Consider the following 57,671-nt stretch of genomic DNA (forward strand, 5'->3'; position numbering starts at 1 on the left):
CCGGAGTGGCAGGCTCTGCTGTACGCGCACGAGCACGGCTGCCGGGTCCGGTTCTGCGACCTGCCCGCCGCGCACCTGCTCGCCTTGGAGGACGGCGCCGCCGGGGGCGCGCCCGCCGGATCCGGGCGCCCGGCGGACCCGCTGGGGGCGCTCGCCGAGGCCGCCGGGCACGGCGATCCCGAGCGGTGGTGGGACGACGCCGTGGAGCACCGGGGAGGCGACGGCGGCGCCGGTTCGCCGTTCCCCGCGATCGCCGAGGCGATGGCGGAGGTGCGGGCCCGGACCGCCCCGGGCCCGCCGCCGCTGCACGAGGCTCGGCGCGAGGCGCGGATGCGCACGGTGCTGCGGTCGGCGCTGCGCGCCGGGCACCGCAGGATCGCCGTGGTGTGCGGGGCCTGGCACGCGCCCGCCCTGCTGGCCCCTGCCCCGGCGTCCGGCGACCGCGAGCTGCTGCGCGGCCTGCCCCGGGTGAAGGCCTCGGCGACCTGGATCCCGTGGAGCCACGGGAGGCTGGCCGCCGGGTCCGGCTACCGGGCCGGGGTGCGTGCGCCCGGCTGGTACCACCACCTGTTCACCGCCCCCGACCGGCCGGTCGAGCGGTGGCTGGTCGAGGCCGCCCGGCGGCTGCGCGCCGAGGGGGCCGGGGTCTCCTCCGAGCACGTCATCGAGGGGGTGCGGCTGGCCGAGGCGCTGGCCGCGCTGCGCGGCAGGCCGCTGCCGGGGCTGGAGGAGGCCTCCGACGCGGTCTCCTCGGTGCTGTGCGAGGGCTCGGCCGAGCGGGCCGCGCTCGTGCACCGGGCGCTGACCGTGGGCGAGCGGCTCGGCTCGGCGCCGCCCTCGGCGCCGGCGGTGCCGCTCCAGCGCGACCTGGAGGCGCGGCGCCGGCGGCTCCGGCTCAGGGCGGAGGCCGAGCCGCGCGAGATCGAGGTGGACCTGCGGGAGGAGGGCGGGCGGGCGCGCAGCGTGCTGCTGCACCGGCTGCGGATCCTCGGCGTGCACTGGGGCGTGCCGGTGGCCGGCCCGGTGGGCGCCCTGGGCACGTTCCGCGAGCGCTGGCGGCTGGCCTGGGAACCGGAGCTGTCGGTGGCGCTGGTCGAGGCGGGGGTGTGGGGCGGCGGGGTCGAGGAGGCCGCCGAGGCGCGCGCCCGGGACCTGGCCTCCGGCGCGGACCTGCCGGCGCTGACCTCGCTCACCGAGCGGTGCCTGCTGGCCGGGCTGGACGGGGTGCTGGAGGAGGTGCTGGCGGCGCTGCCCGCGCGGGCCGCCCGGGGCGGCGGCGTCGGAGCGCTGATGGCCGCGGTGCCGCCGCTGGCCCGCGCGGCCCGCTACGGCGACGTGCGCCGCACCGGGGCCGCGGCGCTGCGGGCCGCCGCCGGGGCGCTGCTGGACCGGATCCGGGCCGGCCTCGGACCGGCGCTGGCCGGGCTGGGCGAGGAGGCCGCGGCGGGCGCGGCCGCCGACGTCGACGCGGTGCACCAGGCCGCGGTGCTGCTCGGCGGGGACGCCGAGCGGTCCTGGCTGGACGCGCTGGAGCGGCTGGCGCCGAACCCGTCGCTCCCCGGGCTGGTCGCCGGCCGGATCCACCGGCTGCTGCGCGACGCCGGCCGCCTGGGCGCCGGCGAGTCGGCGGACCGCCTGGCGCTGGCCGTCTCCCCGGGGGCGCCGCCGCGGCGCGCGACGGCGTGGCTGGAGGGCTTCCTGGCCGACGGCGGCCTGCTGCTGGCGCACGACCCGGAGCTGCTCGCGCTGGTCGACGAGTGGCTCGCCGGGTTGGAGGGGGCGGCGTTCGCCTCGGTGCTTCCGCTGCTGCGGCGCACCTTCGGCGGGTTCACCGCCGGCGAGCGCGCGGAGATCGGCCGCCGCGCCCGCGCCCGCGGCGCCCCCGGAGGCGCCGGCCGGGAGCCGGAGCCCGCCGCCGACCCGGCCCGCGCCGCCGCGGCGGCGGCCACGGCCGACCTGATCATCCGCACCGCGAAGGAGCGGGAGTGAGCGGCGGCCTCGGGCGGCCGAGGTGGCGGAGCGGATTCCGCAGTGGAGGACGCGAACGGATCGGAGGCGGACGTGGAGCGGGAGACGGAGGACGGGGTGCAGGAGGACGGGGAGCGGGAGCGGCTGCGCCGGTGGCGGCTGGTGCTCGGTGGCGCCGCCGAAGGGGAGCTGGGGCCGGCCGGGGCGCCGGGCGGGGCCGGGGCGCGCATGGACGCCGCCCTCGGGCTGCTCTACGACGGGGCCGGCGGCGCCGGGGAGGAGCGCGGCGGCCCCGGGTCGCTGGGCGCGTCGGCGCCGGGGGTGGCGCGCTGGCTGGGCGACGTCCGGGAGCTCTTCCCGTCCGGGGTGGTGCAGGTGATGCAGGGCGACGCGCTGGACCGGCTGGGGCTGCGGCGGATGCTGCTGGAGCCGGACCTGGTCGAGGCGGTCCGCCCCGACGTGCACCTGGCCGCGGCGCTGCTCTCGCTGCGCGAGGCGCTGCCGGACCGGGCCCGGGAGTCGGCGCGCGCCGTGGTCCGCCGGGTCGCCGCCGAGCTGGAGGAGCGGTTGGCCCGGCGGACCCGCGCCGCGGTGCGCGGCGCGCTGGACCGCTCCGCGCGCGCGGAGCGCCCGCGGCGCGCCGCCGACGTGGACTGGCCCGCGACCATCCGCCGCAACCTGCGGCACCGGCTTCCGGAGCGGGGCACGGTGGTCCCGGAGACCCTGGTCGGCCGGGCCCGGCGGGCCGGCGGGGTCCGGCGCGACGTGGTGCTGGCCGTCGACCAGAGCGCGTCGATGGCGGCCTCGCTGGTCTACGCCGGGGTGTTCGGCGCGGTCCTCGCGTCGGTGCGCGCGCTGCGCACCTCATTCGTCGCCTTCGACACCTCGGTGGCCGACCTGACCGGCCTGCTCTCCGACCCGGTGGACGTGCTCTTCGGCACCTCTCTGGGCGGGGGCACCGACGTGAACCGGGCGCTGGCCTACTGCGCCGGCCTGGTGCGGCGGCCCGCCGAGACGGTGCTGGTGCTCGTCAGCGACCTGCGCGAGGGCGGGTCGGCGGAGGACATGGTCCGCCGCGCGGGCGCGCTGAAGTCCTCCGGGGTGCAGGTGGTGGTGGTGCTCGCGCTCTCCGACGAGGGGGCGCCCCGCTACGACCGGGCCAACGCCGCGGCCCTGGCCGCGCTGGGGATCCCCGCCTTCGCGTGCTCCCCGGACCGCTTCCCCGACCTGATGGCCGCCGCGATCGAGGGGCGCTCGCTGCCGGAGTGGGCCGACCGCGAGCAGGCGGACCGGTGCTGAGCGCGCCCCGGCCGCGCCGGCCCTCACATCCAGCGCCGGATCTTGAACAGTGCGTACAGGCCGGCCCCGATGCCGAGCATGAGCAGCAGCGACATCGGGTAGCCCAGCGCCCAGCCCAGCTCGGGCATGTGCCGGAAGTTCATCCCGTAGACCGAGCCGATCAGCGAGGGGGCGAAGAGGATCGCGGCCCAGGCGGAGATCTTCTTGGCGTTGTCGGCCTGGCGGGCGTCGGACTCGGTGAGGCGGCGCATCTTCTCGTTCTGCTCCAGCGAGAGGAGGGTGGCGTTGACCTGGAGCACGTTCTGCAGCAGCTGGCGGTGGCCGTCGACGCGCTCGGCGACGGCCTCGGCGTGGTCGGCGGCGTCGCGCAGGTGGTGCCGGAGCTCCTCGTCCGCGGCGTCCGGCTCCAGGTCGCGGCGGAGCACGCCGAGCAGCGGGTCGGCGGCGCGCTGGAAGAGAACGACCTCGCGGAGCAGCCGGTGCACCCGCGGGGAGGCGTCGGGGTCCCCGGCGAAGACCCGGGCCTCGACCTCGTCGGCGGCCTCCCCCAGCCGGGCCACCGCCGGGGCGTAGTCGTCGATCACCCGGTCGGCGACCGCGTACAGCACCGCCTGCGGCCCCAGGGCGAGCAGCTGCGGGTCGGCCTCCAGCCGGCGGCGGACCGCCTCCAGGTCGGGGGCGTCGCCGTGCCGCACGGTGATGGCGAACCGGGGCCCGGTGAACACGTGCACCTCGCTGAAGCGCACCTCGTCGGCCCCGGTGCCGGGGCCGACCGCGCGCAGCACGGCGAACCGGGTGTCGCCGTACCGGTCCAGCTTGGGCCGCTGGTGGGCGACGATCGCGTCCTCCACCGCGAGCTCGTGCAGGCCGAACTCCCGGGCCGCGGCCATCAGCAGGCCGGTGGAGGGACGGTCCATCCGGATCCAGGCCACCGCATCCGGTTCCTCCTCCAGGCGGCGGCGGACCCCGGCCGGGTCGGCGGGGTCCCCGGGCGGCGTCCCGGGCTCGCCGCGGAGGTAGATGGAGGCCTCGACCGCGCCCTCCGCCCCGGGCGGGCGCCGGTCCCGGTCGCGGGCCATCAGGTACTCCGGGGCGGACTCGGCCTCGGCTCCCTCTCCCCGCTGGGCCGCCAGCCTCTCCGCCAGCAGGTCGAGGCGGCTCTTCCGCGGCATCGGGCACCTCCCCATCCCTCGGGCCGACCCTAGCCGGGCGGCGGCGGGCCGCCTCCGCCGCCGCGCCGGGCCCCGGCGCCCGCCCCGCGCCTGGCACGGCCGCCGGTCCCGTGATCGAATCGGGGCATGAGCACCCGACCGATCGGGGTCCGCGTCCGGCCCGCGGTACCCGACGATGCAGAGGAGACCGAGCGGATCAGGGTCGCCGGCCGGCGGAGCGCCCACCGCGGGATCCTGCCCGACCCGCCGCTGGACGCCCTGGCGCCGCGCACCGCCCGGCACGCCGAGCGGATCCGCGACCCGCGCGGCACCGGCGACGCCATGGCGCTGCTCGACGGCCGGTCCGCGGAGCGGCGATGAGCGGGCCGCCCATGGGGGAGCCGCTGTTCGGCGCGGAACCGGTGGAGGTCGCCCCGGGGGCGGTGCACCTGCCCGGCTGGCTCCCGCTCGACGCCCAGCGCGACCTGGTCGAGCGGTGCAGGGCCTGGGCGGGCGGCCCGGGAGGCATGGTCCGGCACCGGATGCCGCGCGGCGGGCTGATGAGCGTCCGGATGACCGCGCTGGGGCGGTTCTGGGAGCCTTACCGCTACAGCGCCGAGCTGCCGGACGGCCGGCCGGTCCCGCCCTTCCCCGGGATCCTCGGCGAGCTGGCCCGGAAGGGGGTCGCCGCCGCCTACGGCGCCCCGCCGCCCGCGGACGCGGCGCCGTTCGACGTCGCCCTGGTCAACTTCTACGACGCCGAGGCGAAGATGGGCATGCACCAGGACCGCGAGGAGGAGGCGGACGCCCCGGTCGTCTCGCTCAGCCTCGGCGACTCCTGCGTCTTCCGGTTCGGCAACACCGAGACCCGCACCCGCCCCTACACCGACGTCGTGCTGGGCAGCGGCGACCTGTTCGTCTTCGGCGGCCCCTCCCGGAGGGCCTACCACGGGGTCCCGCGCACCCTGCCCGGCACCGCCCCGCCCGGCCTGGGCATGGCCGCCGGCCGGCTGAACATCACCATCCGCGCCTCCGGCCTGCCCTGACCGGCCGCGCGGCCGCGCAGCGCCGTCCGGCACACCCGCCCGGGACGCACCGGAGGCCTCTCCGGCCGGGCAGGCGGGCACGGCGCTCCGCCTGCCCGGCCGAACGGCACCGGCCGGCCCCGCTCGGCGCGCCCCCGCCCGATAGGAGCCGCCCCGGGGAGAGCGGCACCGCCCCGCACCGGAAGCCTCCGCCGACCGTCTGAACGGTGCACGCGATCCGGACGGGAGCCGGGCCCCGCCGCGGCGGCCGTCCCCAGGGCGCGTTCTGCACAGGGGCACCGTCCACAGGGCCGGCGATCGCCCTGTCGGGCGGCCGGGCCGCTCCCTACCGTCGGGGGCATGGACGCATTCCCCTCGCTCCCCCTCCCCTCCCGCTCCTTCCGCTCCGGCCGCCGGGGCGGGCCCCGGGCGGCTCCGCGCCGTCCCGGGGCGGAGCCCCTGCCCGGATCAGCCCTCCGCGGCGGCCAGGCCGTGGCGGGTCTGCCGGATGAGCAGGTCGACCACGTCGGACATGCGGCCGCGGCGGTTGTAGGCGACCCGCTGCCGGTGGGCGCCCGAGCCGACCGCGGCGACCCGGCGGTACAGCGCGGCGACCCGGGCCCGGTCCCCGGCCGCCGCCAGCCCCGATTCGGCCGCGGCCAGCATGGCCTCGACCTCGGCACGGGCCGGGACCGCGACGCCGGTGGCCGGGTCCAGCAGGGCGCCCTCCAGCCCGTCCCGGGCGGCGCGCCACATGGCGAGGCGGAGCATCCGGTCGTCCGGCCCCGGGCCGTCCCCGGCGCCCTCCGCACCCGCCGCGACCAGTCCGCGGACCACCAGGGCGGTGAGCACCGCCTCCTCCGCGGTGGCCGCGACGTCGCACGGGCGGATCTCCACCGTGGGCAGGTGCGGCGAGGGGCGGACGTCCCAGTAGACCATCCGCCGGTCCAGGATCGCGCCGGCCTCCGCCAGCTCGGCGACGGCCCGGTCGTAGTCGCTGGTCCGGGCGAACCGGGGCGGCGGCCCGGCGGAGGGAAGCCGGGACCAGGTGACCGCGCGCCAGCTGGCGTGGCCGGTGTCCCTGCCGCGCAGGAACGGCGAGTTGGCGGTGAGCGCGAGCAGCGCGGGCAGCCTGCGGCGGAGCCGGTTCCCCGCCTCCAGGGCCGCGGCGACGGTGGGCACCCCGATGTGCACGTGGCAGCCGCAGACCGCGTGCGCGTCGCGGAGCGCGCCGAACTCCTCGGCGATCCTCCGGTACCGCGCGCCGCTGGTGAGCGGGGCGCAGCCGACGTCTCCGAGGACCGCGGTCCCGGTGGCGGTGACCGCCAGCCCGTGCTCGGCGGCGGCCTCGGCGAGCGCGGTGCGGGCGCGGGCGAGGCAGCGGTCCAGCTCGTCCCCGGTCCTGCAGACCGGGCTGGCCGCCTCGACCTGGAAGCGGGTCATCTCGGCGCACAGCGCGGTCCCGGCCTCCGTCCCGCCGTCCCGGGACAGGGCGGCCGCCTCCAGGACGGCCGGGGCGAGCGGGGCGGCCCGGCGGGTCTCCGGGTCGACGACGAAGAACTCCTCTTCCACTCCGAAGGTGGGGGCCGGGGCCGGCCTCGGCGCCGGCGCCGGGACGGGAGGCGCGGCCCGGTCGGGCGCCTCCTGGCGGAGGGGCCGGTGGAGGGTGCCCTGCTGCCGGGACGGGGGGTGCGCGGCTGCGGGACGGGACCCGGAACGCGGGCGGTCGGATTCGATCATCGGCTCCTCGCTTGGGAGTGCTCCGGCCGGGGCGCCGGAGGGCGGCCTCGATCCTTGGCGCGCCCTGCCGGTCTGCGGCCCGGCCGCGGAGCGCCGGTGCTGCCGCTTCCCGGCGGGACGCGCCGCGGGACCCGCCTGGCACGTCCCTTCGGGGCGTCGACTGGTGGTGATACCCCGGTTCCGTCCGCGGCGACCTCCCCTCCGGGGACGGAAACCCCTTCCACTCGGCAACATCGCGTCACCCTCGACACACGGGGAGTGACCGGAACCGGTCGCCGCGGGGAGTTGTCCGATTCGCCTGCGTGTGCTGGGCCGGTGCGGACCGGGGATTCCGCGGGTCCGGGCCGGCCGGCCGGGATGCCGGGCGGCCCCGGGGGCGGGCGCCCGCCGAGCGGCGGAGGACCGGTGCCGGGCCGCGGGGCCCGGCCGCTCACCTCCGGAGCGCTCCCCGGTGCCTCGGCCTCCGGGGCCGGCCGGGCGGACCCGGATGCCGAGGCGGCCCGGCCCGGTGTGCGCCGCCGGGGCCGCTCCGGCGGCGCACCGGGGTCACTTGCGGATCAGGTCGCGGACGTTGACCACCAGGAGGACGACCACGATCAGGCCGGTGGGCACCAGGATCGCGACCCGCCAGTTGGCGGCGAACGCCAGGTAGATGCCGACGATGACGGCCACCGCGACGATGAGGACCGCCAGGCCGGTGATGAACGAGATGAACCTGCGCCGGGCGAGGGCGTCGAACGCGGCGAAGACCAGCACCACGCCGAGCATCGCCGGGATCGTGTAGGTGCCCTTGAGCAGCAGCAGCGTCGCGCCCAGCGCGATGATCAGCAGCGGCGTGCTGAGGGTGGCCCACACGCTGAGGAACCGCGAGGTGCGGTGCTTGCCGCTGGTGAACGGCAGGTGCGGGGCGCGCAGGTGGTCGGTGGGGCCCGGGACGATGGGGCGGTCGGAGGCGAGGGCCTCGCGGTGCGCCTCCACCTCGTCCGCCATCAGGGCGCGCTCCCGGTAGGTCTCGGCCAGTTCCCGCTCGGCGGAGGTGATGGCGCGGCCGTGCTCGTCGGCGCGCTGCCGCGAGTAGGCGCTGCGCTGCAGCACCATCCGGGCGGCGGAGAGCCGGCGCAGCCGGTCCCGGGCCTCGGTGATCTCGGCGTCGGCGGTGCGGATGCGCTCTTCCAGGTCGGCGGTGTGCGCCTGGAGCTGGGCACGGGCCGCGCCGTCTCCCGGGGAGACCTTCTGCAGGCCGACCCATTCCAGCGGGTCGGCCCAGGAGCGGCGGACGGTGCCGTCGCGCTCGTAGCGGGGGCCGCTCGGGGCGCGCTCGCCGTCGAAGAAGTCCCGGGTGTCGCGCCCCCACAGGCCGCGGAACCCGCGCAGCCACGGGGTGGTGTCGTCGATGATCTGCGGGGTCCACTCGCGGTCGCCGCCGGGGCCCACCGCGATGCCGTCGCCGCGCGCGTAGTCGACGAAGGGGACCCCGATGCCGTGCCGGGTCGAATCGCCGCGGGGGAAGAGCCACCGGGTGACCGCTCGCCAGATCCGCATCACCCCGCGCAGCATGGCCGGGTCGACCTGGATCAGGTAGTCGCCGGGGAGCAGCTGGTGGGAGTGGGAGCCCGCGCCCGGGAAGACGACCGGGTGCTCGCCCTCCAGGTGCAGCGACGGGTCGTCCCAGGAGCGGCGCAGGTCGTCTCCGCGGTACTCGTGCGAGGACGCCCCCAGCCAGACCGGCCGGACCGACCCGTCGTCCTCCTCGACCACGAAGACCGTGACCTTCTCCCAGTCGGCCTCGTGGTCGTTGACGCCGCCGTAGATGGAGCGCCAGTCGTTCATCGCGTAGAAGAACCAGTACTGCAGGATGATGTAGCCGCCTTCGCGGACCACCCTGCCGTAGTAGCTGGCGCCTCCGTCGTCGACCCGGTCCCGGTACCGGGTGGCGGCCGCCGCGGCCACGCCGCCCGGGACCGCGCCCCGGATGAGCAGCGAGAACTTGACCAGCACGTCGAGCAGCCGGCCGAGGAGGCCGACCGCGGCGAGCCGGCCGTGCTTGGGGATCACCGGCCGCGCGGTGCGCCGGAACCGGCGCGCCTCGGCGCGCAGCGACGCCTCCTGCACGAACCTGAGGTGGGAGTAGCGGCCCGGCCACTCCCGCTCGGCCCGCGCCAGCCGTTCGAGGGTCAGTTCGCCGGCCGGGACGACCTCGCACTCCTTGCCGTCCTCTTCGACCCACAGGCTGCAGGACTCGACATAGCGCCGTACGTCGGTCGGGAAGAAGAGCTCCCCCGCGGTGTACTTGAGCACCGGTTCGAAGCGGCGCAGGAGCTCCAGATCAGAATTCTCGCTCATGGTCGGTCACGACCCTAGTGGATCTTTCGGCCCCGAACGGACCGGTGCCGCCGGGCGCGGTTCCCGCCGGGGCCCGGCGGCGCGTAGCGTTGAGGCCATGGAGCAGGACAAGGTCGCCCGACTGGCCGAATCGGTCAACGACGAGTCTCCGATCAATGCGCTGATGGCCACCGTCGCGCTGCGGGAGGAGGTCGAGCGGCTGCTCTCACTGCACGTGCGCCGGGCCCGCGCCCAGGGCGCCACCTGGTCGGAGATCGCGATGGTGCTGGGGATCAGCAAGCAGGCGGTGCACAAGAAGTACGGCGGGAGCCGGCGGGAGCGCTGAGCGCGCGCCCCGCCGCGCCCCCGGTCAGGCCGGTTCCAGGCTGCGCCGGCGCACCGCCGCGCGGAGGCGCTGCCGGGGGCGGCGCGGCCGGTCCCGGTCCCGCCGCTCCGGCGGCCCCGGTGTGTGGTCGCTGCGCGCGGCACCGGCCCCCGCGGCCACCACCAGCATCATCCCCGCCACCTGGACCAGGGTCGGCACCTGGGCGATCAGCAGCATGCCCATGACCAGGCTGACCGCCGGCTCCAGGCTGGCGAAGACGCTGAACGCGGACCGGCTCATCCGCTGCAGCGCCACCATCTCCAGCAGGAACGGCAGGATCGGGTAGATCAGCGCGATGCCCACCAGGGAGGCCAGGACCCACGGGCTCGGCGGGCCGGACAGCGCCTGCGGGACGCCCATCGGGGCCACCGCCACCGACGCGACCAGCATGGACAGCGCCAGGCCGTGCACCGGGCGGAAGGCGGAGCCGACCTTCTGGGTGAGGATGATGTAGAGCGCGACGGTGACCGCGCCGGCCAGCCCGAAGCCGATGCCGACCGGGTCGGCCGCGCCGCTCCACGGCCGGGTCAGCAGCAGCACCCCGAGCACCGCCGCGGCGATCCACACCGTCTCGCTCCGGCGGCGCATCGCCACCACCGCGACGACCAGCGGGCCGAGGAACTCCAGGGCGGTCGCGGTGCCCAGCGGGATCCGGGCCGTCGCCTCGGAGAAGAAGGCCATCATCCCCGCGCTCACTGTGCCCAGGATCACCACCGACCCCAGCTCGCGGCGGCTCGCGCGGCGCACCGCGGTCCACAGCGACGGCCCCGACATCGCCATCAGGATCAGCGCCGCGAACGTCAGCCGCAGCCAGGTGGCGCCCTGCGCGCCGACCTCGTCGAACAGGTGCACGGTGAACGCACTGCCGGTGTGCAGGGAGAACATGCCGAACAGGACCAGCAGGGGGGCCGGCACACGCGGGCCCTGGACCCGCACGCGGGAGAGGAAGGAGGTGAACACCCGACCATTGGACCTATCCCCTTTGTTTCTGTCCACAGACCATAGGCGGATGGACCGTGTACTTTCACTACATGGATCTGACGCGCCTGCGACTCCTGGTGGAACTGGAGCGGCTGGGCACCATGGCCGCCGTCGCCGAGGTGGCGGGCATGGGCACTTCGGCGGTCTCCAAGCACTTCGCGGTCCTGGAGAAGGAGGTCGGGGTACCGCTGCTGGTGCCTGACGGCCGGCGGGTACGGCTCACCCCCGCCGGGCACCGGCTGGCCGGGTACGCGGTGGACATCCTGGGCCGGGTCGAGGCCGCCCGCGCCGAGCTGTCCGGGCACGGCGAGCCGGTGGGCCGGGTCGACCTGGCCACCTTCGTCAGCCTGCTCTCCCCGGTGGTGCTCCCGGCCCTGTCCCGGCTCGGCGCCCAGCACCCCGGGGTCGACGTCCGGATCATCGAGAACGAGCCGGACGAGGCGCTCGCGCTGCTGCAGGACGGCGGGGCCGACCTCGCCCTGGTCTACGAGTACAGCCTGGTCCCGCGCCGCTTCCCGGACTCGCTCCGGCTGCACCTGGTGGGCACCGAGCCGCTGCTGCTCTCCCAGCCCTCCGCCGACCCGCACGCCGACAGCCGCCCGCTCACCCGGAGCCGGCTGCGGAGGCTGTCCGGGACGCGCTGGATCGCCAACTCCCGCGGCGGGGACGACGACGAGCTGGTCGGGCGGATGTGCGCGGCGGCGGGGTTCGCCCCGGAGATCGGCCACCGGGTGGACAACCTGGAGGTGGTGGAGCGGATGGTCGCCGCTGGGCTCGCGGTGGGGGTGATGCCGAAGCTGGCGGCCGCCACCCGGCGCGGGGTGGTCCACTCGCCGCTGGGCGAGCTGGGCGGGCACCGCAGGATCTACCTGGTGGGGCGGGCCGGCGCCTGGGCCTGGCAGCCCACCCGGCTGGTCGCCCGCGAACTGCACGCGGCGGCGGCCGAGGTGCTGGACGACGCCGCGCCGCTCCCCGCCGAGGATCCCGGGGGCGAGGCCGGCGCCCTCTGAGGCCGCCGGCTCCGGTCCCGCGCAGCACCGGAGCGCCCCGCCGGCGGGCCGCCGTCAGCGGACCGGGTCGCCTCCGGAGGAGAGCATCGGCCCCACCGAGGGCACCGGGACCTTGCTCGCCGCCTCCCGGACCGCGCTGAGCAGCGGCTCCGGGGTGGCTCCGGCCCGGGTGAGGGAGACGATGTGCCGGCGGGCGGTGTTGCGCACGGTGCGCACCACGATGTGCGGCGCGGACAGCCCGGTCCAGCCCATCCGCGGGATCAGCGCCACCCCCAGCCCGGACTGGACCAGCGCGATGACGGCGCTGAAGTCGTCCACGGTGTGCGCGATGCGCGGATGGAAACCGACCTGGTTGCAGGCGGCCGCCACGCAGTCGTACCAGGCGGTGCCGGGCGCGGACATGATCCAGTCGACGTCGGACAGGTCGGCGGCGAGCTCCAGGTCGGTGGAGGAGGCCAGCGGGTGGTGGTAGGGCAGCACCGCGTCGAACGGCTCGACCATGATCGGGTCCATCCGGAACTCGGTGGAGCCGCTGGGCGGCAGGTGCACCGAGGACATGGTGACCGCCATGTCCAGCGCGCCGGTGCGCAGCAGCTCGGTGCTCTCCTCCGGTTCGGCCTGGACGATCTCGAAGCTCCACCCGGGGTGGGTGCGGCTCAGCGCCGCCACGGCCGGGCCGAGCAGGTCGGAGATGCCGGTGGCGAACGAGCCGACCCGGGCCACCCCGACGCTGCCCTCGGTGTAGGCGGCCAGGTCGGCCTCTGCGCTCTCCATCTCGGCGAAGATGACGTCGGCGTGCTTGAGCAGCACCCGGCCCGCGCCGGTCAGCAGGAAGCGCCGCCCGCGCCGCTCGACCAGGGCCACCCCGGTCTCTTTGGAGAGCGCCGCCAGCTGCTGCGAGACGGCGGAGGGGGTGACGTTCAGGGCCTCCGCGGTCCCCGCGACGGTGTGGTGCTGCGCGAGCGCCTGGAGCAGCTGCAATCGCCGGACATCGATCATGTCCAACAATCTAGGGCAGCCCGGCCACCCCGAACGGCCGTCAGGCACCCGCCACGCTACGTGATCCGCTGCACCCCGCCCCCGAAACCACCCGGACCGTCCGCGTCCCGGCCCATCGGCTCCCGTTCCGCCCCCACCCACCCCACCCGAGCGCGGCACCTCGCGGAGCGAAGGCCCGAACCGGCAGCGACGACGGAGAGAGCGCATGCAGGCCGGTCAGGCGCAGCGCCCCACGGAGCGGGGTTCAAGCGGGCAGCGACGGCAGCGGCGGGAACCGGCCGGTCGGTCAGGCACAGCACCCCACGGGGCCAGGGTTCAGGCCAGCGGCGACGGCAGCGGTAGGGGCGGGGCGGGGTGGTCGCCCGGGTGCGCGCCCCACGGAGCCGGGGTTCAAGCAGGCAGCGAGGGCGGGGAGGGGGACCGGCCAATCGGTCGGGCGCGGCGTCCCGCAGAGCGAAGGTCAAGACCGGCGGCGACGGCACAGGTGAGGGCGGGGCCGGGCGCCTCACCCGAGTGCGACACCCAACGAAGCCAGGGTTCAAGCAGGCAGCGACGGCGGCAGCGGGGACCGGCCGGTCGGTCGGGCGCGGCGTCCCGCAGAGCGAAGGTCAAGACGGGCGGCGAGGGCGGGAGTGGGCGGGGCGCCGGTGAAGAGGGCGGGCCGCTCGCCCGGGCCCACCAGGGAGCCGTATCCCTATATGCCTGGTTTGCGGCAAGGAACGGGCGGGAGCGGAGGCGCCCTGCGCACCCCCACAGCACCCCGATTACATCTACCAGCGAGTAGTAAGCCCCCAGGCCCCCACCACCCCCTCGCCGATCACCCAGAGTGGCCAAACAGAGCCTCCCAGGAGAACAAAAGCAACATCCCGCCCCCGCGCCGCCCCTCCCTGGGTTCCGGCCCCCTGCATCCCGGCCTTCCGGGCGGCTCGAACCCCCGATCGCCGGCCCGATCGGGGCCAATCGGGCCTTCCGGGGGCCGATCCGGCCCGGGATGCGCGCTCAGGAATCACCGGGGTGCTCTCGCGGTGCGCAGGGCGCCCCCTCCACCCATCACCCTGAGTATTCGTCCAGGCCAGAGGGGTGCGGCGGTTTCAAGGGCGGTCGGCCTCAGCGCCCGGGCGGCGCGGGCACGGCGATCCCGCCCCCTCTGCCCGCCCTGACCACTCCCGCCCTGCTCTGCCGCACCTGACCGACCAGCCGGCACGCCCACCCGCCCTCGCCGCTCGTTTGAACCCCCACCCCGTGGGGCGCCGCACCGGACCGACCAGCCGGTGCCCCTCCCCGCCGTCGCCGCCCGCTTGAACCGCCCCCCGCGAGACGCCGCGCCCGGGCGACCACCTGCACCCCGCCCCCACCGCCGCCGTCGCCGCCGGCTTGAACCTTCGCTCCGCGAGGCGCCGCGCCCGACCAGCCGACCCCCCTCCCCGCTCTCGCTGCCCGTCTGAACCTCGACCCCGTGAGGCCCGCGCCCGGCCGGGGCGCCCGGCCTCGCCCCCATCCCTTTCTTTCACCCTCGCTGGGATGTTCGGTGAGGGCGGAGCCGCCGCCCGCCGCCGGCCAGCAACCGACGGCGGGCGGCGCTCTTCGGGGGAGGAGGGGAGAGAGCCCGGTCGGGATCAGCCCGCGCGCAGGGCCGCGTCGACCTGTTCCAGGTCGGCGACGATCCGCTCGGCCACCGGGGTCGGGACGCCGGCCTCGCGGGCCCGGCGGAGGAAGGCGCCGCCGAGGGCGTCCACCTCCATCGCCCGGCCCGCTTCCCGGTCGCGCAGCATGGAGGGCTTGGTGTGCTCCGGGATCGCGTCGAACATCCGCAGCACGACATCGGTGTCCAGGTCCACGCCGTACCGCCCGGCGACCTGCTCCACCTCGGCGGCCACCCCGAGCAGGTCGGTGCGTCGGCCGGTGCGCGTCCCGCCGATGGGCAGGCCGGCGTACGTGCACACGAGCGCGGTGGGCAGCAGGAAGTGCAGCTTCTTCCAGAGCACATCGGCCTCGCTCTCCCGCACCTCGACGTCGAGGCCGGCCGCGCGGACCGCCCCGACCAGTGCGTCGAACCGGTCGCCGGCCACCCCTTCCGCGGCCAGGTCCAGCAGGGCGAACGGGCTGCTCTGCACGATGCGGCCGGGTTCGACCCGGGTCGACTCCACCCGGATGGCGGCGCCCGCGACCCGCGCCCCGGGGTAGGCCCGGCGCAGCGCCTCCATGTGCTCCAGGCCGTTGAGGAGCGGGACCACCAGTGCGTCCTGCACCGCCTCGGCCGGGACCCGCTCCAGCGCCTCGTGCAGCGCGGTGGCCTTGCAGCCGACGAAGAGCACATCGGCCCGGCCCTCCAGGCGGGGCGCCGCCGACGGGTGCACGGTGAAGTCGCCGAACAGCCTCGATTCGACCCGCAGGCCGTGCTCGGCGATCCCGGCGGCGGTGGACTCGGTGGCCACCACGGCCACGTCGCGGCCGTCCCGGGCGAGCAGCCCGGCGAGCAGACCGCCGACCCCGCCCGGGGAGAGCACCGCGATCCGGCCGACCTCCCCGCCCTGCCCGGACGCACCGGCCGCCCCGTTCCCGTACTCGGTCTCCGCCATCAGCAGCCCCTTCGTCGAACCGGTCGGTGCGGGTCGCCCCTCATGCTTCCAAGCCGCCGCCGGCCGGGGAGCGGCGGGGGCGGTCCGGCCGCTCGGCGTCGGCCCGGAGCAGGTCGGCGGTGATCCTCTCGGTGACCGGGACGGGCACCCCGGCGTCCCGCGCGGCGCGCAGCAGCGCACCGCCCAGGGCGTCCACCTCCATCGGCCGCCCCTCTTCCCGGTCGACCAGCAGCGACGGGCGGGTGTGCGCGGGCCGCTCGGCGACGGTGCGCAGCACCGCCCCGGTGTCGACGGTGACGCCGCGGGCCGCGGCGACCCGCGCCGCCTCTTCGGTGATCGCCTCGATGTCGGCGCGGCGCAGTTCCCGGCAGACGCCGATCGGCGCCCGCTGGTGCGCGCAGACCAGGGCGGTGGGCAGCAGGAAGGCGTACTTGTCCCAGAGCAGGGCCTCGCCGTCGGCCCGGACGTCGGCGCCGACGCCGGCGGCGCGCAGCGCCTCGGCCGCGGCCTCGGCCCCGGGACCGGAGAGCTCGACCCGGTTGTAGGGGCTGGTGTGCCGGATGACGCCGGGCGCGGTGCGCTCGGCGCCGACGTGCACCGCGGCCGGCAGCACCCGCGCCCCGGGGTAGGCCCGCCGCAGCAGGTCCATGTGCTCGAAGCCGTTGAGCAGCGGGACCACCAGGGCGTTCTGCACCGCCTCGGCGGGGACCCGCTCCAGGGCCGGCTCCAGGTGGGTCGCCTTGGGGGTGACCAGCAGCAGGTCGACCCGGTGCCCGAGTTCGGCCGCGGCCCCGACCCGGGCGGTGAAGTCGCCGTAGGCCTCGGAGGCGACCTCGATGCCGTGCTCGAGGATGCGCGCCGCGGTGGACTCGGTGGCCACCGCGGTCACGCTCCGGCCGCTCCGGGAGAGCAGGGCGGCGAGCAGGCCGCCGACCCCACCGGGACCGAGCACCGCGAATTCTTTCAAAACTTTCCCTATCATCATGTCCGATCCTCATTTTCCTTGTGTCGTCCCCACGCCGCACCGATCCGGCACGTAGTGTCAGAATCACAGCTCAACCGGGGCACCGGAGAGAGCTTTCGGCGGAGATGATCCGCAGCGACGCGGGCGGAACGGGTGAGAAGAACATGCAGATTTCGTTGGCGACCAAATCGAGCACCGCGACGGACGGCGTGCTGCGCTACCGCTTCCTCGGCCACCACGAGATCGAAGAACTCGCCGATCTGTGGAACGTGGTCCACGAGGAGCACACCGCCACCGCGCCCGGACTCCAGGACGTCCTCACCTCGGTCGGTCCGGACGAGGCCTGGCGCCGCCGCCGCGCCCAGTACCTGCGCTGGCTGCAGGACCGCGAGACGCTCGCCGTCCTCGCCGAGCGGGACGGCGCACCGGTCGGCTACGCCATGGTGACCCTGCGGGACAACCCCCAGGGCAGCTGGGACCGCGGTGAGCGGGTCGCCGTCGTGCAGACCCTGGCGATCCACCCGGACGCGCGGGGCACTGGCGTCGCCTCCGGCCTCCTGGAGGAGGTGCGGCTGCAGGTCGCCGCGCAGGGCGTCCGGGACATCGAGCTCTCCGCCCCGGCCGGCAGCCCCGGCGACCTCCGCTTCTTCGAGGAGGAGGGCTTCCGCCCCTTCGTGACCACGATGGTCTGCCGGATCGGCGGCACCGGGGCCCTGGACTAGACGCACGGCCCGCAACGATACGCAGCGGACCCCGCCCCTGATCCCGGGGGGCGGGGTTCGTCGCCCTTCGGGCCTGGGCTGCGGCGGCGCGGCCGCCGGGGCGCCGGCCTCGACCCGGCCCCGCACATCCGCGATTCCGCGGGGGCCTTCTCCGTCGGCCGGCCGCCGGCCTCCCCGACCGGTCGGAGGGCCCGCTCCCGCCCGGCCGCCCGGAGCGGCTGGACGGGGGCGACCTGCTTCCCCGGCCCCTTTTCCCACGTCTGACCCCTTCGGCCGGCCCTTCTGAACACGGGGCCCGGCCCCCTCGCTCCCCGAGCGCCCCGTGGCCGTTGCGGGACACCTCCAGGCCCATTATCATCCAACTAGTACATAGTTCGTTTGTTTCTGGAACAAAGGTGGTCCCGTGAGCAGTCCCGCCGAATACGCCCCGACACCGCGCACGGTCCCCACCCGGTCCCGGGAGCGCGCGGCCTACGACGCCGAGACCGTGCACGCGATCCTGGACGACGGCTACCTGTGCCACATGGGGTTCATCGCCGACGGGCTCCCGGTGGTGCTGCCCACCCTCTACGCCCGCGTCGGCAGCACCCTCTACCTGCACGGCTCCACCGGGAGCCGGCCGCTGCGCACCGCCTCCGGCGACGGCCTGCCGGTCTGCGTCACCGCCACCCGCGTCGACGGACTGGTGCTGGCCCGCTCCGGCATGCACCACTCGATCAACTACCGCTCGGTGGTCGCGCACGGCACCGCGTACCGGGTGCAGGACCCCGAGGAGCGCCGCCTGGCGCTGGACGCCCTGGTCGACACGGTGGTCCCGGGCCGCTCGGCGGACTGCCGCCCGGCCAGCGCCAAGGAGTCCGCGCAGACCGCGATCCTCCGCCTGGACCTGGCCGAGGTCTCCGCGAAGATCCGCTCCGGCGGCGTCAACGAGGACCCCGAGGACGCCGACCTGCCGCACTGGGCCGGCGTCGTCCCGATCACCACCGTCGTCGGCGACCCGGTCCCCGACCCGGGCATGCCCGCCGGCGCCCCGCTGCCGGACTACCTCCGCCGGTTCACCGGCGCCTGAGCCGCCCCCGGCCGCTACCCTCGTCGGGTGGCCGACGCGAACACCTGCAACTTCCCCGGGTGCGACCGCCCGGTGCCCCGAAGCTCCTCCCCTGGGCGCCCCCCGGAGTACTGCGACCTGCCCGAGCACACCCGCTGGCGCGCCTGGCGGGAGCGCCAGCGCATCCAGCAGGAGGCGGAAGCGGAGGCGGCGCGCGCCGCCGAAGCGGCCTCCGAGGAGGCCTCCGGCGGGGAGGACGGCGCCCCGCCGCCCTCCCCGGCCGCCTCCGCGCCCGCTCCCGCCGCCGCCCCGGTGACCGACGCGCGGCTGCGCGCCGACGACCTGCTGCGCCGGTTCGCCGTGCAGAGCGAGCAGCTCTCCGCGACCATCGCCGCCGCCACCGACGCGTTCCGCACCATGACCGACCCGGCCACCGCCGAGGCCCAGGTGGAGGCGGCCCGCCTGGACGCCGACCGGCGGGTCGCCGGGGCCGACGCCGCCCGGCTGGAGGCGGAGAACCGGCGCCGCGCCGCCGAGGCGGAGCGGGCCCGCGCGGAGGAGGCCGCCGCCTCCGCGGTGGCCGCCACCGGCGCCGCCGAGCGGATGGCCGACACCGCCCTCGCCGACCGCGACGCAGCCGTGGAGCGGGCCCGCGCCGCGGCCGAGGAGCGCGACGCCGCCGTCGCCGAGGCCGGGGAGCGGGTCCGCGCCGCCGAGGCCGGGGCCGAGCGCGCCGTCGCCGAGGCGGACCGGCGCACCGCCGAGGCCGTGCACCGCGCCGAGCAGGCCGAGACCGCCCGCGAGCAGTCCGAAGCCGCACGGGAGCGGGCCGAGGAGGCCGGGCGGAGCGCCGAGGCGGAGTGCGCCCGCCTCCGCGAGCTGCTCTCCTCCGAGCGGCGCTCCCGGCAGGAGGCCGAGTCCCGGCTGGAGCGCTCCGAGGAGCGCCTCTCCGCCGCGCGGAGCGAGGCCGAGGAGGCCAGGGCCCGCGCCGCGGCGGCCGAGTCCGAGGCGGCCGCGGAGCGCGAGCGGGCCGCCGCCGAACTGGAGCGGTCCCGGGCCGACGCGGAGCGGGCCCGGGCGCAGGCCGAGGAGGAGCGCGCCCGCTCCCGGGCGGAGCTGGAGGAGCAGCGCACCGCGGCGGCCGCCGCGGCCGAGGAGGCGCGGCGGGCCGCCGCCGACCGCCTGGCCGCGGCCGAGGACGCCCGCGCCCAGGCCCTGCACCGCGCCGAGCGCGCCGAGTCCCAGCTCGACGACGCCCTCGCCGAACTCAAGCGGCTGCGCTCCCGCCCGCCCGAGGCCTGAGAGACCGCCGGACATGCGCCCGGCTCCGCGCGTTCACGGCCGACAGCACCGATCGGGCGGCCGTCCGCGACCCCGTCAGCCCCCGGCCGGGCCCGGCGCCCAGCAGGGCCGCTGCCCGCACGGGCGGCGACGGTAGAGGCAGGCAGAGGCAGGGAGCGCCGGCCCCCGACCGGGCGCGGCGGCACCTCGCGGAGCGGGAGTTCACGCAGGCCGCAGTGGCAGCGGCGGCGGAGGAGACAGACGGGCGCCCTCGGTCGGGCACAGCGCCTCACAGGGCCGGAGCTCAAACGCAGCGCCGACAAAGGAGGGACCGGCCACGCGTCCCACCCGGGCGCGGCGCCTCACGGAGCGAAGGTTCAGACCGGCGGCGAGGGCGGGAGCGGGTCGGGGTGGCGTTCACCGTTCCGGCCCGCGCTTCCGGAAAGAGAGAGCCGTATCCCATATGTCGGGTTCGGCGCTGGCCGGGGCGGGGCGGGCGCGGCCTGCGCACCTCGGCGGCACCCCGGGTGACATCTACCAGCGAGTAGCAGCCCTCGGCGGACTCGCTCCCCCTCGTCGGTCACTCAGAGTGGCGAAACCGGGCTCTGCCGAGGGAATGAAAGCGACATTCCACCCCGCCGCTGCTCGCACCCGGTTTCCGGATCACCTTCTTCAGGGCTTCCGGCCGCCCAAGACCCCCGATCACCGCCCTGATCACGCCCATCAGGGCCCCGAACGGCCCGATCCGGACCGGGATGCGCGCCCCGGCGTCGAAGGAGTGTCGCCGCGGTGTGCAGGGCACCCCCTCCCCACCGTTACCTTCCGTGTTCGCCCAGGTCAACGGGGTTCCGGTGGTCTCCGGCCGGCCGCCCACCGGCGCCGGGGCGACGCCGACACGCACACCCGCCCCTCTTTTCCCCGATCCCGGCCGCCCCGCCGCACACGACCACCGGCCCCGGCCCCGCTCTCGCTCTCGCTCTCGCCGCCCGTATGACCCCCGACCCCGCGAGACGCCGCACCCGGCCAGGGCCGCCCGGCCCCGTCCCCTCCTCCGCCGTCGCCGCCCGTCTTGGCCTTCACCCCGTGGGACGCCGCGCCCGACCGACCGGCCGGTCCCTCCCCCTGCCCTCGCCGCCGGTCCGAACCCCGGCCCCGCGAGGCGCCGCGCCCGGGTGAGGTGCCCGCCCCCGCCCCTACCCTTGCCGTCGCCGCCGGTCTGAACCTCGACCCCGTGAGAAGCCGCCGCCCGGCTGGGGCGCCCGGCCGCCTCTCCTTCCTTCGCCGTTGCCCCTGGCTTGAACCTTCGCCCCGCGAGGCGCCGCGCTCGGGTCGGGCGCCCGTTCCCGCCCCTTCCTCTGCCGTCGCCGCCGGCCTGAACCCCTGATCCCGTGAGAAGCCGCCGTTCCGGTGGGTCGCTGCTGCGGGGCCGGAGAGGCGGGCAGAGGCGGGCCCGGCGGGCGGTGTGCGCGGGGGCGGTTGCGTCCGGGCCGCGCCGCCGAGCCGGGCTCGCAGGCGAAACGCCCGCGGAACACTCCTAACATTGGGGGCGTGACGGATCAGGGGACGACGGAGAGCGGCGAAGCGGACCCGGAACCGGACCCGGCGGCCGGCGTTCCCGAGTGGAACCCGCCGACCCGGATGCGGGCCGAGGTCGCCGACCGGCCGCGGCACAGAGTGGACCTCAAGGCCCTGTTCGGGCTGGCGTCCGGCGGGTGGGCGTGGACCACGGCCGCCAAGGCGTCCATCGCCATGGGCACGTCCTTCACCCTGGCGGCGCTGCTCTTCGGCGCGCCGGCCGGGGCGCTGGCCGCCCTGGGGTCGATGACCGTCCTCTACGAGAAGAACACCCCCTACGCCTACCGCGCGGTGGCGCTGGCCGTGGTGGGGCTCGGCTTCGTGGCCAGTGTGGCGGTGGGCTCGCTCGCCTCGCTGAACCCGTGGGCCGCCGCGGTGACCATCGGCGCCGTGGCCGGCATCGCCACCTGGCTCTGCCAGGCGCTGCGCGCGGACAAGCCCGGACCGCTCTTCTTCGTCATGGTCTGCGCGATCTCCACCATCGCCCCCGGCGGCATCGCGGCGGTACCGCTGCACGCCGGCGTCGCCGCGCTGGGCGCCGCGGTGGGCTGGGCGGTCTCCATGTCCGGGGGGCCGGTGCGCAGCCGGCACCCGGAGAACCGGGCGCTGGCCGACGCGTTCCGCAAGCTGGCCGAGCTGCTCCGCGCGGTCGGCACCCCCGCCCTGGACCACGTGCAGCACGAGGCCTCGCTCGCGGTGGCCGAGGCCTGGCGGCTGGTGCTGCTCGGCCAGACCCGCGGGTACCGGGACACCGCGCAGGCCGCGCGGATGCGCGCGCTGCTGCGCTGGGTCTCCGACATCCACCTGGCCGCGACCGACGTGTCGCTGGCCCGGGGGACCCCGCTGCCCGAGGAGGCGGCGGCGTTCGCCGACGAGCTGGCGGTCGCGGTGGCCAGGCCGGAGCGGTGCCCGGACCCGGCCCGGCTCGACCCCGTCCGCAGGGGCCTGCGGCCGCGCTCCCTGGAGGCCCGGCTGTACTCCCGGCTCTCCCGGGCCGCGCAGGCGGCCCGCAAGCCGACGCACGCCGACGAGAGCCGCGGCCTGGAGCTGTACGACCAGCGCCACCCCTCGCTCGGCGACGCGCTCCGGTCCAGCCTGAGCCGGGACTCGCTGGTCCGGCCGACCGCGCTGCGGATGGGCATCAGCGTCGCGGTGGCCGGCCTGCTCGCCCTCGCTTTCGGCTTCGACCGGTTCTACTGGGTGTCGATCAGCGCGACCTCGGTGCTGCAGGCGGGCAACGTGGTGCTCACCGTGAACCGCTCCGCGCAGCGCGCCCTGGGCACCCTGATCGGCGTGGTGCTGGGCGCCGGGATCCTGATGCTGCAGCCGCCGCTGGCCGCGGTCATCGTCTGCGCGGCGCTGTTCCAGGGCCTGACCCAGCTGGTGGTGGCGCGGAACTTCTTCTACGCCAGCATCCTGCTGACGCCGATGGCGCTGCTCACCGCGAGCGTCGCCGCCCCCTACCCGGTGGAGGCGCTGGCCGAGTCCCGGGTACTGGACACCGTGCTCGGGGCGGTGGTGGGCATGGCGGGCGCGCTGCTGCTCTGGCGCCGCGCCTCGGCCTCCCGGCTGCCGCAGCTCATCGTCGAGGTGCTGGACCGGACCCGGGCGTCGGTGCTGGCGGTCCTGGACCCCGACACCCGGATCACCCCGGAGCGCCGCTACGTGCTCCGCCGCGACCTGCGGGCGGCGCTGATCAGCCTGCGCGCGGTCTACGACAGCGCCATCGGGGACGTGCCGCGGGCCGATACCACCCAGCCGCTGTGGCCGGTGGTGGTGGCCGCCCAGCGCGCCGGCTACCTGGCGCTGTCCACCCTGGCCCTGGAGGACCCGCCGACCGCCTCGCAGATCACCCTGCAGCGGCTGGACCTGGCGTTCAGCGAGCTGATGTCGGCGATGCGGGAGCGCCGCACGCCCCGGCTGGGCGCGCTGCCGCGGCTGGTCGACTACCCCAGGATCAACATGGAGCTGCGGGTGCTCTCCTCGTCGATGCGGACCGCGGTGGCCGAGGACGAGCGCACCGCCGCCCTGGAGCAGGAGCGCCGGGCCCAGCGCGAGCAGCGCCGGGCCCGCGAGGAGGCCGACGCCGACCTGTGACCGGGCGGCGGGGCCGGCCCCGCCGCCCGGCCGGGGTCACTCGTCCGCGATGGCGAAGGCGCGCACCGGGAAGGTGCCCATGCCCTGCACCTTCACCGGGACGGCGAAGAACCGGAACCCGCCGGCGGGGAGCAGCTCCAGCAGGCACAGGTGCTCGATCACCGGGATGCCCGCGGCGAGCAGCACCGAGTGGGCCGGGCGGGCGCCCTTGGCGTCCTCGGAGGTGTCGTCGATGTTGACCGAGTCGATGCCGACCAGGCGGGCCCCGGAGTCGGCGAGCAGCCGGGCCGCGGCCTCGGTGAGGAAGGGGTGCTCGGGGGCGCCGTAGGCCCCGGTCCGCCAGTGCCGGTCCCACCCGGTGCGCACCAGCACGGCGCGGCCGGCGACCTCGACGCCGTCGAAGGCCTCCGGGCCGACCTCCCGGCCGGGCGCCTGGACGACGACGCCGGGCACGTCGGCGACCTTCTCCAGTTCCAGGTCGGACAGGTCGGCGCCGTCCCGGTAGCGGTGCGCGGGCATGTCCAGGTAGGTGCCGGTGTTGGCGACCATCGAGATGCGGGTGATGTTGAACTCGGTCCCCGGAGCGTAGGTACGCTGCGACGCCTCGAAGGAGACGTGGTCGTCGATCACCGGGCCGGGGAGTCCGGGGTAGGTCGTCATCCCCGCCACGATCTGGTGGCTGACGTCGATGAACCGTGTCATTGGCGGCCCTCTTCCCTGCGCGTCCCAGTGCGGTTGGCGACCCGCGCCGGACGGCGGGGTCCACGGTGCCCCTGCCCCGCGGCCGCCGGCCCGATTCACAGGTCTAGACCAACATAGCGCGCCGGTCCCCGCGGCGGCAGGCGGTGACGCGGGCGGCTCCGGGGCGGCGCTATGGTCTACTGAGGCGCCGCACCGCACGCCGCCCTGCGCCCGCAACGCCGCCGCGACGCCCACCGTTGAAGAGGAAGGGACAGCCGCAGTGTCGCTGTACGGGGCCGCCAAGGCGGTCATCGCCCCCACCACGCGGGCCGCCTGGCCGCTGGAGACCGAAGGACTGCACCACATCCCCGCCCGGGGCCCGGTGATCCTCGCGTGCAACCACCTGTCCAACATCGACCCGCTGTTCATCGGGGTCGCGGTTCCCCGCCCGGTGGTGTTCATCGCCAAGGAGGAGCTGTTCGCCGAGGGCAACGCCGCCCAGCGGGCCTTCACCTGGGCGCTCCGCTCGATCGGCCAGCTCTCGGTGGACCGCAGACCCGGGCAGAGCTCGCGCGAGGCGATGGACGAGAGCCTGGACGTGCTGCGCGAGGGCCGGGTGTTCGGCATCTTCCCGGAGGGCACCCGCTCCCCCGACGGCCGGCTGTACCGCGGCCAGACCGGCCTGGCCTGGCTGGCGCTCAGCTCCGAGGCCCCGGTGGTCCCGATGGCGCTGTGCGGGACCGACCGGATCCTGCCCGAGGGGCGGAAGGTCCCGGTGCTGCGCCGGGTGGGGCTGCGCGTCGGCCCGCCGGTCGACCTGTCCCCGTGGAAGGGGGAGGCCGGCAAGAACCGCTCCCGCCGGGCCGCGACCGATGCGATCATGGCGGGGATCCGGCGGCTGTCCGGCCAGGAGCAGGTGCCGCGGTTCGCCGCGTCGGTCAAGGAGGAGATCCGCGACCGCCGCAGACGGTGAGGTACCCCACACCCGATTCGGGGCTGACTCCCGCCCTGCCATGCGTTCCCTGACCTAGGAGCCGCTGCACACCGGCTTTGACGTGCCCGGACCCCCCGGGCCGCGACCGCCGGACCCCGGGCGACCACGCAGGGAGAGTATTGTCTATCTTGGTGGTCGGTTGGATAGGGAATCCCGCCTCGGATAAATTAGGTTAGCCTAGCCTGAATTCACCGCGCCCAGGGCGGCGTGGGCCGCGCGCGGCACCGCCGCGCGCCGCTGGAACCTGGCGCGACGAATGGAGACGACTGATGACGCGACCTCTTCGTGTGGGAATCGTGGGGGCGGGCCCCGCGGGGATCTACGCGGCCGACCTGCTGACCAAGGACGAGACCCTCGCCGCGAACGGGACGCGGCCGAGCATCGACGTCCTCGACAAGCTCCCCTCCCCCTACGGCCTGGTCCGCTACGGCGTCGCCCCCGACCACCCGCGGATCAAGCAGATCCAGGGCGCCCTGCACAAGATCCTGGACAAGCCGGAGATCCGCTTCATCGGCAACGTCGAGTACGGCGTCGACCTCAAGCTGGAGGACCTGCGCCGGCACTACGACGCGATCGTCTTCTCCACCGGCTCCGACCGGGACCGGCCGCTGGACATCCCCGGCATCGACCTGCCCGGCAGCCACGGCGCCGCCGACTTCGTCTTCTGGTACGACAGCCACCCCGACGTCTCCCCCGAGTGGCAGGTCGACGGCACCAGCGTCGCGGTGCTGGGCGCCGGCAACGTCGCCGTCGACGTGGCCCGCATCCTCGCCAAGAGCGCCGACGACCTGCTCAGCACCGACATCACCGACAACGTGCACCAGGGCCTCAAGGCCAAGGGCATCACCGACGTGCACGTCTTCGCCCGGCGCGGCATCGCCCAGGGCAAGTTCACCCCGATGGAGCTGCGCGAGCTGGACAAGCAGCCCGGCGTCGAGGTGATCGTCTACCCCGAGGACTTCGAGATGTGCGAGGCCAGCCTCGCCGCCGCCGAGGAGTCCAACCAGGTCAAGACGAACGTCAAGGTCCTGCAGAACTGGGCGATCCGGGACCCGCGCGGCGCGGAGCGCCGGCTGCACCTGCACTTCCTGCACCGCCCGGTGGAGGTGCTGGGCACCGACCGGGTCTCCGGCCTGCGCACCGAGCGGATGGAGCTGACCGGCGACGGCGGCGTGCGCGGCACCGGCGAGTTCATCGACCACGAGGTGCAGGCCGTCTACCGGGCCATCGGCTACCTCGGCTCCCCCGTCGCCGACCTGCCCTTCGACGAGGAGCGCGGGATCGTCCCCAACGACGGCGGCCGGGTGCTGGACATGGACGACCGCCCGATCCCCGGCGTCTACGCCACCGGCTGGATCAAGCGCGGCCCGGTCGGCCTGATCGGCCACACCAAGGGCGACGCCCTGGAGACGGTGACCAACCTCGTCGCCGACCGCGACTCCTTCGCCCCGGCCGAGGCCCCGGAACCGGAGGCCTTCACCGCCCTCCTCTCCGAGCGCGGCGTCCCGTTCACCCTGTGGGAGGACTGGCAGCGCTTGGAGGCCCACGAGGAGGCCCTCGGCGAGCCGCAGGGCCGCAAGCGGATCAAGGTCCGCTCCCGCGAGGAGATGACCCGGATCGCCCGCGGCGAGGGCTGACCCCGCACCCCGTCCGGTGTGACCCGGGCCACCCGGCCCCTCGTCCCCGGACGGGGGGCACCGCCCCCGCGCTATGAGTTAGAGTCACTGGTGGCCGGTGCGGTGGCAAATGTCCCCCCTGGGTCGCGAACACCGCCTTCGCTCAAGACCGCGCACCGCCGCCCCGAGAGCGGGTTCCGCGCGGGCCGTGCCGTGCCCCGCACCGAAAGGCGATCGCAGCGCCGGCCACCGATAACGTTCCCGCCCCGCGCCCTCCCCCGAGGGCGCGGGGCGGTGTCGCCTCGGGCGAAGCAGCGGAAGGACGTACACGCGTGGACGACAGGTGGACACCGGACGAGGGCGCCTCCCGGCCCTCTCCGCACGACCGGGGGCCCGGTGAGGGCGCCGAAGCGCGCCCCGCCCCTCCCGAAGGGCCCCAGGACTCCCCCGCACCCCGCCGCAACCCCTACGTCATCCCCTCGGCGGACGCGCAGAAGCCCGCCGCCGACCGGCCCTACGCCCCTCCCGTCGGCCCCTGGCCGCCGCAGGAGCCGGCGGCCGGCGCGGCGGACGACCGGCCCGCCCCCTCCGCCCCGGGAGCGGCGCCCCCCGCCGGCCCGGCCGCGGACTCCCCCGCCGGCGGGGGCGGCGCGCCCCCCGCACCGGAGGCGCCCGCCCGGGACGAGGGCCTCTCCTGGCCTCCCCCCGCCCCTCAGGGGTCCGGCCCGGCCGCCGGGCCGCCCGCCTCCGACCCGGCCCCCGCCGACCCCGAGGCCACCCTCCCCGCCGGCCCGGCCACCCCCTGGTCCGCCGACCCCTGGCCGTCCGTCCCCGGTGCCGGCGCCCCCGCGGCGCACGGCCCGGCCCGGCAGGAGGACCCGGAGAGCACCCTGCCGGCCGGCGGCGCGCCCGCCGGGAGCGGCGGCCCCTCCGCCGAGGACGCCTTCGCCCACCGGGCCGCCTCCGAGCCGGTCCACGAGCCCGCGTACGAGGCGGCGTACGAGCCCGCCGCCGCGCGCGCGGGGGCCGACCCCGCGGCGCCGGCCGGCGCCCCCTCCGCCCCGTACGAGGACCCCCGCAAGGAGCCGGGCTACCTCGACGAGACCTCCAACCCGGCCTTCCCGCCGCCGAGCGGCCCCCCGGCCGGCGGCGCCCCGCCGAGCGGCACCCCGCCCTTCGGCTCGGCCCCCTTCGGAGCGGCCGGCGGGGCCGCGGCCTCCGGTGCTCCCGGCGGCGGTCCGGAGGGCGGCCCGCACGGCTCCCCGTCCGGGGACGGCCGCGCCTTCCCGCCCCCGCCCGCCCCGCCGGGGCCCGGCGGCCCGCACCGGGGCGAGGGCGCCCCCGGCCCCGAGGGCGGCGAGAAGAAGCGCTCCCGCAAGGGGCCGCTGATCGGCATCGGCGCCGGCGTCCTGGTGCTCGCCCTGGCCGGCGGGGTCACCGGCTGGTACGTGCTCGCCCGCCCGTCGGGCCCGGAGGAGGCCGCGGCCTCCTACGCCGGCGCCTGGTCCGAGCAGGACTACAAGGCCATGTCCGCGCTGACCGCCGACGGCGGCGTGCAGGACGTCCTCGGCCCGCTGCAGGAGAACCTCGGCGTGGAGAAGAGCGCCATCGAGGTCGGCGAGGTCGTGGAGAAGGGCGACAACGCCGCCGAGGCCCCGTTCACCGCCACGCTCTCGCTGAGCAACGCCGGCGACTGGACCTACGAGGGCGCGTTCTCCCTGGTCCGCGACGGCGCGGAGTGGAAGGTCGACTTCGGGCCGGCCTCGGTCCACCCCGACCTGGCCGAGGGCGCCACCCTGGTGCGCGCCAACGTGTGGGGCGAGCGCGGGCACATCCTGGCCGCCGACGGCAGCCGGCTGGACACCGAGGACGCCTCGGGCTCCGTCCGGATGCTGACCGGGCAGGTCGGCGCGGCCACCGCCGAGGACCTGGAGCGGCTCGGCCCCGCCTACAAGGAGGGCGACCCGACCGGCCTGGGCGGCATCCAGCAGCAGTACGAGGAGCGGCTGGCCGGCGAGGTCTCCACCTCGATCCGGGTCGCCGAGACCGGCTCCGAGGAGGAGGCCGCGGCCGACCCGGACGCCCCCGTGGTGGGCACCGTCGAGGGCAAGCCGGGCAAGGACGTGACCACCGCCATCGACCCCGGGCTGCAGAGCGCCGCGGCCGCGGCGGTGAGCACCGGGGGCAAGCCGACCGCGCTGGTCGCGGTGCGCGCCTCCACCGGCGAGGTGGTGGCCGTCGCCAACAACTCCGCCGACTTCAACCGGGCCTTCGACGGCCAGTACGCCCCGGGGTCGTCGTTCAAGATCGTCACCTACGAGTCGCTGCTGGAGAAGGGGCTGAACCCCTCGGACACGATGAGCTGCCCCAAGGAGGCCCTGGGCTTCAAGAACGCCGGGGACGCCGCGTACGGGCAGCAGAGCGTCACCGAGGCCTTCGCGACCTCCTGCAACACCGCGCTGGTGCAGGACGTGGTGAACCGGATCAGCGGTGCGGACCTGACCGAGACCGCCGAGCTGTTCGGGATGAACGCCGACCTGAACATCGGCGTTCCCACCCGGGAGCCGTCCTTCCCCGACCCGGCCGGCGACTCCGGGCTGCTCGCCGCGCAGAGCATCGGCCAGGGGCGGATCATCAGCACCCCGCTGCACATGGCCACCGTGCCCGCGGCCGTCGCCGACGGCTCGTGGCGATCCCCGGCCCTGGTCACCGACCCGGAGCTGCCCGACAAGCCGAAGCCCGCGGCCATCCCGCACGCCGAGGCGCTGCGGCCGATGATGCGGGCCGTGGTCACCGAGGGGACCGCGAAGAAGGCCGGGTTCCAGGGCGAGGTGTACGGCAAGACCGGCTCCGCGGAGTTCGGCACCGCCAGCGGCGAGGACGAGGAGCTGCAGACGCACGCCTGGATGGTCGGCTACAAGGGCGACATCGCCTTCGCCGTGGTGGTCGAGGGCGGCGGCGGGGGCGGCTCGGTGGCCGGCCCGGTGGGCGCGAAGTTCGCCAACACCTTCTGACCCGGAGGCGGACACGCAGGTCCGCGGCCCGGCCCCCCGAGCGGGGCCGGGCCGCGCGCGTGTCCCGTGCGCCACCGCGCCCGGGCGCCGGAGCGGGCAGGACCGTCCCCGCCCCGGCTGCGCTCCCCTCCCGCGCCCCGCCGCTCTCCGGCCGGTGCGCCCGAGGGGCGGTCCTCGGCTAGCCCTCCCGCGCCTGGGAGGTCTCGGCCCCGGAGCCGCCGGATCCGCCGGCGGGCTCGGGGGCCGAGGCCCCGGGCGTCAGGACCAGGAGCACCACCAGCAGGCCGACGACCACCACCAGCACCGAGACGCTGACGATCCACACCAGGCGCGCCGAGGCGCTCTCGACGAAGGCGAACGCGGGATCGTCGGCTCCGAAGGAGCTCAACCGGCCGGCCAGGTCCGGATCGTCCTCGACGAGGCGCCGCTCCATCTCGGCCAGGATCCGCTCTTCCTTCCTGCGCAGGCCCATCACAGCACCTCCGGTGAACCAGGGGCGGGATTCCCCGTGCGGCGGGAGTGCGTCCCCGCCCCGCCTAGTAGTTGTTCTATCCACCGGAGGGGGCGTTGTCCCATCGCTTTCCAGGAAAGAGGGATTCGGGGGGAACGGGCCCGCGCGGCGGGCGGTGGCGGCTCCCCGAGGCGGGCGGCCCGGCCTGCGCGCCGGGCCGCACCGGAGCATGCGGACGCGGGAGGCCTCCCGGTCGGCCGCCGCCGGGGCGGCGCCGCCCGCGGTCCCGCCGGGGTACGGGGGCGCCGGACGCGCCTCCGGCCGCCGTCCGACCGGGCCGCGCGCCCCTCCGGCGGCGGAGCGGTACTCCGCCTTCCACCGGGCCGGGGCCGGTTCCCGGACCGGGGGGGCGGGCGGCCCCGGGGAGAGGCGGCCTTACCCCGGGGTGACACCATCGTCACCCCGCGGCCCGCGCCCGGCGGCCGGGGCGCGGGGTCACTCCGCGGCGGCCCCGCCCTCGGGGACCTCGGCGCCGCCGCCGGGGGCGCTCTCGTCCCGGTAGCGGTCCAGCGCGGTGACGTGGTAGCGGTACTCCCCGGAGCCGGCCGTCCCGTCGGTGAGGCCGGGGGAGCCGGCCACCCCGACGAGCCGGTCCCGCCCGGCCAGCTCGCAGGGGTCGTCGGGGGCGTCGGCGGGCAGCCGGTAGACCGCGTAGGAGCGGGCGCCCTCCACCGGCTCCCAGTCCACGTCGACCCCGCCGGAGCCGTTCCGCTCGGCGGTCACGCGGGCGGGCGGGTCCGGGGGCCCGGCCCCGCCGCCGGCCGCCGGGGGCAGCGCGGGGGCCGCGTAGTGGTCCTCGCCGAGGCGCTCCATCGCCTTCTCGGCCTTGCCCAGCACGTCCCGCATCCCGTAGTAGACGTCCCCGCCGACCTGGGGGTGCTCCAGGTTGAAGTCGAGCTGGCGGGCGAGCGCGTCCTCGCCCTTCCAGCCGTCCTCGCCGACCCGGTAGGCGGCCTGGCCGATGTAGAGGTCCACGCCGGTCCCCTCGACCTCCTCGGCCCACCACGGGACGAGCTCCTCGTAGTCGGCGGTGCCGAAGCCGCGCTCCCAGTAGATCTGCGGCACCAGGTAGTCGACGCTGCCCTGCTCGATCCAGGAGCGGGTGTCGGCGTACTGGGCGGAGTAGGACTCCAGGCCCTTGGTGTCGGAGCCGCTGGGGTCGCTGCCGGCGTTGCGGTAGATCCCGAAGGGGCTCACCCCGAAGCGCACCCACGGCTTGGTCTCGCCGATCCGGCCGTGGATGTCGGCGAGCAGCGCGTCCACGTTGGCCCGGCGCCAGTCGCCCCGGTCGTCGAAGCCGTCGCCGTGCGCCTCCCAGCTGTCGTCGTCCTCGAAGTCGCCCTCCCCCTCGGCCGGGTAGGGGTAGAAGTAGTCGTCGAAGTGGACGCCGTCGACGTCGTACCGGTCCACCACGTCGAGCACCACGTCGGAGACCCACTCCTGGACCTCGGGGTTGCCCGGGTCGAGCCACCCCTGGTCGTCGTAGGTGATGAGCCACTCCGGGTGCTTCTCCGCCGGGTGGTCGGCGGTCAGGCCCTCCAGGTCGGGGTCCTTCCAGCCGACCCGGTAGGGGTTGAACCAGGCGTGCAGCTCCAGGCCTCGGGCGTGCGCCTCGTCCACGGCGAACTCCAGCGGGTCGTAGCCGGGGTCGCCGCCCTGCTTCCCGGTGAGGTAGCGGGCCCAGGGCTCCTTCTCCGACGCGTACACCGCGTCCGCGGTCGGCCGGGCCTGGAAGAAGACGGTGTTCAGGCCGAGCGCGGCGGCGCCGTCGAGGCGCTCGCGCAGCTCTTCCTTCTGCTCCTCGGCGCTCAGGTCGTCGGAGGAGGGCCAGTCGAGGTTGCGCACCGTGGTCAGCCAGGCGCCGCGCATCTGCCGCTTGGGGTGCTCGGCCTCCTTCTCGCACTCGGCCGGGATCGGCGCGGCGGCGTCGGCCTCCTCCTCGGCGGGGCCGCCGGACGGCGCGGCGGTGCAGCCCGCCAGCAGACCCGCCGCCACTGCGGGAGCGGCCCACCGCTCCCATCCCCGCCTGCCCGTCCTCCGCACTCCGCGCCCCCGTTCTCCGGTGATCCCCGGGACAGGGTAGCCGCGCCCGGGGAGCGGCCAGGCCACGGCGGAACGCGCCGATTCGACCCGATTGCCCCCGGCTGCTTCTAGACTCTGGTGACGTGGACGCCGCCTTCGATTCCCCGCCCCGCCTGACCGTGCGCACCGTTGAGCTGCGCGACCGGCGCGGGCTGCTGAACCACCTGCCCGCCTCCGCGCCGCTGTGCTGGCTGCGCTCCGGGGAGGGGCTGGTCGGCTGGGGCCGGGCCGCGCGGATCGGCCTCCCCGCCGAGGAGGACCCGCGGGGCACCTCCCGGTTCACCGAGGGGGCCCGGCGGCTGGCCGAGCTGTTCGCCGGCGCCGCCGTGGACGACCCGGTGGACCTTCCGGGCACCGGGCCGGTGGCGTTCGGCGCGTTCACCTTCGACCCGCGGTCGAGCGGGTCGGCCCTGATCGTGCCGAGCGTGGTGGTGGGGCGCCGGGACGGCCGCACCTGGCTGACCACGATCGGCGGGCACCGGGCCGGCGCCCACCCCGCGGAGCTGTCCGCGCCGCGCACCCCGCCCCGCCCGGTCGGCCCGCTCAGCTGGGGCGAGGGGGCGCTGACCTCGGAGGCCTGGGGCGGCGCGGTGGCCGAGGCGGTGCACCGGATCCGCGGCGGCGGCCTGCGCAAGGCCGTGCTCGCCCGCGACCTGGTCGCCGACGCCGAGCGCGGCATCGACCCGCGCACCCTGCTGGAGCGCCTCTCCGACCGCTACCCGGACTGCTTCGCCTTCTCCGTGGACGGCATGGTGGGGGCCACCCCGGAGCTGCTGCTCCGGCGGTACGACGAGCGGCTGAGCTCGCTGGTGCTGGCCGGCACCCGGCCGCGCGGCGCCGACCCCGCCGAGGACGCCCGGCTCGCCGCCGAGCTCCAGGGGTCCGCCAAGGACCTGGAGGAGCACGCCTACGCCATCGACTCGCTGCGCCGCACGCTCGCCCCGATCGCGGAGCGGGTGGAGGCCCCCGAGCGCCCCGGCCTGCTGCGGCTGGCCAACGTCCAGCACCTGGCCTCCCCCGCCTCGGCCGAACTGCGCCCGGGGGTCTCCTCCCTGGACGCGGTGGCCGCCCTGCACCCGACCGCGGCCGTCGGCGGGACGCCCACCGCCGAGGCGGTCGAGGCCATCCGCGAGCTGGAGCGGATGGACCGCGGCCGCTACGCCGGCCCGGTCGGCTGGGTCGACGGCCGGGACCGCGGCGAGTGGGGCATCGCGCTGCGCTGCGCCGAGGTCTCCGGCTCCCGCGCCCGGCTCTTCGCCGGCTGCGGCATCGTCGCCGGCTCCGACCCGGCGGCCGAGACCGCCGAGGCCGACTCCAAGTTCCGCGTGATGCGCGAGGCCCTCACCGACTAGCCGGGCGCCCGGCCGCCCTCGCCGCGGGGCCCGCCCGGGACCGCCTGGAAGTCGGCGAAGTCGAAGCCCGGGGAGACGAAGCAGCTGACCACGGTCTCCCGGCCGGAGAGCGGCCGGGCGGCCTGCCAGGTGCCGGCCGGGACGAGGGCCTGGAGGAGCTCGCCGTCCTCGACCGCCGGGCCCAGCACCGCGGAGCCCGCCGGCGCCGGGGCCCTCCCGGCGCCGCCGAAGTCGAGGCGGAGCGGCCCGCCCCGGTTGAACACCCACACCTCGTCGGAGCGGACCCGGTGCCAGCGGGACTCCTCTCCCGGATGGAGCAGGAAGTGGATGCCGGTGGCGGTGGGCCGGGGCCCCGGGTAGCCCTCCGGCCGGACCTTCGGCGCCGCGCACCAGGTCTGCCGGTACCAGCCGCCCTCCGGGTGCGGCAGCAGGTCCAGGGCCTCGGCGGTGGGCGAGCGCTCCTCCACCGCGGTGTACTCGCCCCACGGGCCGCGGCGCAGGTAGCGCACCCCGGTCACGGCGCTCCGCCGGATCGGGCCGTAGACGTGCGGGAAGAGCGCGCCGTCCGGGACCCCGGGGGGCGGTGCCGGGTCGGCGGCCTCCCAGCGGACCTCGGCGTCCAGCGCGGCGGTGTCCACGACGAGCGCGACGAGCTGCCCCGCCGCCCCGGTGTAGAGGGTGTTGGCGACCGCCAGCAGCGTCGCCTCGTCCGGGGAGGCGTGCACGAACCCCTGGGTGCGGAGGGACTCGGCCTCGACGTCGCCGCCGGCCGTCCAGCGTTCGAGTTCGGTCATGTGCAGCACATGGGCCATGCCGACGACGGTATACCAGCACCGGGACCCGGTCTGTGATGCTCGACACCGGAGGGCGGTCGTGCTTCACTCCCGCCCGAGGACGGGAATAGCCTGCCGTCAACGGCGATTGGTCGGACCTTTCGCCGCACAGCCACCCCGCACGGACGGGCGCCCCGGCGCCCGATGAGGAGAGCCGACATGGCACAGCACTTCGACGTGGTCGTCCTCGGCGCAGGACCGGGCGGCTACGTCGCCGCGATCCGCGCCGCGCAGCTCGGGCTGTCCACCGCGGTCGTCGAGGAGAAATACTGGGGCGGCGTCTGCCTCAACGTGGGCTGCATCCCGTCCAAGGCGCTGCTGCGCAACGCCGAGCTGGCCTACATCCTCAACCGGGAGGCCGACGCCTTCGGCATCTCCTTCGGGGACGGCGTCAGCTTCGACTACGGCAAGGCCCACGCGCGCAGCCGCGACGTGGCCGACGGCCGGGTCAAGGGCGTCCACTTCCTGATGAAGAAGAACGGCATCACCGAGCTGCACGGGCGCGGGACGTTCACCGGCGACCGGAGCCTGCGGGTGCGCGCCGAGGACGGCTCCGAGACCGAGGTCTCCTTCGACAGCGCGATCATCGCGGCCGGCGCCTCGCCGCGGCTGCTGCCCGGCACCTCGCTGTCCGAGCGCGTGGTCACCTACGAGGAGCAGATCCTCAGCGACGAGGTCCCGGGGAGCATCATCGTCGCCGGCGCCGGCGCGATCGGCGTGGAGTTCGCCTACGTGCTGGCCAACTACGGCTCGAAGGTCACCATCGTGGAGTTCCTCGACCGGATGGTGCCCACCGAGGACGAGGAGGTCTCCAAGGAGCTGGCCCGGCACTACAAGCGGCTCGGCGTGGAGGTGCTCACCTCGACCCGGGTCGAGTCGGTGGAGGAGGACGGCGGCCGGGTCCGCGCCACCGTCACCGGCCCGGACGGCGCCTCGCGCACCCTGGAGGCCGACCGGCTGCTGCAGGCCATCGGCTTCGCGCCGAACACCGAGGGGTACGGCCTGGAGGCCGCCGGGGTCAAGCTCACCGAGCGCGGCGCGATCGACGTCGACGCGCGCGGCCGCACCAGCACCTCCGGGATCTACGCCATCGGCGACGTCACCGCCAAGCTCATGCTGGCGCACACCGCCGAGGCGATGGGCATCATCGCCGCGGAGACCATCGCCGGGGCGGAGACCCAGGAGATCGACTTCCGGATGATCCCCCGGGCGACCTACTGCCAGCCGCAGATCGCCTCGTTCGGCTACACCGAGGCCCAGGCCCGCGAGGCCGGGTTCGACGTGCAGGTGGCGAAGTTCCCGATCATGGCCAACGGCAAGGCGCACGGCCTCGGCGACACCCGCGGGTTCGTCAAGGTGCTCTCCGACGGCAAGTACGGCGAGCTCCTCGGCGCGCACATGATCGGCCCGGAGGTCACCGAGCTGCTGCCGGAGCTGACCCTGGCCCAGCAGTGGGACCTGACCGTGCACGAGGTGGCCCGGAACGTGCACGCGCACCCCTCGCTCAGCGAGGCGGTCAAGGAGGCGGTGCACGGCCTGGCCGGGCACATGATCAACCTCTGAGCCGGCCGCCGGGCCGCACCCGGAGGGCGCGGAGGGCAGCGGAGTCGGCGGGCCGCGCCGGACCGCCGGGGCGGGCCGCTCGCGGCCTCCCCGGCGGAGCGCCGGCCGAGCCCGCGAGAGCGGCGGGCGGGCGCGGGGCCGGCGGGCTCTCCCGGACCGGGACGCGGGAGCAGTGGAGCGGCCGGCCGGGGCGCGGCTCCGGTCGGCTCCCCGGATGCCCCGCCCGCTCATCCGCCGCGGGCGCTCGCCGGGGAGCGGGCCGGGCGGAGGCGGCGTCCGGAGGCCGGCGCACCGCGCGGGGATCCGGGCGGGCCGGCGCGGCCGGTCCGCCCGCCGGACCGGTCGGAGCCTCCGCCCCGGGGCGGAGGGGGCGGCGCGCGGGTCAGCCGGCCAGGGCCCGCTCCACCGCGTCCTGCATGCGGGCGCGCAGCTCCGCGGAGTCGCTCCGGCCGGTGCGCACCTCGATCATCCTCAGCCCGTCGCCCAGCAGCGCCTTGGGCAGGTCGCTCGACCACTCCAGCCGGGTGTAGGGGATGTCCGCCATGGCCGCCACCCGCTCCATGGAGACCCCGTGCGGGGTGCCGAAGACCCGCTCGAAGTCGGGGTGGCCGGCCTGCTCCAGGCCGGAGAAGATGCCGCCGCCGTTGTTGTTGACCACCACCACGCTCAGCTCCGGGCGGGGTTCGCCGGGGCCGATGACCAGGCCGTTCTGGTCGTGCAGCAGGGCCAGGTCGCCGAGGAGGGCGTAGCCGCGGCCGCCGCCCTCGCTCTGGTGCGCCAGGGCCGCGCCGATCGCGGTGGACACCGTCCCGTCGATGCCGCTGACGCCGCGGTTGCCGATGAGCCGCAGCCCGCACCGGGGCGCCATCGCCGCGTCCAGGTCGCGCACCGGCATGCTGGAGCCGGCGAACAGCAGCGACCCGGCCGGCAGCCGCGCGGCCAGGTCCCGGGCCAGCCGGGGCTCGCTCAGCGCCTCCTCCGCGTCGAGCAGCGCGTCCATCGCGGTGCGCGCCGCCTCCTCCGCGGCCCGCCAGGACGCCGCCCAGCCGGTGTCGGGCGCGGCGCCGGGCGGGGGCGCCACCGCGGGCACCACCTCGCAGGCGGTGCGCACCGGGTCGGCGAAGTACCGCGGGTCGCCGACCGCGATGTGCCGCCGGGCGGAGCGCAGGAAGGACATCAGCTGGCGGGAGAGGCCCGGGCGGCCGACCGTGACGACCAGGTCGGGCGCGTGCCCGGCGGCGAAGGCCGGGGCGGCGAGCAGCTGCCGGTAGGCGGAGAGCGCCTCGGACCGGCGCGCGTTGGAGGTCGGCTCCGCCAGCAGCGGCCACCCGGTGGCCGCGGAGAGCGCGAGGTAGGGGACGGGGTCGTAGTCGCCGTCTCCGCAGACGATCGCGCCGCGCTCCACGTCGGGCAGCGGCACCGGGGGCGGCTCGGCCGGGCCTGGGCGCGCCGAGGTCCAGGGGGCGCCGCCGGGGCGGCCGTCCAGCGGCTCGGGCCACTCCGGGGAGCAGTCCGCTCCGGGCACCAGCGGCTCGCGGAACGCCATGTTGAGGTGGACCGGACCGGGCCGGCCGCTCCCGGTCTCGGCCCAGGCCCGGCAGGCCAGCGAGCGCCAGTAGGCCGTCATCCCGGGCACCGCCTCGGCGACCCCCACCTCGGCGAAGAAGCGGACCGCGGTGCCGAAGAGGCGGATCTGGTCCACGGTCTGGTTGGCGCCGGTGTCGCGCAGCTCGGGCGGCCGGTCGGCGGTGAGCACCAGCAGCGGGACGCCGCCGTGGTCGGCCTCCATCACCGCGGGGTGGAAGTTCGCGGCCGCGGTGCCCGAGGTGCAGACCAGCACGACCGGGCGGCGCGAGGCGCGCGCCAGGCCGAGCGCGCAGAACCCGGCGGAGCGCTCGTCGATGCGGACGTGCACCCGGATCCCGGGGTGGGCGACCAGGGCCAGCGCCAGCGGTGTGGAGCGCGACCCCGGCGCGATGACCGCCTCGGCCAGCCCGCACCGGGCCAGCTCATCGACGAAGACGCGCGCCAAGGCGGTTGACGGATTCATCCAGCACTGCTCTCAAATCGTCGGGTACAGGGCGGGTATCGGAGGGTGCCCGCACCCTTCCATCCTGGACAACGGCCACCTTGGACAACGCTTCTCGCCGAGCCGACCGTACCCGCTGAGCGTGTGCGACGGCTCCCACTCAGCCGGCGGCCGCCTCCCGCGCCGCGGCCATCCGGGACCGCCACGGGCCCGGGTCCGCCTCCACCTCGGCCAGCCGGCCGGGGTCGACCCGGGGGCGGCCGACCGGGAGGTGGCCGTCCTCGGGCAGGAGCGGCCGGTCGGCCACGTCCCGTTCGAGGAGCTGCAGGGTGGCCAGCCCGCAGGCGTAGGGCAGCTCGGGCAGGGCGGCGGCCAGGGCGACGCCGGCGGCCAGGCCCACCGACGTCTCGACGGCGCTGGAGACCACCACCGGCAGCCCGCACGCCTCGGCCACCCGCAGCGCGGGGCGGACCCCGCCCAGCGGCTGGACCTTGAGCACCACGATGTCGGCCGCCTCGGCGGCGCGGACCCGGAGCGGGTCGGCCGCCTTGCGGATCGACTCGTCCGCGGCGACCGGGACCGAGGTGCGCCGGCGCACCTCGCCCAGCTCTTCCAGGGTGCGGCAGGGCTGCTCGACGTACTCCAGGCCGAAGCGGTCCAGTTCGCGGACCATGCGGACCGCGGTGTCGGCGTCCCAGCCGCCGTTGGCGTCCACCCGCACCCGGCCGGAGGGGCCGATCGCGTCGCGCACCGCCTCGACCCGGGCGATGTCCTCGGCCGGGTCCTGGCCGGCCTCGGCGACCTTCACCTTGGCGGTGCGGCAGCCGCCCGCGGCGACGATCCGGGCCGCCTGCTCCGGGCCGACCGCGGGGACCGTGACGTTCACCGGGATCCGGTCGCGCACCGGCTCCGGCCAGCCGATCCGGGCCGCCTCGTCGCAGGCGGCCCACCAGCGGGCGCACTCCTGCGGCCCGTACTCGGGGAACGGCGAGAACTCGCCCCATCCCGCGGGGCCGCGCACCAGGAGCCCCTCGCGCACCTCCACCCCGCGGAACCTGGTCCGCATCGGGACGGAGAACGCGCGGCCCAGCGCGTCGGCGTCGGCCATCCCGGCCGCCTCCCATCGTCGCTATCGGCCGCGGTCGGAAGCGCGGCCGCCCCGGCCCGCGCGGAGCCGGGGCAGGGTCGGGCTAGGGCCTGCGCGGGAAGCGGTCGAACTCCGGGCGCCGCTTCTCCTTGAACGCGTCCCGCCCCTCCTGGGCCTCCTCGCTCATGTAGTAGAGCATCGTCGCGTCCCCCGCGAACTGCTGCATCCCCGCCGCGCCGTCGCTGACCGCGTTGATCGCGCCCTTGACCATCCGCAGCGCCAGCGGGGACTTGGCCAGCATCTCCCGCGCCCAGGCCACGGTCTCCTCTTCGAGGCGCTCCAGCGGCACCACGGTGTTGACCATGCCCATGTCCAGGGCCTCCTGGGCGCTGTACTGGCGGCACAGGTACCAGATCTCCCGGGCCTTCTTCAGCCCCACCGTCTGGGCCAGCAGCCAGGACCCGTACCCGCCGTCGAAGGAGCCCACCTTCGGGCCGGTCTGGCCGAACTTGGCGTTGTCGGCGGCGATGGTCAGGTCGCAGCAGACCTGGAGCACGTTGCCGCCGCCGATGGACCAGCCGGCCACCATGCAGATCACCGGCTTGGGCAGCCGCCGGATCTGCACCTGCAGGTCCAGCACGTTGAGCCGGCCGATGCCCTGCCGGGCCACCGCGTCGTCGCCCAGGTAGCCGTCCTCGCCGCGGATCTTCTGGTCCCCGCCCGAGCAGAACGCCTGGTCCCCGGCGCCGGTGAAGATGATCACCCCGACCTCGGAGTCGTCCCGCGCGGCGTTGAAGGCCTCCTGCAGCTCGAACAGGGTCTGCGGGCGGAAGGCGTTGTGCACCTCGGGCCGGTTGATCGTGATCTTGGCGATGCCCTCGGCGGTCTCGTAAACGATGTCGGTGTACTCGCCCGACCGCTTCCAATCGACGCCACTCACGATCTTCGTCATCTCCTCACTGAAACTCACGCATCCGCCGCGCATCCGGGCCGCTCCGAGGACCGGATACCGGGCGGTCGAATCACGTCAACCTTAGTAGTCCCGAGCTGCGGAACCGTACGCAGCCCCGGCGGCCGGACCGGTGCCTCCGGGCCGCGGTGCGGGCCGGCGGGCGGCCCGATACCCTTGGAGGCCGTGCAGGAACGACCGCTCCAGGCCGTCATGGGCCTGGCCCCAGGGCAGCTCACCGAACTCCTCTCCGCCGCGCTCGACGGCTCCGGCCCGGCGCTGCTGCCGCTCGACGCCTCCCTCCCCGAGCCCCGGCTGCGCACCCTGCTGGAGGCGATGCGCCCCTCCTCGCTGCGCACCCCGGACGGCGTGCGGAAACTGCCCGGCGGCGAACCGGTCGCCGACGGCACCGCGCTGACCATCGCGACCTCCGGCTCCACCGGGACGCCGAAGGGCGCGGTGCTGCCCGCCTCCGCGCTGCTGCACTCGGCGCGCGCCTCCAGCGACCGGGTGGGCGCGCGCCCCGGCGACACCTGGCTGTGCACCCTGCCCACCGCGCACATCTCCGGGCTGCAGGTGGTGCTGCGGGCGCTGGTCGGCGGCACCGAGGCGGTGCACGTCCCGTTCGACCCGGCCGCGCTGGCGGAGGCCGCGGCCGAGCGCCGCCCGCACGTGTCGCTGGTCCCCACCCAGCTGCGCCGGCTGCTGGCGCACGGCACCGACCTGTCGCTGTTCGGTTCGATCCTGCTGGGCGGGGCCGCGGCCGAGGCCCCGCTGCTGGAGGCGGCCCGCGCGGCCGGCGGCCGGGTGGCCACCACCTACGGGATGAGCGAGACCTGCGGCGGCTGCGTCTACGACGGGATCCCGCTGGACGGGGTGCGCGCCGAGACGGACGGCACCGGGCGGGTGCTGCTCTCCGGGCCGGTGCTGTTCTCCGGGTACCGGCTCGCACCCGGGGCCACCGCCGAGCACCTGGTGGCCGGCGCCGGGGGCCGGATCCGGTTCCGCACCGGCGACCTGGGCGAACTGGACGCCGGCGGCCGGCTGCGGATCCGCGGCCGGATCGACGACGTGATCAACACCGGCGGGCACAAGGTGGTCGCCGGGGAGGTCGCCGGGGTCCTGGCGGACCTGCCCGGGGTCGCCGAGGCCGCCGTGGTGGGCCGGCCCGACCCGGAGTGGGGCGAGCGGGTCACCGCGGTGGTGGTCCCCGCCGACCCGGACCGCCCGCCGGCGCTGGAGGACCTCCGCGCCGCGGTCCGCACCCGGCTGCCCCGCTACGCGGCCCCGCGCGAGCTGGAGCTGCGCGCCCGGCTCCCGCTGCTGGCCTCGGGCAAGCCGGACCTGGCCGCGCTGCGGACGGCGGCCCCCGCGGACCCCGGCCCCCAGGGCTGACCCGGCCCCGGCCCTCCGGGGCGAACCGGGGGGAATCCACCGAATCGGCGGATCGAGGGAACTTCCGGCGCACCGGGGGCGTCTATCAGGACACCCAGTCCCTGAGTCGCCCCCAGGAGGTCGGTGGTGCGAACCCCGGGTTCCCCCGCCGATGCGCGAGGCAGCGCCCTACCTGCTCTGCGGACCGGTCGGAACACCCGCGACCGTGATGTGTTCCACGGCGGACGATATCCAATCGAGACCGGGAACATTTGACTCTCTGACACGTTAGACATAATGGCGCGCCGAGTCGGCGGTTCCAGAGGTCGCCGCGCGCCTCACGTCTTGGAAGGGAGGGAGGTGCCTTCATGACGCGCACTGCCCTAGCCACTTCTCCTGCGATCACGGAGACCGGGGACGCCGCATCGGCGGCTCTCAACGAGCTGATCACCCGGGGGCGCTCGCAGGGACACCTGTCCCTGGCGGAGCTCCGGGGCGCGTTCTCCGCAGCGGGCATCAGCCCGTCCGACGGCCGCTCCATCCTGCGTGAGCTCACCGACGCCGGGGTGCGGCTCGCCAACGGCGAGGACGCCTCCGGGGTGGAGTCGGTGGACGCCGACACCGAGGACGAGGTCCTCGAAGAGGCACTGGACATGGTGAAGGCCCCCGCCGCGCGCGGCAAGGGCGCCAAGGCCTCCGGCGGCGAGGTGGAGGCCGACCTCGACGACCAGTCCCCCGCCATGGGCGACTCGGTCCACACCTACCTGAAGGCGATCGGCCGCCGCCAGCTGCTCACCGCCGAGCAGGAGGTGGACCTGTCCAAGCGGATCGAGGCCGGCCTGTACGCCGACCACCTCCTGGGCAACCTCCCCGGCTCGCCCGCCCCCGAGGCGCTCGGCGAGACCGAGCGGGCCGACCTGGAGTGGGTCGCCGAGGACGGCCGCCAGGCCAAGCAGCACATGCTGGAGGCCAACCTGCGGCTGGTGGTCTCGGTCGCCAAGAAGTACAGCGACCGCGGCATGTCCCTGCTGGACGTGGTCCAGGAGGGCAACCTCGGGCTGATCCGCGCGGTGGAGAAGTTCGACTACGCCAAGGGCTACAAGTTCTCCACCTACGCCATGTGGTGGATCCGGCAGGCCATACAGCGCGGCTTCGCCGACTCCGCCCGCACCATCCGGCTCCCGGTGCACGTGCTCGAGCTGCTCAGCAAGGTGAGCAGGCTGGAGCGGGAGATGCACCAGACCCTGGGGCGCGAACCCTCCCCCGAGGAGCTCGCCCACGAGCTGGACAAGACCCCGGCCCAGATCGAGGAGCTGCTGCGCGTCACCCGCCAGCCGATCAGCCTCGACTCCACCATCGGCGAGGACGGCGAGACCCGGATCGGCGACCTCATCGAGGACATCGACGCCTCCGAGGCATCCGAGGTGGTCGACCGCCAGCTCATGGCCGACCAGCTGCGCCGCGCCCTGGAGGACCTGGAGCCGCGCGAGGCGACCATCATGTCGCTGCGGTTCGGCCTGATGGACGGCCGCCCGCGGACCCTCGACGAGATCGGCAAGCACCTCGGGCTGACCCGGGAGCGCATCCGCCAGCTGGAGAAGCAGTCGCTGTCCAAGCTCCGCCACCCCAGCCGGGCCCGGCAGCTGCTGGACTTCGCCAGCTGACCCCGCCGGAGGCGGCACAACCGAACATCCCTGAGGCCCCGCGCCCGCCCCCCGGCGGGCGCGGGGCCTTTTCCGCTCCGCCCGCCCCGCCCTCCCGGCGGCGGCCCCGGGCGCCGGGAGGCCGGGACCCGCCCCTCCGGGGAGGTCGGGGAACCCTGATTCTTCCCTGGCCGGTCCCTGAGCCGGCGGGTACGGCGGCCCGCCCGGGTGGACAATGGCGGTCATGGACCGACAGACCCCGCCGAAGGCCCCCCGCGACGAGGTGGCGGCCGCCCTGCAGACCAGCCGGGAGCTCGGCCCCGACTACGACGACGCGATCGCCGCCTCGCTCGTCGAGCGGATCGACTCCGCCGTGGAGGCCCGCGTCGACGCCCACCTGGCCGGACGGCTGGCCGGGAGGGAACCGAGGCAGCGGGTGAGCTACGAGGAGCAGTGGAAGAGCCCCCGCCTCATCCTCGGGCTGATCGCGATGGTGCTCTCCATCCCGCTGACCGCGGTCTCCGGGGGGATGCTGGGGCCCGCCGGGGTCGTGCTCTCCTGGCTCGGCATGATCATGCTCTACCTGATCGCCGTGGTGGGCCTGGGCCGGCGCTGACCTCCCCGCCGCAGGCCCTCCCCCGCCCGCCCCGGCGCCGCGGCCCGCGCGGTGCGGGAGCCGCGGTGCGGGAGCCGCGGTGCGGGAGCCGCGGAGGCGGCGCGCCCGGAGCGGCTGCGCTAACGTGGCGGGCGCCGATCCACCCGGGGGCCGACCGCCCCTGGGCCGGCTTCCGCGGCACCGCGGCGGAGGCCTGCCGCGACGTACCGGGGCCCACCCGCAGCCCCTTCGCAGACCCGGGGAGAACGTGAGCGCGCACCACGCCGAGCAGCACCTCACCGCCAGGGAGCGCAACGAGCGGCGGCGGCGGGGGCGGATCACCCGGGCGGCGGCCGCGCTCGCCGCCCGCGGCGGCCTGGAGAGCGTGCACATGCGCGACGTGGCCGAGCGGGCCGACGTCGCGCTGGCCACGCTCTACCGCTACTACCCGTCCAAGACGCACCTGATGGTCGCGGTGCTGGCCGGGGAGATCGCCTCCCTGGACGCCTCGATCCGGCGGCGCCCGCTGCTGGGGGACCGCCCCGGGGAGCGCGCCGCGGGCGTCCTGGTCCGCACCGCCCGGTGGATCCTGCGCGAGCCCGAGCTCGCCGACGCGATGCTGCGCGCCGCGAACTCGGCCGACGCCTCGGTGGTGGACTGGCGCTCCGCCGTCCAGGACCGGCTCACCTCGGTGGTGCTTTACAGCGCCTACGGGCCGGAGACCGCCGAGGCGCCCTCGGAGCGGGCCCGGCTGCTCGCCCGCGCCCTGCACGAGGTCTGGACCCAGGAGCTGGTCCTGCTGCTGCACGGGTCGACCACGCTGGAGGACCTGGAGCGCACCATCGCCGAGGTGGCGCCGCGGCTGCTCGACGACGGCCCGGCCGGGGACTGAGCGGCGCCGCGCCCCGGCCCCTCTCCGCGCGGGCCCCGGCATGCCTCCGGGCGGGTTCCGCCGGGTCGGGCGGTGCCCGGGAGCGCTCTCCGGGGGCGGCCTCCCGCCCCTCGTGCTCCCTGCCCGGGGGACGGGGCGGAGACACCTCGGCGACCGCCGGCCCCGGCCCTCCTCCCCTCCACCGGACCGGCGCCCCGGCGGCGGCCCGGACCCGGCCGAGGCTGCGGGGCCGGGTGCGGAGGGGCGACGCGGAGGCCGGCCGGTCGGGAGGCGGTACGGCCGGGGTCCGGTCAGCGGTCCGCGGCGGGGGCGCGGCGGTCCGGGACGCCGCCGGACTGCAGCAGCGCCGCCGCCACGATGTCCAGCGCCTCCTTGCGCTGCAGGCCGAGCCGGGAGACGACGTCGGCGTAGGCGCGGGCCGCGGTGACCGCCTCCGCGCGCTGGTCGTCGCCGCCGGCGGCGACGAAGGTGCCGGAGCGGCCCCGGGTCTCCAGTACGCCGGCCTGCTCCAGTTCCCGGTAGGCCCTCGCCACGGTGTTCACCGCGACCGACAGGTGCCCGGCCAGGGCGCGCACGGTGGGCAGCTTGTAGCCGACCGGGATCTCCCCCTCGGCCGCGGCGTTGGCGACCGCGGAGCGGATCTGCTCGTAGGGGGGCACCTTGGACTCTGGGTCGATGCGGATGAAATCGGGCCCGTCGGTCGCCACTGTCGGTCCTGCCGTCGTCGGTCCGCCCCCGCGCGTCCGCGGGGCTTGCGCGGCCGGCCGCCGGATGAGGGCGGTTCGGCCGGGGCGCGGCACCGGGCCGGCCCCTCCCCTAGATCCTGCCATCGCGGGGAGGGGCGCGCATCCTCAGACCCCGGCGGGGCGGCGCGGAACCCGCTGCACGCCGTGCAGGCGGTGCGTCTCCCTCGCGGTGAGCAGCAGCTCGGCGCGCTCGGTGGCGGCGCGCACATCGGGGCGGGCCAGGCGCTTGCGCCGGTAGATCCGGTCGGTGTAGCCGCGCGCCCCGACCAGCAGCCGCTCCTCGGCGTAGGCGGCGCGCATCGCGGCGGTGAGCGCCGCGTCCAGCGCGGTGCCGAGCCGGTTCAGCTCCTCGGCCCCCGCCCCGGCGCCCTGCGCCGCGGCCAGCGCCCGCTCGGCCGCGGCCACCTCCGCCAGCAGCGCGGGCAGGCGCTCGGCGCTGCGCTCGTCCTCCTCGCGGCGGCGCCGCAGGTTCTCATCGCCCTTGCGGCCGATCGGTCCCCAACCCACTCCGGGCTCCTCACTCTCGTTCGCGCTCGGCGCTCCCGCGGTGCTTCCGCGGCGTTCCCAGACGGCGGACGCCCCAACCCTAGTGTGCCCGGCGTCACTTCGGGTAGGGCGGGCGGTCACCCGGAACCGGTGGCGAACCTTACGGCGTATGCCTAGGCTGATCGCTTGTGAGCCGTAACAACGCAGGTCTGAGCACCGACCGGATCATCATCGAGGCCCTCCGCATCATCGACGGGCAGGGGCTGCGCCGCCTGACCATGCGCCGCCTCGGCGACGCGCTGGAAGTGGAGGCGATGGCGGTCTACCACCACTTCCCGCTCGGCAAGGAGCAGCTGTTCGATGCGATCGCCGCCTACATCATCGACCTGGACCGCCCCGCCCCCGATGAGGAGGCCGCCGCGGAGCAGGGCGGGGAAGAAGGGGACCCGGAGGACCCCGGGGACCCCGGGGAGCGCGGGGAGGAGCCGGAGGACATCCCCTGGGACGAGCGGCTGCGGGCCTGGGCGCACCGCTACCGGTCCGCCCTGCTCCGCCACTCCGGCGCGCTGCAGCTGCTGATCAACCGCCGGCCGGACACCGTGCCCGCGCTGCGCTCCACCGAGCTGCTCTACGGCGCCTTCGCCGAGGCGGGCCTGGACGGCGGCTCGGTGGTCTCCGCCGCCGCGGCCTTCGAGTCCTACGTCACCGGCGCGGTGGTCCGCGAGGTCCGCTCCCGCGGCCTGGAGAGCCCTTCGCCCGCCGTTCTGGACGGCCGGTTCCCCACCGTCACCGCGCTCCGCGACGTCCCCGTCGACCACGCCCGCCAGTTCGACGAGGGCCTGGAGGCGCTGATCGCCGCCCTGGTCCCGGTCCACGCCTAGCGCCCCAAGGCCGGTCCGGGCGGTCAGCCGCCGTGCAGGCCGGGGCTCTCCTGGGCGACGATCGCGGCCTGCACCCGGCTGCGCAGGTCCAGCTTGGTGAGGATCCGGCTGACGTGGGTCTTGGTGGTGGTCTCGGTGATGCCCAGTCTGCGGGCGATCTGCCGGTTGGACAGGCCCTCGCCGATGCAGGCCAGCACCTCGCGCTCGCGGGCGGTGAGGCCGGCGAGGGCCTCCGCGGCCACCCGGGGCCGCTCCGGTGCGGCCTGCGGCCCGGGGCCGGCGAACTCGGCGATGAGCCGCCTGGTCACCGCCGGGGCGATCATCCCGTCGCCCCGGGCGACCACCCGGACCGCCTCGATCAGCGCGTCGGCCTCGATGTTCTTCAGCAGGAACCCGGCGGCCCCGGCGCGCAGCGCGCCGAACACGTACTCGTCCAGGTCGAAGGTGGTCAGCACGAGCACATCGGTGGAGGCGCCGGCCAGTTCCCGGGCGGCGGCGATGCCGTCCTTGCGGGGCATCCGCACGTCCATCAGCACCACGTCGGGGCGGGTGCGGCGGACCGCCGCGACCGCCTCCTCGCCGTCCCCGGCCTCGGCCACCACCTCGATGTCGGGGGCGCCTTCGAGGATCATCACCAGCCCCGAGCGGACCGCCCACTGGTCCTCCGCCACCACGACCCTGATCATCGGCCCGCCTCCGCTCCGCCGCCCTGCCCGCCGGTTCCGCCGCCGCTCTCCCCGCCGCCGCACGGCAGCTCGACCCGGACCCGCCACGTCCCGCCGCCGGCCGGCCCGGCGGAGAAGTCGCCGCCCAGCAGCACGGCGCGCTCCCGCATGCCGACCAGCCCGACCCCGGCGCCGCCGCCGTCCCAGCGCTCCCCCGGGTCCCCGGTGACCGGGTTGTCCACCTGCACCACCAGCCGGTCCGGGGCCGCGCCCGGCGCCGGCGGGTACTCCACCGCCACGCCGGCCCGGGCCGGCTCCGCGTAGCGCAGCGCGTTGGTCAGCGCCTCCTGGACGACCCGGTAGGCGGCCGCCTCGACCTGGGCCGGCAGTTCGCGGGGGGTTCCGCGCACCTCCGCCTCCACCTCCAGGCCCGCCTCGCGCGCGCTGCGCACCAGCAGGTCGGTCTCGCTGAGCCGGGGCGCCGCGGGGTCGGCCCCGCCGCTTCCGGCCCGCAGCACGCCGATCATCCGGCGCATCTCCTCCAGCCCCTGCACGCTGTTGTCCCGGACGACCTCCAGTACCCGCCGGGTCCGCTCCGGGTCGAGGTCCCGGCGGGAGAGCGCCGCGGTGGACTGCACCGCGACGGCGCTGAGGTGGTTGGCGATGACGTCGTGCAGCTCCCGGGCGACCCGGCCGCGCTCCTCGGTGATCGCGTTGGCGCGGTCCAGCTCGGCCAGGCGCACCCGCTGCTCGGCCTGGGCGCGGAGCAGCTCGGCCCGCTCCCGGTGCTCGCGCACGGTCAGCCCGGTGATCATCGGGGTGACGAAGAGCAGCGAGAACAGGCCGACCCCCTGGAGGAAGCCGGCCAGGCCGCCGTCGGTCAGGAAGAACATGGCCCAGGCGAGCAGCCCCAGGGCGGCGGCGGAGAGCAGCCCGACGCCCGACGCGGCGGTCCACATGGTGCGCCGGCTCCCCAGCGCGCACGCGGCGTAGAGCAGGTCGCCGAAGCTCAGCAGCACCCCGCTGGAGGGCCCGAACCACACGTCCACCGCGAGCACGGCGAACCCGCAGACCAGGGCCGCGCCGGGCCGGGTCCGGCGGACCATGACCAGCAGGCAGATCGCGGTGAGCGTGCCGACGAGGACGGCCGGCTCGGTGTTGGGCCGCTCGATGTAGAGGTTCACCCGGATGAGCAGCAGCCCCAGGGCGAACTGGCCGCACGCCCAGAGCAGGCTGCCGAGGTAGAGCCGGCCGCCGAGCAGCCTGCGGTCGGGGTCGAGGGGGCCGCGGATCGTTCTCACGGCTCCTATCCCAGCACGTCCGCGCCGCGGGCGCGTACTCCGAAGGTCGTACGCCGATCTCCCCGCCTCCGCCGATGACCGCGCCGGGCCCGCGCGGGAGGATCGCGGTGATCCGGTCCCCGGGTCCTTGGCGAGAGACGTGCAGGAGGCGCTTCCCGATGATCGTGGCCTTCATCCTGGCCTGCGAGGTCCTGTTCTGGGTCCTGGTGCTGGGCGGGCTGGCCGTCCGCTACCTGCTGCGGATGCCCAGGACCAGCACCGCGCTGCTGCTCTCGGTCCCGGTGCTGGACGTGGTGCTGCTGGGCGCGATCGCCCTGCACCTGGCCGGCGGCGGCACCGCCGAGTTCGGCCACGGGCTGGGCGCGCTGTACCTCGGCTTCACCGTGGCCTTCGGCCACACCGTCATCCGCTGGGCGGACGTCCGGTTCGCGCACCGCTTCGCGGGCGGCCCGCCGCCAGCCCGGCCGCCGAGGAAGGGCGCCCCCGCGATCCGCCGCGAGGCGCTCGGCTGGCTGCAGACCACCCTGGCCTGCGCCATCGGCGCCGCCGTGCTGGTCGGGCTGATCCTGTTCACCGGGGACCCGGAGCGCACCGCCGTGCTGAACGGCTACTTCACCCCGCTGGGGATCGTCATGTTCTGGAACACGGTGATCGCGGCGTGGGGGATCCTGTCCGCCCTGACCGGCGGGGACGGGGAGGAGGCCCGGGAGCGGCCGGTACCGGTCTCCGCGGCGGCGGCCCCCGCGGGCCCCGGGGCGCCGGCGCCGGAACCGGCCGCGGCCCGTCCCGGCGCCCCCGGGAACGGCGTCTCCGGGAACGGCGCCCCCGAGCGCGGTGCCGGGCGCCGGGGGTCGACCACGGCGCTGTGGGCGGGAGGCGTGCTGCTCACCGTCGCCGTCCTCTCCCTCGGCGCGCAGTACCTGCCCGCGCTGTTCACCGGCGCGGCGTTCGACCCGCCCCGGGCGTTCCAGCTGGTCCAGGCCGGCGTCGGGGCGGCGCTGCTCGCCTGGGGGCTGACCGGCCGCCGAGCGGGCTGACCCGGGGGCCCGGTGATCTCGGCGCTGCGGCCCTGCCGGAACGCTCCGGCAGGGCCGCAGCGCCGAGATCACCGGAAGGAGAGAGGGGCGCCGCGCGGACCGGTCCGCGCGGCGCCCCTCTCTCCGTTCTCCGCGGTTCCGTGTGCTTCTCCGCGGCCGGTCCTCCCCGGTGCCGGTCAGGCCGCCGCGGACTTCTCGGCCCGGAGCCGGATCCGCTCCGCGCGGTGGGCCCGCGCCTCGTCGGGGTCGAGCACCGGCGCGGCGTTCAGCAGCGAGCGGGTGTACTCGTCCCGCGGGGACTCGTACACGCTGTCGCTGTCGCTCATCTCCACGATCTCGCCCTTGCGCATCACCGCGACCCGGTCGCTGACCTGGCGGACCACCGCGAGGTCGTGGGCGACGAAGATGTAGGTGAGGTCGAAGTCGTCCTGCAGCTCCGACAGCAGGCGCAGCACCTGGTCCTGGGTGGAGACGTCCAGCGCGGAGACCGGCTCGTCGCAGATGACCAGCTTGGGGCGGAGGATCAGCGCGCGGGCGATCGCGATGCGCTGGCGCTGGCCGCCGGAGAAGGCGTGCGGGAAGCGGTTGTAGTGCCGCGGCTCCAGCCCGACCCGCTCCAGCAGCTCCTGCACCCGCTGCTTGATCTGCTTGGTGTCCTTCTCGCCCTGCACCCGCAGCGCGGTCCCGATGGAGTCGCCGATGGTGACCCGGGGGTTGAGCGAGGAGTAGGGGTTCTGGAAGACCATCTGCACGTCCCGGCGGAGCGGCCGGAGCCGCCGCTCGGAGATCCGGGTGATGTCGCGGCCCTCGAAGACGACCTTGCCCGAGGTGGGCTGGAGCAGCCGCATCACCATCCGGGACAGGGTGGACTTGCCCGACCCGGACTCGCCCACGATGCCGAGCGTCTCGCCCTTGTACAGCTCGAAGGAGGCGTCCTTGACCGCGTAGAAGTCCGAGGCGCGGCCGAACGCGCCGCCGCGGACCTTGAACTTCATCACCAGGTCCTCGGCCTTGAGCAGCGGCTGGTCCGGGGTCCACGCGCCGTCCGCTTCCGGGCTCGGCGCGGAGCCGGTGCGCGCCGGCGCCCCGGCCGCCTTCTCCTCCCGCTTCTCCGCGGCCCCGTCCTCGGCCGGGAGCTCCCGCCCCTCGGCCTTGGCCCGGTCGGCGCGGACCTCGGCGCGGCGCTGGGCGCGCGAGACCTCGACCCGGGGCACCGCGGCGAGCAGTGCCCGGGTGTAGGGGTGCTCGGGCTCGGAGAGCACCTGGCGGACGCCGCCGTGCTCGACCGCCTTGCCCTTCTGCATCACCAGGACCTCGTCGACCGAGCCGGCCACCACCGCGAGGTCGTGGCTGACCAGGATGAGCGACATGTTCAGGTCGCGGCGGAGGTCGTCGAGGAGGTCGAGGATCTGCGCCTGCACGGTGACGTCCAGGGCGGTGGTCGGCTCGTCGGCCAGCAGCACCGTCGGGTCGCACATCAGCGCCATCGCGATGACCACGCGCTGGCGCATGCCGCCGGAGAACTCGTGCGGGTAGGAGTTGATCCGGCGGGCCGGCTCGGGGATGCCCACCCGGTCCAGCGACTCGACGGCGCGCTTCTTCGCCTCGGCCTTGGCGGCCTTGGGGTTGTGCGTCCGGTACGCCTCGATGAGCTGGTCGCCGATGGTGTACTGCGGGTGCAGCGAGGACATCGGGTCCTGGAAGACCATCGCGATCTCGTTGCCGCGCATCTGCCGGATCCGGTCGTTGGACGCGGTGACGATGTCGGTGCCCGCCACCGAGATCTCGCCGGTGATCCGGGCCTTGGTGCCGCGGTGCAGGCCCATCAGCGCCAGCGAGGTCGCGCTCTTGCCGGACCCGGACTCGCCGACGATGCCCAGCGCGCCCCCGCGGGCCACCTCGAAGGAGAGCCCGTCGACGGCGTGGACGTCGCCGTCCATCGTCGGAAAGGTGATGCAGAGGTCCTGGACACGGACCGCCGCGTCGGCGGAGCCCTGCCCGTTTCCGGGGGTCGTCATTACCGGTTCTTCCTTCGGCTCGGGCCCCCGGCCGCCTGCCGCGGCTCGGGGAGCGGGAGAACTGCTCGTTGGCGGATGGGCCGGCCGCCCCGGGCGGGGCGGCCGGGCCCGGTCAGCCGGCCACCCGCACCCGGGGGTCGACCCAGGCGTAGAGCAAGTCGACGATGAGGTTGCAGACCACCACGAAGAAGGCGCCGAGGAGGGTGACGCCGAGGATCACCGGGAGGTCCTGGGAGATGATGGCCTGCACCGCGTAGCGGCCGATGCCGTTGAGCGAGTAGACCTGCTCGGTGAGGACCGCTCCGCCCAGCACCAGGCCGATGTCGAGGCCGAAGATGGTGACGATGGGGGTGAGCGTGGGGCGCAGGCCGTGCTTGAGGATGACCTTGCGCTCCGGCAGCCCCTTGGCCCGGGCGGTGCGGATGTAGTCCTCGCCCATGGTCTCCAGCATGCCCGCGCGGGTCTGCCGCGCGTACTGGGCGGCGTGCAGGAAGGCCAGGGTGAGCCAGGGCAGGATCATCCCGGTCATCCAGGCGACGGGGTCCTCGGCCAGCGGGGTGTAGCGCGGGGTCTCGAAGATGTCCCAGGCGTGCACCAGGAAGGCCAGCATGAGCAGGCCGGTGAAGAAGACCGGGAGGGAGACGCCGGCCAGGGCGACGCCCATCGCCAGGCGGTCGAAGATGCTGCCCTTCTTGATCGCGGAGATCACGCCGACCGCGACGCCGCCGATCAGCCAGATCACGCCGGCGCCCAGGCCCAGCGAGAAGGTGATCGGGAGCCGGGCCATGAGCTCCGGGAAGACCTCGGTGTAGTTCTGGAAGGAGTACCCGAAGCAGGGGGCGGAGCAGACGACCTCGCGGCCGCCGAAGCTGTAGGTCGCCCCGACGAAGATGCCCTTGACGAACTCCCAGAACTGCAGCGCGACCGGTTGGTCGAGGTTCAGCCGGTCGATGGTGGCCTCGATGGCCTCCGCGGTGGGCGCCTTCCCGACGTACATGGTCGCCAGCTGCTGCACGGTCTGGCCCGCCATGCGGGGGACCACGTAGAAGATCATGAAGGTCACCAGGGTCACGATGGCCAGCAGGAGGACGCCGGCGCCCAGGCGACGAAGAATGTATGTGACCAACGTGTCCGGCCGGGGAGGCCGGCCGGGCCCGATCCGGGCCCGGCCGCCCCCGCGGCCTTCACCTGCCTAACTCTCGGCTCGAAGGGTCAGGGGGTATGCCACCGTCAGGATCCGGTGGTCCCCAGCGTCATGTAGTCGTACATCGAGTAGCCCTGGCTGAAGTGGACGTTCGTCAGGTTGTCCGGGCGGTACAGCACGGACTTCTCGAAGACGATGGGCAGGATCGCGCCGGTCTCCATGATCCGGCGGTCGATGTCGGAGTAGAGCCGGGCCTGCTCGTCGGCGTCCTCGGTGCGGACGGCCTCGTCGAGCATCTCGTTGATCTCCTTGTCGTCCAGCTCGGAGATGTTGGAGTTGCCCGCCTTCTTGATGTTGTCGCCGTGCGCGATGTAGCTGAGGAAGCCGTAGCCGGTCGGCCAGTCCGGGATCCACCCGTAGATGTTCAGGCCGAGCTCGTTGTCGTGCACGAAGTCAGGGGAGCCGGCCTGGGTGTTGGTGAAGGTGTCCGAGGGGAACTGCTTGATCTCCACCTCGATGCCGACCCGGCCCAGGCTCTGCTGGACGGCCTCGGCGGCGGCGACCTCGGTCGGGCGGTCGGCGCGGACGCCGAGGTTGGTGCTGAAGCCGTCCTCCTCGCCGCACTCCTTCAGCTTCTCCTCGGCCTTGTCCAGGTCGCCCTTGTCGTCCTTGGACGGGTACAGGTCGAGGTCCGGGTCGTGCCCGGCGATCTGCGGCGGGATGACGTCGTTGGGGATCTCGCCGCCGGCGGCGCCGCCCCAGGCGCGCTGCATCGAGTCGTGGTCGGCGGCGTACATGATCGCCTGCCGGCAGGCCTCGTCGTCCAGCGGCTCGACCACGGTGTTGACGGCCACGTACCGCAGCGACCCGTTCTCCGGGTTGTCGAGGTTGGCCTTGTCGTCCTCGTTGCTGAGGACCTCGCCCTTCTTGGCCGGGCCCAGGCCGTTGCCGCCGAGGTCGACGTCGAGCTCGCCGTTGATCAGGCGCTGGTCGATCTCGTTCTGGTCGACGCCCTCCTGGACCGTGATCTTGTCCGGCAGCGCCTTGCGGATCGGGTCGGAGTCGGCGCTCCACTCCTCGTTGCGGACCAGGGTCAGGCCGTTGCCCGGGGTCCACTTGCCGTCGAACTTGTACGGGCCGGAGGAGACCACCTGCTCCTGGTACTGCTGGCCCTTGTCCGCCTCAGCGGGGACCGGGGCGGTCTGCGGCTGGAGCAGGACGTAGGGGAAGTCGGCGAACGGCTCCTTGAGGTGGAACACGATCGTCTTCTCGTCCGGCGTCTCGATGCCGTCGAAGCCGGCCAGCGGGTCGGAGGGGTTGGCGTTGACGCCCTCGTAGTCGTCGCTGTCGGCGAGCAGCTCCTTGAAGTAGCGCGGGCCGTTGGGCAGCGCGTCGTCGCCGTAGTTGCTGCGCGCGATGGCGTACTTGATGTCCTCGGTGACGATCGGCGAGCCGTCCTCGTAGGTGAGGCCGTCGCGCAGGGTCAGCGTGTAGCTCTTGCCGTCGTCGCTGATCTTCGGCATGTCGGTGGCCATGTCCGGCACCGGCTCGGTGGACTTCTCACCGACCTCGGGGCTGTAGGTCAGCAGGGTGCGGGCGTAGTACCGGCTGAAGTTCCAGACGTAGCCGTAGTAGGTGTTGCCCGGGTCGGTGCTCTCGATGTTGGCCGAGATGGCGTAGCGGAGCGTGCCGCCCTTCTCGTCCGAGGCGTTGACCACTTCGGTGGTGCCCTGGTCGAAGCTGCCGGCCGCGTCCCCGCCGCCGGTGCCGCCGCCCCCGCCGCAGGCGCTCAGGAACAGGGCCGAGGTGACGCCCAGCGCGGCCAGTCCCAGTGCTCGTTTACTCAAATTCCTTGCCTTTCTCGTTGCCGCGTGCCCATCGCCGTGCCCGGACGCCTCCGCGACCGAGCCGAGCTCATCGCTCAGTCGGAGGAGCGGGGGTCGAAGGCGTCCCGCAGTCCGTCACCGAAGAGGTTGAACGCCAGGACCGTGATGAAGATGGCCAGGCCGGGGATGATCACGTAATGGGGCGACGTGGTGTAGTAGTCCAGCGAGTTGGACAGCATGCCGCCCCAGCTCGGGGTGGGGGGATTGATGCCGACACCCAGGAAGGAGAGTGAGGCCTCGAAGATGATGTTGGTCGGGATGAGCAGCGTCGAGTAGACGAGGATGGGCGTGACGAGGTTCGGAAGCAGCTCGCGGAAGAGGATGTGGCCGTTGCCGGCCCCCAGGCTCCGGGCCGCCTCGACGAACTCGCGCTCCTTGAGGGTGAGCGTCTGCCCGCGGACGATGCGCCCGATGTAAGGCCAGTTGAAGAAGCCGATGATGAAGATCAGCAGGGCCACCCTGAGGCCGTTGCCCTGGAGGCCGAAGGCGCCGTCGGGGATGACGCCGGCCAGCGCGATGGCGAACAGCAGCAGCGGGAAGGCCAGGAAGATGTCCATCGCCCGGCTGATCACGGTGTCGACCCAGCCGCCGAAGTAGCCGGCGACGATGCCGAGCACGGTGCCGATGACCACGCAGAGCACGGTGGCGCCGAAGGCCACCAGCAGGGAGATCTGCGCGCCGTAGACGATGCGGCTGAACATGTCCCGCCCGGTGACCGGCTCCAGGCCCAGCAGGTGGGTCCAGGACATGCCGCCCCAGGGGTCGATCCCGGAGGTGGGATTGGCCGGGTCGTTCAGGGCGCCGCCGGTCAGCGGGTCCATCAGGTCCTGGTGGAACTCGTTCGGCGGGAACCCGAAGAGGCGGGTCAGCAGCGGGGCCAGCAGGGCCATCGCGATGAGCAGCACCACGACGACGGCGCCGGCCATGGCGACCTTGTCCCGGCGGAAGCGCTGCCAGGCGATCTGGCGGAGCGACCGCTCGGCGGCCACCCATCCCTCTTTGGCAGGGCCGGTGTCCTCTACCTGGTCGGGTGCGTGCGAAGGCGCGCTCATGGCACCACTACTCCCCCACTACTCCGCTTGTGTCGCGGTCCTGGCTCCGGCCCGGAGAGCCGGTGGCCTTCCGCCGTACCGGCCTGTGGGCCGGCTCGTTCGGACCGGCCGGATCCGTCCACGGGGTTATGCCCCGCCTCGGGACCTGCCAGCGCAGCCGACTTAACACCAAAACTCGACGTGGCTAACAGGATTCGTGCAGCTCAGTATGCACGGCGATCAATGTACGCCAGCTCACATGTCGTAACGTCCAATTCCTGACGTTGTGGCTGAATCGTGACGACTATCCGATGGATCCGTCATGTCACGAATAACGTCCGCTCGATCACCCATCGTCACCGAGTCTGCCTGAACAGGGGCGGTCGACCGGCAAGGCGCGCCTTTCGGCGCTCTTGCCGCCGCCTTGACCGACATAATACGCCCATAAAAGGCACAAACCAGCCCTTTTCAGACATAAGAAAACGCCCCGTTTCCCGCGGGGCGGGAAGGGGCGGTTCCGGGGGCGGCCCCGCGGCCGCGACAGGCGGGCCGCGGGGCGCCGTTCAGCCCGGCTTACCGGGTCCGTTGCGCAGGTCACGCCGGCTCCGGGCCGGCGGGCGGCCGCGGCGCCGGCGGGCGCTCACTCGATCCCGTGCTTGCGGAGCAGGTCCTCGATGTCGCCGAGGTCGTCGTCGCCCCCGGCGGGCTCGGCCTTCTTCCGGGCCTTCTGCCCGCTCCCGGCCTTCGGCTGCGGAGCGGTCGGCGCCGGCCCCGCGATCCCCTCGGCCTGCCCGGCCCCTGCGGCCTCGGACCGGCCCGCGGCCTTGGCCCCGCGCACGCCCATCCCCCGGGCGCGCATGAAGCCCGAGGCCACGAAGAGCACCGCGGCGATGCCCGCGACCACCACCCCGGCCCAGACCATCGGGTTGAACAGCAGCCCGGCGAGGATCCCGGCGATGTCGGCGACCGCCCGCCACAGCGTGGCCATCAGCCCCAGCAGCCCCGCGGCGAGCGGGACCAGCGACCAGGCCACCCCGCGCAGGCCGGCCGCGGCGCCGCGGCGGCGCCACACCAGCCACGAGATCAGCAGCCCCACGATGGTGATGGCCGCTCCGAGCATCGGACCCGCGATCGGCAATGTCTCCGGCATGGCTCCAGTCTCGCATTCCGCCCGTCCGCGCACATCCGGCCGTTCCCCTAGGGCATCGGCCGGGGCCGGCGCGGGCGGGCCCGGCGCCCTGCCGGGCCCGCCCGCGCCGCCGCCCCCGGGTCACTCCCGGGCGGTGGTGCCCAGCGCCATGTAGTCGTACATCTTCCAGCTCGGGTTGAAGTAGACGTTGGTCAGCGTCTCCGGCCGGTAGAGCACCGCCTTGCTGTACACCATCGGCACGATCACGGCCTGCTCCATGGCCAGCCGGTCGATCTCGGCGGCCATCTCGTCCCGCTCGGCCTCGTCCTCCACGCTGACGATCTCGTCGAAGAGGCCGTTGATCTCCTCGTCGTCCAGTTCCGCCAGGTTGGAGTTGCCGGCGTCCTTGATCGCGTCGCCGTCCAGGATCTGGCTCATGTAGCCGAAGCCGGTATTCCAGTCCGGCAGCCAGCCGTAGATCATCAGCGCCATCTTGTTCTCGTGCACGAAGCTCGGCGAGCCGGCCTGGGTGTTGGTGAAGGTGTCCGAGGGGAACTGCTCGATCCGCACCTCGATGCCGGCCCGGCCCAGCGCCTGCTGGATCGCCTCGGCCGCGGAGACCTCCGCCGGGCGGTCGGCGCGGACGCCCAGCTTGGTGGTGACGCCGCCCTCCTCGCCGCACTCCTCCAGCTTCTCCTCGGCCTTGGCCGGGTCGCCCTCCTCCTTCTCCGGGTCGGCGGCGGGGTAGACGTCGCTCTCCGGGTCGTGGCCCGGGACGCTCGGGGGCAGGATGGTGTGCGCGGGGTCGCCGCCGGCCGCGCCGCCCCAGGCCCGCTGCACCGCGTTGCGGTTGAGCGCGTACTGCACGGCCTGCCGGCACTCCAGCTCGTCGAACGGCTCCACCTCGGTGTTGACCGCGAGGAAGTAGTGGCCGCCGTTGAGCGGGTTGTCCAGGAAGGGGCGGACGTCCTCGTCCTGGAGGACCT

Annotated in this window: 45 protein-coding genes (2 of these 45 running past the window's edge); 21 read left to right on the forward strand and 24 right to left on the reverse strand. The window is 75.5% G+C overall.

Annotated features, from left to right (window positions below):
* Positions 1-1,989 carry the 3' portion of a DUF5682 family protein gene (locus J0910_RS20510; protein ID WP_420160171.1) on the forward strand. It extends 252 nt beyond the left edge of the window, so the window shows 1,989 of its 2,241 coding nt (coding positions 253-2,241); the start codon falls outside the window, past its left edge; the stop codon is at positions 1,987-1,989.
* 96 nt (positions 1,990-2,085) lie between these two features.
* Positions 2,086-3,267 (forward strand): VWA domain-containing protein, encoded by a 1,182-nt coding sequence (locus tag J0910_RS20515; RefSeq protein ID WP_420162030.1) that lies wholly within the window; start codon positions 2,086-2,088, stop codon positions 3,265-3,267.
* Between the two features lie 23 nt (positions 3,268-3,290).
* On the opposite strand, the gene J0910_RS20520 is transcribed toward J0910_RS20515, so the two are convergent.
* Complete coding sequence (locus J0910_RS20520; protein WP_420160172.1) at positions 3,291-4,439, reverse strand: magnesium and cobalt transport protein CorA; 1,149 nt, start codon at positions 4,437-4,439, stop codon at positions 3,291-3,293.
* A 126-nt stretch (positions 4,440-4,565) separates the two neighbouring features.
* On the opposite strand from J0910_RS20520, the gene J0910_RS20525 reads away from it, so the two are divergent.
* A complete protein-coding gene (locus J0910_RS20525; RefSeq protein WP_420160173.1) occupies positions 4,566-4,799 on the forward strand; it encodes a hypothetical protein in 234 nt (77 codons plus the stop codon).
* Between the two features lie 11 nt (positions 4,800-4,810).
* Positions 4,811-5,464 carry an alpha-ketoglutarate-dependent dioxygenase AlkB family protein gene (locus J0910_RS20530; protein WP_420162031.1) on the forward strand — a complete coding sequence of 218 codons (654 nt, stop codon included), beginning with the start codon at positions 4,811-4,813 and terminating at the stop codon, positions 5,462-5,464.
* Between the two features lie 447 nt (positions 5,465-5,911).
* Here the strand turns inward: J0910_RS20530 and J0910_RS20535 are convergent, their stop codons facing one another.
* Positions 5,912-7,015 (reverse strand): carboxylate-amine ligase, encoded by a 1,104-nt coding sequence (locus J0910_RS20535; protein WP_420160174.1) that lies wholly within the window; start codon positions 7,013-7,015, stop codon positions 5,912-5,914.
* Between the two features lie 714 nt (positions 7,016-7,729).
* A complete protein-coding gene (locus tag J0910_RS20540; RefSeq protein ID WP_420160175.1) occupies positions 7,730-9,526 on the reverse strand; it encodes a hypothetical protein in 1,797 nt (598 codons plus the stop codon).
* 97 nt (positions 9,527-9,623) lie between these two features.
* Between J0910_RS20540 and J0910_RS20545 the strand changes: the two genes are divergently transcribed.
* The gene (locus J0910_RS20545; RefSeq protein WP_420160176.1) at positions 9,624-9,851 is read left to right on the forward strand and encodes a hypothetical protein; all 228 of its coding nucleotides are present in this window, start codon (positions 9,624-9,626) and stop codon (positions 9,849-9,851) included.
* Between the two features lie 24 nt (positions 9,852-9,875).
* Here J0910_RS20545 and J0910_RS20550 read toward each other — a convergent pair whose 3' ends face one another.
* The gene (locus J0910_RS20550; RefSeq protein ID WP_420160177.1) at positions 9,876-10,850 is read right to left on the reverse strand and encodes an EamA family transporter; all 975 of its coding nucleotides are present in this window, start codon (positions 10,848-10,850) and stop codon (positions 9,876-9,878) included.
* Between the two features lie 71 nt (positions 10,851-10,921).
* On the opposite strand from J0910_RS20550, the gene J0910_RS20555 reads away from it, so the two are divergent.
* Positions 10,922-11,881 (forward strand): LysR family transcriptional regulator, encoded by a 960-nt coding sequence (locus J0910_RS20555; RefSeq protein WP_420160178.1) that lies wholly within the window; start codon positions 10,922-10,924, stop codon positions 11,879-11,881.
* A 54-nt stretch (positions 11,882-11,935) separates the two neighbouring features.
* On the opposite strand, the gene J0910_RS20560 is transcribed toward J0910_RS20555, so the two are convergent.
* The 3 genes from J0910_RS20560 to J0910_RS20570 all read right to left on the reverse strand — a co-directional run bounded on the left by J0910_RS20560 (position 11,936) and on the right by J0910_RS20570 (position 16,444).
* Entirely contained in the window at positions 11,936-12,880 is a 945-nt protein-coding gene (locus tag J0910_RS20560; RefSeq protein WP_420160179.1) for a LysR family transcriptional regulator, read from the reverse strand.
* A gap of 1,616 nt (positions 12,881-14,496) precedes the next feature.
* Positions 14,497-15,459 (reverse strand): ketopantoate reductase family protein, encoded by a 963-nt coding sequence (locus J0910_RS20565; RefSeq protein ID WP_420160180.1) that lies wholly within the window; start codon positions 15,457-15,459, stop codon positions 14,497-14,499.
* A gap of 40 nt (positions 15,460-15,499) precedes the next feature.
* Entirely contained in the window at positions 15,500-16,444 is a 945-nt protein-coding gene (locus tag J0910_RS20570) for a ketopantoate reductase family protein (RefSeq protein WP_420160181.1), read from the reverse strand.
* 143 nt (positions 16,445-16,587) lie between these two features.
* Between J0910_RS20570 and J0910_RS20575 the strand changes: the two genes are divergently transcribed.
* From J0910_RS20575 to J0910_RS20590, 4 genes are all read left to right on the forward strand, one after another.
* Complete coding sequence (locus J0910_RS20575) at positions 16,588-17,145, forward strand: GNAT family N-acetyltransferase (RefSeq protein WP_420160182.1); 558 nt, start codon at positions 16,588-16,590, stop codon at positions 17,143-17,145.
* Between the two features lie 403 nt (positions 17,146-17,548).
* Complete coding sequence (locus J0910_RS20580) at positions 17,549-18,214, forward strand: pyridoxamine 5'-phosphate oxidase family protein (protein ID WP_420160183.1); 666 nt, start codon at positions 17,549-17,551, stop codon at positions 18,212-18,214.
* A gap of 27 nt (positions 18,215-18,241) precedes the next feature.
* Positions 18,242-19,495 carry a hypothetical protein gene (locus J0910_RS20585; RefSeq protein ID WP_420160184.1) on the forward strand — a complete coding sequence of 418 codons (1,254 nt, stop codon included), beginning with the start codon at positions 18,242-18,244 and terminating at the stop codon, positions 19,493-19,495.
* Positions 19,496-21,112: 1,617 nt separating this feature from the next.
* Positions 21,113-23,146 (forward strand): FUSC family protein, encoded by a 2,034-nt coding sequence (locus J0910_RS20590; RefSeq protein WP_420162032.1) that lies wholly within the window; start codon positions 21,113-21,115, stop codon positions 23,144-23,146.
* A 36-nt stretch (positions 23,147-23,182) separates the two neighbouring features.
* On the opposite strand, the gene J0910_RS20595 is transcribed toward J0910_RS20590, so the two are convergent.
* A complete protein-coding gene (locus tag J0910_RS20595; protein WP_420160185.1) occupies positions 23,183-23,848 on the reverse strand; it encodes a cyclase family protein in 666 nt (221 codons plus the stop codon).
* Positions 23,849-24,107: 259 nt separating this feature from the next.
* Here J0910_RS20595 and J0910_RS20600 point away from each other — a divergent pair, with 259 nt between their 5' ends.
* The 3 genes from J0910_RS20600 to J0910_RS20610 all read left to right on the forward strand — a co-directional run bounded on the left by J0910_RS20600 (position 24,108) and on the right by J0910_RS20610 (position 29,451).
* On the forward strand, positions 24,108-24,800 hold the full coding sequence (locus tag J0910_RS20600) for a lysophospholipid acyltransferase family protein (RefSeq protein WP_420160186.1): 693 nt from the start codon (positions 24,108-24,110) through the stop codon (positions 24,798-24,800).
* Positions 24,801-25,108: 308 nt separating this feature from the next.
* Positions 25,109-26,458 carry an FAD-dependent oxidoreductase gene (locus J0910_RS20605; RefSeq protein WP_420162033.1) on the forward strand — a complete coding sequence of 450 codons (1,350 nt, stop codon included), beginning with the start codon at positions 25,109-25,111 and terminating at the stop codon, positions 26,456-26,458.
* A gap of 311 nt (positions 26,459-26,769) precedes the next feature.
* The gene (locus J0910_RS20610; protein ID WP_420160187.1) at positions 26,770-29,451 is read left to right on the forward strand and encodes a penicillin-binding transpeptidase domain-containing protein; all 2,682 of its coding nucleotides are present in this window, start codon (positions 26,770-26,772) and stop codon (positions 29,449-29,451) included.
* A 178-nt stretch (positions 29,452-29,629) separates the two neighbouring features.
* On the opposite strand, the gene J0910_RS20615 is transcribed toward J0910_RS20610, so the two are convergent.
* Both J0910_RS20615 and J0910_RS20620 read right to left on the reverse strand, forming a co-directional pair.
* A complete protein-coding gene (locus J0910_RS20615) occupies positions 29,630-29,923 on the reverse strand; it encodes a DUF3040 domain-containing protein (protein WP_420160188.1) in 294 nt (97 codons plus the stop codon).
* A 474-nt stretch (positions 29,924-30,397) separates the two neighbouring features.
* Positions 30,398-32,005: a glycoside hydrolase family 10-like protein gene (locus J0910_RS20620; protein ID WP_420160189.1), complete on the reverse strand. Its 1,608-nt coding sequence runs from the start codon at positions 32,003-32,005 to the stop codon at positions 30,398-30,400.
* 122 nt (positions 32,006-32,127) lie between these two features.
* On the opposite strand from J0910_RS20620, the gene J0910_RS20625 reads away from it, so the two are divergent.
* Positions 32,128-33,396 (forward strand): isochorismate synthase, encoded by a 1,269-nt coding sequence (locus J0910_RS20625; protein WP_420160190.1) that lies wholly within the window; start codon positions 32,128-32,130, stop codon positions 33,394-33,396.
* Here the strand turns inward: J0910_RS20625 and J0910_RS20630 are convergent.
* Positions 33,393-34,208 (reverse strand): cupin domain-containing protein, encoded by an 816-nt coding sequence (locus J0910_RS20630; RefSeq protein ID WP_420160191.1) that lies wholly within the window; start codon positions 34,206-34,208, stop codon positions 33,393-33,395. The genes J0910_RS20625 and J0910_RS20630 overlap by 4 nt on opposite strands.
* 180 nt (positions 34,209-34,388) lie before the next feature.
* Between J0910_RS20630 and lpdA the strand changes: the two genes are divergently transcribed.
* Complete coding sequence (gene lpdA / locus J0910_RS20635; protein WP_420160192.1) at positions 34,389-35,792, forward strand: dihydrolipoyl dehydrogenase; 1,404 nt, start codon at positions 34,389-34,391, stop codon at positions 35,790-35,792.
* A 382-nt stretch (positions 35,793-36,174) separates the two neighbouring features.
* On the opposite strand, the gene menD is transcribed toward lpdA, so the two are convergent.
* From menD to menB, 3 genes are all read right to left on the reverse strand, one after another.
* Positions 36,175-37,842, reverse strand: coding sequence for a 2-succinyl-5-enolpyruvyl-6-hydroxy-3-cyclohexene-1-carboxylic-acid synthase (gene menD / locus J0910_RS20640; protein ID WP_420160193.1), 1,668 nt, complete (start codon positions 37,840-37,842; stop codon positions 36,175-36,177).
* A gap of 139 nt (positions 37,843-37,981) precedes the next feature.
* Positions 37,982-38,929, reverse strand: coding sequence for an o-succinylbenzoate synthase (locus tag J0910_RS20645; RefSeq protein ID WP_420160194.1), 948 nt, complete (start codon positions 38,927-38,929; stop codon positions 37,982-37,984).
* Positions 38,930-39,011: 82 nt separating this feature from the next.
* Positions 39,012-39,851 (reverse strand): 1,4-dihydroxy-2-naphthoyl-CoA synthase, encoded by an 840-nt coding sequence (menB, locus tag J0910_RS20650; protein ID WP_420162034.1) that lies wholly within the window; start codon positions 39,849-39,851, stop codon positions 39,012-39,014.
* Between the two features lie 219 nt (positions 39,852-40,070).
* On the opposite strand from menB, the gene J0910_RS20655 reads away from it, so the two are divergent.
* From J0910_RS20655 to J0910_RS20670, 4 genes are all read left to right on the forward strand, one after another.
* Complete coding sequence (locus J0910_RS20655; protein WP_420162035.1) at positions 40,071-41,252, forward strand: AMP-binding protein; 1,182 nt, start codon at positions 40,071-40,073, stop codon at positions 41,250-41,252.
* 347 nt (positions 41,253-41,599) lie between these two features.
* Complete coding sequence (locus J0910_RS20660; RefSeq protein ID WP_420160195.1) at positions 41,600-42,895, forward strand: RNA polymerase sigma factor; 1,296 nt, start codon at positions 41,600-41,602, stop codon at positions 42,893-42,895.
* Positions 42,896-43,118: 223 nt separating this feature from the next.
* A complete protein-coding gene (locus J0910_RS20665; protein WP_420160196.1) occupies positions 43,119-43,490 on the forward strand; it encodes a hypothetical protein in 372 nt (123 codons plus the stop codon).
* 247 nt (positions 43,491-43,737) lie between these two features.
* Complete coding sequence (locus J0910_RS20670) at positions 43,738-44,361, forward strand: TetR/AcrR family transcriptional regulator (RefSeq protein WP_420160197.1); 624 nt, start codon at positions 43,738-43,740, stop codon at positions 44,359-44,361.
* A gap of 290 nt (positions 44,362-44,651) precedes the next feature.
* On the opposite strand, the gene J0910_RS20675 is transcribed toward J0910_RS20670, so the two are convergent.
* Together J0910_RS20675 and J0910_RS20680 are read right to left on the reverse strand one after the other, a co-directional pair.
* Complete coding sequence (locus J0910_RS20675) at positions 44,652-45,068, reverse strand: GntR family transcriptional regulator (RefSeq protein WP_420160198.1); 417 nt, start codon at positions 45,066-45,068, stop codon at positions 44,652-44,654.
* Positions 45,069-45,212: 144 nt separating this feature from the next.
* Positions 45,213-45,614, reverse strand: coding sequence for a hypothetical protein (locus J0910_RS20680; protein ID WP_420160199.1), 402 nt, complete (start codon positions 45,612-45,614; stop codon positions 45,213-45,215).
* Positions 45,615-45,781: 167 nt separating this feature from the next.
* On the opposite strand from J0910_RS20680, the gene J0910_RS20685 reads away from it, so the two are divergent.
* Positions 45,782-46,474, forward strand: a complete 693-nt coding sequence (locus J0910_RS20685) for a TetR/AcrR family transcriptional regulator (protein ID WP_420160200.1) — start codon at positions 45,782-45,784, stop codon at positions 46,472-46,474.
* Positions 46,475-46,497: 23 nt separating this feature from the next.
* Here J0910_RS20685 and J0910_RS20690 read toward each other — a convergent pair whose 3' ends face one another.
* Entirely contained in the window at positions 46,498-47,160 is a 663-nt protein-coding gene (locus J0910_RS20690; RefSeq protein WP_420160201.1) for a response regulator, read from the reverse strand.
* Positions 47,157-48,440: a sensor histidine kinase gene (locus J0910_RS20695; protein ID WP_420160202.1), complete on the reverse strand. Its 1,284-nt coding sequence runs from the start codon at positions 48,438-48,440 to the stop codon at positions 47,157-47,159. Before J0910_RS20695 ends, J0910_RS20690 begins: the two co-directional genes overlap by 4 nt.
* Positions 48,441-48,598: 158 nt before the next feature.
* Between J0910_RS20695 and J0910_RS20700 the strand changes: the two genes are divergently transcribed.
* Positions 48,599-49,477 carry a hypothetical protein gene (locus tag J0910_RS20700; protein ID WP_420160203.1) on the forward strand — a complete coding sequence of 293 codons (879 nt, stop codon included), beginning with the start codon at positions 48,599-48,601 and terminating at the stop codon, positions 49,475-49,477.
* A gap of 176 nt (positions 49,478-49,653) precedes the next feature.
* Here J0910_RS20700 and J0910_RS20705 read toward each other — a convergent pair whose 3' ends face one another.
* The 6 genes from J0910_RS20705 to J0910_RS20730 form a co-directional block, all read right to left on the reverse strand.
* Positions 49,654-51,495 (reverse strand): dipeptide ABC transporter ATP-binding protein, encoded by a 1,842-nt coding sequence (locus tag J0910_RS20705; protein ID WP_420160204.1) that lies wholly within the window; start codon positions 51,493-51,495, stop codon positions 49,654-49,656.
* Between the two features lie 112 nt (positions 51,496-51,607).
* Entirely contained in the window at positions 51,608-52,621 is a 1,014-nt protein-coding gene (locus J0910_RS20710) for an ABC transporter permease (protein ID WP_026120581.1), read from the reverse strand.
* 104 nt (positions 52,622-52,725) lie between these two features.
* Positions 52,726-54,486: an ABC transporter substrate-binding protein gene (locus tag J0910_RS20715; protein ID WP_420160205.1), complete on the reverse strand. Its 1,761-nt coding sequence runs from the start codon at positions 54,484-54,486 to the stop codon at positions 52,726-52,728.
* Positions 54,487-54,560: 74 nt separating this feature from the next.
* Positions 54,561-55,577: an ABC transporter permease gene (locus J0910_RS20720; protein WP_420160206.1), complete on the reverse strand. Its 1,017-nt coding sequence runs from the start codon at positions 55,575-55,577 to the stop codon at positions 54,561-54,563.
* 619 nt (positions 55,578-56,196) lie between these two features.
* The gene (locus J0910_RS20725; RefSeq protein WP_420162036.1) at positions 56,197-56,676 is read right to left on the reverse strand and encodes a cellulose synthase; all 480 of its coding nucleotides are present in this window, start codon (positions 56,674-56,676) and stop codon (positions 56,197-56,199) included.
* Positions 56,677-56,826: 150 nt separating this feature from the next.
* Positions 56,827-57,671, reverse strand: partial view of an ABC transporter substrate-binding protein gene (locus tag J0910_RS20730; RefSeq protein WP_420160207.1) — the final stretch only. The gene runs 922 nt beyond the window's last position; 845 of the gene's 1,767 nt are visible here — the last part of the coding sequence; its start codon lies beyond the right edge, outside the window; it ends in the stop codon at positions 56,827-56,829.

It is taken from the genome of Nocardiopsis oceanisediminis, from assembly GCF_048595525.1.
GTDB lineage: Bacteria > Actinomycetota > Actinomycetes > Streptosporangiales > Streptosporangiaceae > Nocardiopsis_A > Nocardiopsis_A oceanisediminis.

Excerpts from the sequence above, each read along its gene's own strand:
- J0910_RS20520 (WP_420160172.1), bottom strand. The coding sequence starts at position 4,439 with ATGCCGCGGAAGAGCCGCCTCGACCTGCTGGCGGAGAGGCTGGCGGCC.
- J0910_RS20525 (WP_420160173.1), top strand. The coding sequence starts at position 4,566 with ATGAGCACCCGACCGATCGGGGTCCGCGTCCGGCCCGCGGTACCCGAC.
- J0910_RS20530 (WP_420162031.1), top strand. The coding sequence starts at position 4,811 with ATGGGGGAGCCGCTGTTCGGCGCGGAACCGGTGGAGGTCGCCCCGGGG.
- J0910_RS20540 (WP_420160175.1), bottom strand. The coding sequence starts at position 9,526 with ATGAGCGAGAATTCTGATCTGGAGCTCCTGCGCCGCTTCGAACCGGTG.
- J0910_RS20545 (WP_420160176.1), top strand. The coding sequence starts at position 9,624 with ATGGAGCAGGACAAGGTCGCCCGACTGGCCGAATCGGTCAACGACGAG.
- J0910_RS20555 (WP_420160178.1), top strand. The coding sequence starts at position 10,922 with ATGGATCTGACGCGCCTGCGACTCCTGGTGGAACTGGAGCGGCTGGGC.
- J0910_RS20560 (WP_420160179.1), bottom strand. The coding sequence starts at position 12,880 with ATGATCGATGTCCGGCGATTGCAGCTGCTCCAGGCGCTCGCGCAGCAC.
- J0910_RS20565 (WP_420160180.1), bottom strand. The coding sequence starts at position 15,459 with ATGGCGGAGACCGAGTACGGGAACGGGGCGGCCGGTGCGTCCGGGCAG.
- J0910_RS20570 (WP_420160181.1), bottom strand. The coding sequence starts at position 16,444 with ATGATGATAGGGAAAGTTTTGAAAGAATTCGCGGTGCTCGGTCCCGGT.
- J0910_RS20575 (WP_420160182.1), top strand. The coding sequence starts at position 16,588 with ATGCAGATTTCGTTGGCGACCAAATCGAGCACCGCGACGGACGGCGTG.
- J0910_RS20590 (WP_420162032.1), top strand. The coding sequence starts at position 21,113 with ATGCGGGCCGAGGTCGCCGACCGGCCGCGGCACAGAGTGGACCTCAAG.
- J0910_RS20595 (WP_420160185.1), bottom strand. The coding sequence starts at position 23,848 with ATGACACGGTTCATCGACGTCAGCCACCAGATCGTGGCGGGGATGACG.
- J0910_RS20615 (WP_420160188.1), bottom strand. The coding sequence starts at position 29,923 with ATGGGCCTGCGCAGGAAGGAAGAGCGGATCCTGGCCGAGATGGAGCGG.
- J0910_RS20630 (WP_420160191.1), bottom strand. The coding sequence starts at position 34,208 with ATGGCCCATGTGCTGCACATGACCGAACTCGAACGCTGGACGGCCGGC.
- lpdA (WP_420160192.1), top strand. The coding sequence starts at position 34,389 with ATGGCACAGCACTTCGACGTGGTCGTCCTCGGCGCAGGACCGGGCGGC.
- menD (WP_420160193.1), bottom strand. The coding sequence starts at position 37,842 with ATGAATCCGTCAACCGCCTTGGCGCGCGTCTTCGTCGATGAGCTGGCC.
- J0910_RS20645 (WP_420160194.1), bottom strand. The coding sequence starts at position 38,929 with ATGGCCGACGCCGACGCGCTGGGCCGCGCGTTCTCCGTCCCGATGCGG.
- J0910_RS20655 (WP_420162035.1), top strand. The coding sequence starts at position 40,071 with ATGGGCCTGGCCCCAGGGCAGCTCACCGAACTCCTCTCCGCCGCGCTC.
- J0910_RS20660 (WP_420160195.1), top strand. The coding sequence starts at position 41,600 with ATGACGCGCACTGCCCTAGCCACTTCTCCTGCGATCACGGAGACCGGG.
- J0910_RS20665 (WP_420160196.1), top strand. The coding sequence starts at position 43,119 with ATGGACCGACAGACCCCGCCGAAGGCCCCCCGCGACGAGGTGGCGGCC.
- J0910_RS20690 (WP_420160201.1), bottom strand. The coding sequence starts at position 47,160 with ATGATCAGGGTCGTGGTGGCGGAGGACCAGTGGGCGGTCCGCTCGGGG.
- J0910_RS20700 (WP_420160203.1), top strand. The coding sequence starts at position 48,599 with ATGATCGTGGCCTTCATCCTGGCCTGCGAGGTCCTGTTCTGGGTCCTG.
- J0910_RS20705 (WP_420160204.1), bottom strand. The coding sequence starts at position 51,495 with ATGACGACCCCCGGAAACGGGCAGGGCTCCGCCGACGCGGCGGTCCGT.
- J0910_RS20720 (WP_420160206.1), bottom strand. The coding sequence starts at position 55,577 with ATGAGCGCGCCTTCGCACGCACCCGACCAGGTAGAGGACACCGGCCCT.
- J0910_RS20725 (WP_420162036.1), bottom strand. The coding sequence starts at position 56,676 with ATGCTCGGAGCGGCCATCACCATCGTGGGGCTGCTGATCTCGTGGCTG.